50 protein-coding genes (2 of these 50 cut by a window edge) are annotated in these 56,830 nt (G+C 69.6%); 32 read left to right on the top strand and 18 right to left on the bottom strand.

What is annotated here, in order from left to right:
* The 13 genes from GY170_RS02770 to GY170_RS02830 all read left to right on the top strand — a co-directional run.
* On the top strand, window positions 1-335 hold the 3' portion of the coding sequence (locus GY170_RS02770; protein ID WP_163889752.1) for a NifU family protein. 229 nt of this gene lie to the left of the window's left edge; 335 of the gene's 564 nt are visible here — the last part of the coding sequence; its start codon lies beyond the left edge, outside the window; the stop codon is at window positions 333-335.
* A 13-nt stretch (window positions 336-348) separates the two neighbouring features.
* Complete coding sequence (gene tsaB, locus GY170_RS02775) at window positions 349-927, top strand: tRNA (adenosine(37)-N6)-threonylcarbamoyltransferase complex dimerization subunit type 1 TsaB (protein WP_163889754.1); 579 nt, start codon at window positions 349-351, stop codon at window positions 925-927.
* 90 nt (window positions 928-1,017) lie between these two features.
* Entirely contained in the window at window positions 1,018-1,425 is a 408-nt protein-coding gene (locus GY170_RS02780; RefSeq protein WP_163889756.1) for a GNAT family N-acetyltransferase, read from the top strand.
* A gap of 161 nt (window positions 1,426-1,586) precedes the next feature.
* Window positions 1,587-2,582 carry a BMP family lipoprotein gene (locus GY170_RS02785; RefSeq protein ID WP_163889758.1) on the top strand — a complete coding sequence of 332 codons (996 nt, stop codon included), beginning with the start codon at window positions 1,587-1,589 and terminating at the stop codon, window positions 2,580-2,582.
* A gap of 72 nt (window positions 2,583-2,654) precedes the next feature.
* Window positions 2,655-4,259: an ABC transporter ATP-binding protein gene (locus GY170_RS02790; RefSeq protein WP_163889760.1), complete on the top strand. Its 1,605-nt coding sequence runs from the start codon at window positions 2,655-2,657 to the stop codon at window positions 4,257-4,259.
* Between the two features lie 13 nt (window positions 4,260-4,272).
* Complete coding sequence (locus GY170_RS02795) at window positions 4,273-5,394, top strand: ABC transporter permease (protein ID WP_163889762.1); 1,122 nt, start codon at window positions 4,273-4,275, stop codon at window positions 5,392-5,394.
* A complete protein-coding gene (locus GY170_RS02800; RefSeq protein ID WP_163889764.1) occupies window positions 5,391-6,029 on the top strand; it encodes a LysE family translocator in 639 nt (212 codons plus the stop codon). The genes GY170_RS02795 and GY170_RS02800 overlap by 4 nt, the downstream gene beginning before the upstream one ends.
* 4 nt (window positions 6,030-6,033) lie before the next feature.
* Window positions 6,034-7,005, top strand: coding sequence for an ABC transporter permease (locus GY170_RS02805; protein ID WP_163889765.1), 972 nt, complete (start codon window positions 6,034-6,036; stop codon window positions 7,003-7,005).
* An 86-nt stretch (window positions 7,006-7,091) separates the two neighbouring features.
* Window positions 7,092-7,922 (top strand): purine-nucleoside phosphorylase, encoded by an 831-nt coding sequence (locus tag GY170_RS02810; protein WP_163889767.1) that lies wholly within the window; start codon window positions 7,092-7,094, stop codon window positions 7,920-7,922.
* A gap of 688 nt (window positions 7,923-8,610) precedes the next feature.
* Window positions 8,611-9,519 carry a sulfite exporter TauE/SafE family protein gene (locus tag GY170_RS02815; RefSeq protein ID WP_163889769.1) on the top strand — a complete coding sequence of 303 codons (909 nt, stop codon included), beginning with the start codon at window positions 8,611-8,613 and terminating at the stop codon, window positions 9,517-9,519.
* Window positions 9,516-10,274 carry a TIGR02186 family protein gene (locus tag GY170_RS02820; RefSeq protein ID WP_235937780.1) on the top strand — a complete coding sequence of 253 codons (759 nt, stop codon included), beginning with the start codon at window positions 9,516-9,518 and terminating at the stop codon, window positions 10,272-10,274. Before GY170_RS02815 ends, GY170_RS02820 begins: the two co-directional genes overlap by 4 nt.
* A gap of 288 nt (window positions 10,275-10,562) precedes the next feature.
* Complete coding sequence (locus GY170_RS02825; RefSeq protein ID WP_163889771.1) at window positions 10,563-11,342, top strand: helix-turn-helix transcriptional regulator; 780 nt, start codon at window positions 10,563-10,565, stop codon at window positions 11,340-11,342.
* A gap of 170 nt (window positions 11,343-11,512) precedes the next feature.
* Complete coding sequence (locus GY170_RS02830) at window positions 11,513-13,033, top strand: ATP-dependent DNA helicase (protein ID WP_163889772.1); 1,521 nt, start codon at window positions 11,513-11,515, stop codon at window positions 13,031-13,033.
* A gap of 351 nt (window positions 13,034-13,384) precedes the next feature.
* On the opposite strand, the gene GY170_RS02835 is transcribed toward GY170_RS02830, so the two are convergent.
* Window positions 13,385-13,969 (bottom strand): thymidine kinase, encoded by a 585-nt coding sequence (locus GY170_RS02835; protein ID WP_163889774.1) that lies wholly within the window; start codon window positions 13,967-13,969, stop codon window positions 13,385-13,387.
* 231 nt (window positions 13,970-14,200) lie between these two features.
* Between GY170_RS02835 and GY170_RS02840 the strand changes: the two genes are divergently transcribed.
* On the top strand, window positions 14,201-14,674 hold the full coding sequence (locus GY170_RS02840) for a hypothetical protein (protein ID WP_209316605.1): 474 nt from the start codon (window positions 14,201-14,203) through the stop codon (window positions 14,672-14,674).
* A gap of 29 nt (window positions 14,675-14,703) precedes the next feature.
* On the opposite strand, the gene GY170_RS02845 is transcribed toward GY170_RS02840, so the two are convergent.
* From GY170_RS02845 to GY170_RS02855, 3 genes are all read right to left on the bottom strand, one after another.
* A complete protein-coding gene (locus GY170_RS02845; protein ID WP_163889776.1) occupies window positions 14,704-15,813 on the bottom strand; it encodes a beta-ketoacyl-ACP synthase III in 1,110 nt (369 codons plus the stop codon).
* 143 nt (window positions 15,814-15,956) lie between these two features.
* A complete protein-coding gene (carB, locus tag GY170_RS02850; protein ID WP_163889778.1) occupies window positions 15,957-19,337 on the bottom strand; it encodes a carbamoyl-phosphate synthase large subunit in 3,381 nt (1,126 codons plus the stop codon).
* Between the two features lie 781 nt (window positions 19,338-20,118).
* Window positions 20,119-21,318 carry an SAM-dependent methyltransferase gene (locus GY170_RS02855; RefSeq protein WP_163889780.1) on the bottom strand — a complete coding sequence of 400 codons (1,200 nt, stop codon included), beginning with the start codon at window positions 21,316-21,318 and terminating at the stop codon, window positions 20,119-20,121.
* A 137-nt stretch (window positions 21,319-21,455) separates the two neighbouring features.
* Between GY170_RS02855 and aspS the strand changes: the two genes are divergently transcribed.
* From aspS to GY170_RS02875, 5 genes are all read left to right on the top strand, one after another.
* Window positions 21,456-23,237: an aspartate--tRNA ligase gene (aspS, locus tag GY170_RS02860; RefSeq protein ID WP_163889781.1), complete on the top strand. Its 1,782-nt coding sequence runs from the start codon at window positions 21,456-21,458 to the stop codon at window positions 23,235-23,237.
* 6 nt (window positions 23,238-23,243) lie between these two features.
* Window positions 23,244-23,378, top strand: coding sequence for a hypothetical protein (locus GY170_RS18580; protein WP_268895027.1), 135 nt, complete (start codon window positions 23,244-23,246; stop codon window positions 23,376-23,378).
* A gap of 131 nt (window positions 23,379-23,509) precedes the next feature.
* Window positions 23,510-24,889: a DUF1800 domain-containing protein gene (locus tag GY170_RS02865; RefSeq protein ID WP_163889783.1), complete on the top strand. Its 1,380-nt coding sequence runs from the start codon at window positions 23,510-23,512 to the stop codon at window positions 24,887-24,889.
* Window positions 24,890-24,891: 2 nt separating this feature from the next.
* Window positions 24,892-26,049, top strand: a complete 1,158-nt coding sequence (locus GY170_RS02870) for a DUF1501 domain-containing protein (RefSeq protein WP_163889785.1) — start codon at window positions 24,892-24,894, stop codon at window positions 26,047-26,049.
* Window positions 26,046-26,735: a GNAT family N-acetyltransferase gene (locus GY170_RS02875; RefSeq protein WP_163889787.1), complete on the top strand. Its 690-nt coding sequence runs from the start codon at window positions 26,046-26,048 to the stop codon at window positions 26,733-26,735. Before GY170_RS02870 ends, GY170_RS02875 begins: the two co-directional genes overlap by 4 nt.
* Window positions 26,736-26,939: 204 nt before the next feature.
* On the opposite strand, the gene GY170_RS02880 is transcribed toward GY170_RS02875, so the two are convergent.
* Window positions 26,940-27,965: a DUF2125 domain-containing protein gene (locus GY170_RS02880; RefSeq protein WP_163889789.1), complete on the bottom strand. Its 1,026-nt coding sequence runs from the start codon at window positions 27,963-27,965 to the stop codon at window positions 26,940-26,942.
* Between the two features lie 57 nt (window positions 27,966-28,022).
* Between GY170_RS02880 and GY170_RS02885 the strand changes: the two genes are divergently transcribed.
* From GY170_RS02885 to GY170_RS02895, 3 genes are all read left to right on the top strand, one after another.
* Complete coding sequence (locus GY170_RS02885; RefSeq protein WP_163889791.1) at window positions 28,023-28,583, top strand: gamma-glutamylcyclotransferase; 561 nt, start codon at window positions 28,023-28,025, stop codon at window positions 28,581-28,583.
* An 80-nt stretch (window positions 28,584-28,663) separates the two neighbouring features.
* A complete protein-coding gene (locus GY170_RS02890) occupies window positions 28,664-29,848 on the top strand; it encodes an MFS transporter (protein ID WP_163889793.1) in 1,185 nt (394 codons plus the stop codon).
* The gene (locus tag GY170_RS02895) at window positions 29,848-32,334 is read left to right on the top strand and encodes a peptidoglycan -binding protein (RefSeq protein WP_163889795.1); all 2,487 of its coding nucleotides are present in this window, start codon (window positions 29,848-29,850) and stop codon (window positions 32,332-32,334) included. The genes GY170_RS02890 and GY170_RS02895 overlap by 1 nt, the downstream gene beginning before the upstream one ends.
* Window positions 32,335-32,853: 519 nt before the next feature.
* Here the strand turns inward: GY170_RS02895 and clpA are convergent.
* Together clpA and gloB are read right to left on the bottom strand one after the other, a co-directional pair.
* A complete protein-coding gene (gene clpA / locus GY170_RS02900; RefSeq protein WP_163889796.1) occupies window positions 32,854-35,184 on the bottom strand; it encodes an ATP-dependent Clp protease ATP-binding subunit ClpA in 2,331 nt (776 codons plus the stop codon).
* A 200-nt stretch (window positions 35,185-35,384) separates the two neighbouring features.
* Window positions 35,385-36,152: a hydroxyacylglutathione hydrolase gene (gloB, locus tag GY170_RS02905; protein WP_163889798.1), complete on the bottom strand. Its 768-nt coding sequence runs from the start codon at window positions 36,150-36,152 to the stop codon at window positions 35,385-35,387.
* Window positions 36,153-36,216: 64 nt separating this feature from the next.
* Here gloB and GY170_RS02910 point away from each other — a divergent pair, with 64 nt between their 5' ends.
* The 7 genes from GY170_RS02910 (at window position 36,217) to GY170_RS02940 (ending at window position 42,625) form a co-directional block, all read left to right on the top strand.
* Complete coding sequence (locus GY170_RS02910; protein ID WP_163889799.1) at window positions 36,217-36,969, top strand: class I SAM-dependent methyltransferase; 753 nt, start codon at window positions 36,217-36,219, stop codon at window positions 36,967-36,969.
* Between the two features lie 257 nt (window positions 36,970-37,226).
* Complete coding sequence (locus GY170_RS02915; protein WP_163889800.1) at window positions 37,227-37,787, top strand: F0F1 ATP synthase subunit delta; 561 nt, start codon at window positions 37,227-37,229, stop codon at window positions 37,785-37,787.
* On the top strand, window positions 37,787-39,322 hold the full coding sequence (gene atpA, locus GY170_RS02920) for a F0F1 ATP synthase subunit alpha (protein WP_163889802.1): 1,536 nt from the start codon (window positions 37,787-37,789) through the stop codon (window positions 39,320-39,322). The genes GY170_RS02915 and atpA overlap by 1 nt, the downstream gene beginning before the upstream one ends.
* Before the next feature lie 25 nt (window positions 39,323-39,347).
* Window positions 39,348-40,235, top strand: a complete 888-nt coding sequence (locus GY170_RS02925; RefSeq protein ID WP_163889804.1) for a F0F1 ATP synthase subunit gamma — start codon at window positions 39,348-39,350, stop codon at window positions 40,233-40,235.
* A 79-nt stretch (window positions 40,236-40,314) separates the two neighbouring features.
* Complete coding sequence (gene atpD / locus GY170_RS02930; RefSeq protein WP_163889806.1) at window positions 40,315-41,736, top strand: F0F1 ATP synthase subunit beta; 1,422 nt, start codon at window positions 40,315-40,317, stop codon at window positions 41,734-41,736.
* A 12-nt stretch (window positions 41,737-41,748) separates the two neighbouring features.
* Window positions 41,749-42,159 (top strand): F0F1 ATP synthase subunit epsilon, encoded by a 411-nt coding sequence (locus GY170_RS02935; protein WP_163889808.1) that lies wholly within the window; start codon window positions 41,749-41,751, stop codon window positions 42,157-42,159.
* 112 nt (window positions 42,160-42,271) lie between these two features.
* Window positions 42,272-42,625 carry an H-type lectin domain-containing protein gene (locus tag GY170_RS02940; RefSeq protein ID WP_163889810.1) on the top strand — a complete coding sequence of 118 codons (354 nt, stop codon included), beginning with the start codon at window positions 42,272-42,274 and terminating at the stop codon, window positions 42,623-42,625.
* 501 nt (window positions 42,626-43,126) lie between these two features.
* Here the strand turns inward: GY170_RS02940 and GY170_RS02945 are convergent.
* Window positions 43,127-44,146: a ribose-phosphate pyrophosphokinase gene (locus GY170_RS02945; protein WP_163889812.1), complete on the bottom strand. Its 1,020-nt coding sequence runs from the start codon at window positions 44,144-44,146 to the stop codon at window positions 43,127-43,129.
* Window positions 44,147-44,260: 114 nt separating this feature from the next.
* On the opposite strand from GY170_RS02945, the gene GY170_RS02950 reads away from it, so the two are divergent.
* A complete protein-coding gene (locus GY170_RS02950) occupies window positions 44,261-44,860 on the top strand; it encodes a 2-hydroxychromene-2-carboxylate isomerase (protein WP_163889814.1) in 600 nt (199 codons plus the stop codon).
* A 163-nt stretch (window positions 44,861-45,023) separates the two neighbouring features.
* Here the strand turns inward: GY170_RS02950 and GY170_RS02955 are convergent, their stop codons facing one another.
* The 3 genes from GY170_RS02955 to GY170_RS02965 are packed head-to-tail and all read right to left on the bottom strand — an operon-like array spanning window position 45,024 to window position 47,447.
* Entirely contained in the window at window positions 45,024-46,058 is a 1,035-nt protein-coding gene (locus GY170_RS02955; RefSeq protein WP_163889816.1) for a threonine aldolase family protein, read from the bottom strand.
* Complete coding sequence (locus tag GY170_RS02960; RefSeq protein ID WP_163889818.1) at window positions 46,055-46,516, bottom strand: YcgN family cysteine cluster protein; 462 nt, start codon at window positions 46,514-46,516, stop codon at window positions 46,055-46,057. The genes GY170_RS02955 and GY170_RS02960 overlap by 4 nt, the downstream gene beginning before the upstream one ends.
* Window positions 46,509-47,447: a bifunctional riboflavin kinase/FAD synthetase gene (locus GY170_RS02965; RefSeq protein ID WP_163889820.1), complete on the bottom strand. Its 939-nt coding sequence runs from the start codon at window positions 47,445-47,447 to the stop codon at window positions 46,509-46,511. Before GY170_RS02965 ends, GY170_RS02960 begins: the two co-directional genes overlap by 8 nt.
* Before the next feature lie 222 nt (window positions 47,448-47,669).
* On the opposite strand from GY170_RS02965, the gene GY170_RS02970 reads away from it, so the two are divergent.
* Window positions 47,670-48,635 carry a hypothetical protein gene (locus GY170_RS02970; protein ID WP_163889822.1) on the top strand — a complete coding sequence of 322 codons (966 nt, stop codon included), beginning with the start codon at window positions 47,670-47,672 and terminating at the stop codon, window positions 48,633-48,635.
* A gap of 330 nt (window positions 48,636-48,965) precedes the next feature.
* On the opposite strand, the gene GY170_RS02975 is transcribed toward GY170_RS02970, so the two are convergent.
* Window positions 48,966-49,844: a TIGR01459 family HAD-type hydrolase gene (locus tag GY170_RS02975; protein WP_163889824.1), complete on the bottom strand. Its 879-nt coding sequence runs from the start codon at window positions 49,842-49,844 to the stop codon at window positions 48,966-48,968.
* Between the two features lie 198 nt (window positions 49,845-50,042).
* Window positions 50,043-50,627, bottom strand: coding sequence for a TetR/AcrR family transcriptional regulator (locus GY170_RS02980; RefSeq protein WP_163889826.1), 585 nt, complete (start codon window positions 50,625-50,627; stop codon window positions 50,043-50,045).
* A gap of 164 nt (window positions 50,628-50,791) precedes the next feature.
* Between GY170_RS02980 and GY170_RS02985 the strand changes: the two genes are divergently transcribed.
* Window positions 50,792-51,976, top strand: a complete 1,185-nt coding sequence (locus GY170_RS02985; RefSeq protein ID WP_163889828.1) for an MFS transporter — start codon at window positions 50,792-50,794, stop codon at window positions 51,974-51,976.
* Window positions 51,977-52,339: 363 nt separating this feature from the next.
* On the opposite strand, the gene GY170_RS02990 is transcribed toward GY170_RS02985, so the two are convergent.
* From GY170_RS02990 to GY170_RS03010, 5 genes are all read right to left on the bottom strand, one after another.
* Window positions 52,340-53,257 carry a manganese-dependent inorganic pyrophosphatase gene (locus GY170_RS02990; RefSeq protein WP_163889830.1) on the bottom strand — a complete coding sequence of 306 codons (918 nt, stop codon included), beginning with the start codon at window positions 53,255-53,257 and terminating at the stop codon, window positions 52,340-52,342.
* A gap of 225 nt (window positions 53,258-53,482) precedes the next feature.
* On the bottom strand, window positions 53,483-54,472 hold the full coding sequence (locus GY170_RS02995; RefSeq protein ID WP_163889832.1) for a TraB/GumN family protein: 990 nt from the start codon (window positions 54,470-54,472) through the stop codon (window positions 53,483-53,485).
* 106 nt (window positions 54,473-54,578) lie between these two features.
* Window positions 54,579-54,755 (bottom strand): hypothetical protein, encoded by a 177-nt coding sequence (locus tag GY170_RS03000; protein WP_163889836.1) that lies wholly within the window; start codon window positions 54,753-54,755, stop codon window positions 54,579-54,581.
* Between the two features lie 661 nt (window positions 54,756-55,416).
* Window positions 55,417-55,683: a hypothetical protein gene (locus GY170_RS03005; protein ID WP_163889838.1), complete on the bottom strand. Its 267-nt coding sequence runs from the start codon at window positions 55,681-55,683 to the stop codon at window positions 55,417-55,419.
* Window positions 55,684-55,817: 134 nt separating this feature from the next.
* On the bottom strand, window positions 55,818-56,830 hold the 3' portion of the coding sequence (locus GY170_RS03010) for an aminotransferase family protein (RefSeq protein WP_163889840.1). The gene runs 367 nt beyond the window's last position; the window shows 1,013 of its 1,380 coding nt (coding positions 368-1,380); the start codon falls outside the window, past its right edge — the gene reads right to left on this strand; its stop codon occupies window positions 55,818-55,820.

Here is a 56,830-nt window from a genome sequence, read left to right on the forward strand (position 1 = left end):
CCATCCTTGGCGCGGTGATGGATCACTTCCAGTCCGGCGCGGCCCTGATCGAGGGCGCGCAGAACCCCGGCGCCGGCCATGCGGCACATGAGGGCGAGGACGGCGAGATCGTCGGCCAGATCAAGGAGCTGCTGGATACGCGCGTGCGCCCGGCGGTGGCCCAGGATGGCGGCGACATCACGTTCCACGGTTTCGAGCGCGGCGTCGTCTACCTGCACATGCAGGGCGCCTGCGCCGGCTGCCCCTCCTCGACGCTGACGCTGAAGATGGGCATCGAGAACCTTCTGCGCCACTACATCCCCGAAGTGACCGAGGTGCGCCCCGTCGCCGTCTGAGGCGGCTCAGGCCGTGCGCGCCCTCGCCTTCGATAGCTCCGGCCCCTATGTCGCCGCCGCGCTTTTCGCGGGCGGAGACAGCCATGTCCGGGTGGAGCCGATGGCGCGGGGGCAGGGCGAGCGGCTGATGCCGCTGCTGGAGGAGCTGCTGGCCGAGGCGGGGGCTGACTGGAGTGACCTGACGGCCCTCGGCGTCGGCACCGGCCCCGGCAACTTCACCGGCATCCGCATCTCCGTCGGCGCCGCGCGCGGGCTCTCCCTCGGCCTCGGCATCCCGGCCTACGGCTACAGCCTCTTCGACCTCTCCCCCGGCGAGACGGCCCTGCCGGCGCCGGCGGGAATGGGCTACCTCGGCAGTCCCGGCTCCGATCCCGCGCTTGTGCCGGCGGCGGAGGTGCCCCCCGGTGCATGGTCCCCGCTCGCCGCCGAGGCACCGGAGGCGCTGGCAGAGGCCCGCGCCGAGCTGGTGACGCGGATGGCGGAGGCGGCGCTGGCGGAGACCTCCGCCCCGGCCCGCCGGCCGACGCCGCTCTACATCCGCCCGCCGGATGCCGCGCCGCCGAAGCTCGTGCCGCCGCCGCGCCTGCCCTGATCTCTCAGACTGCCGTCGCTGCGGGGCTTGACCCGCGGCGCCTTCGTGCCGAACGCTGGGGCGCAGCAGCAGGACCGAGCCGTCTCACCCATGACCGCCGAAGAGATCGCCGAGATCCACCATGCCTCCGCCGGGCCGGAGCGGCCGTGGTCCGCCTCCGAGATCGCGGGGATGCTCGCCAGCCCCGGCGCCTTCGCCCTCTCTCGCCCCGGGGCCTTCCTGCTCGGCCGCGCCATTGCCGGCGAGGCGGAGGTGCTGATGCTCGCCACCCACCCCTCGCACCGCCGGCAGGGCAAGGCCGCGGCGCTGCTCGCCGGCTTCGATGCCGAGGCGCGCCGGCGCGAGGCGACCAGCGCCTTCCTCGAGGTGGCGGAGGACAATGCCCCCGCCCGCGCCCTCTACGAGGCGGCCGGCTACACCCGTGCCGGGCGCCGGCCCGCCTATTATCCGCGCCCCTCCGGCGCCGTTTCTGCCCTCATCCTCATCAAGCCTCTCTGAGCGACGCGGCGACGTCCCCGCCGGGGCCCAAAAACCTGTTGACCACCCCAAGCCCGCGTTGCCTTATCAGGCGACGGTCGGCGCCGCGCGCCGGCTCGTGACTTCGGCCATGCCTCCGAGGAGCGGAGGCGGCCGCAAAAAACGACCTGGGAGATCCTTCAATGACCCACCTGACGAAACTTCTCGGCGCCAGCGCCGCGCTCGCCATTTCCGCCGGCGCCGCGCTCGCCGACCCGGCCATCATCTACGACCTCGGCGGCAAGTTCGACAAATCCTTCAACGAATCCGCCTTCAACGGCGCGACCATGTGGGCGGACGAGACCGGCGGCAGCTTCGCCGAGGTGGAGCTTCAGTCCGACGCGCAGCGCGAGCAGGCCCTGCGCCGCTTCGCCGAGGCGGGCAACAACCCGATCGTCATGGCCGGCTTCTCCTTCGAGACGCCGCTGAACGAGATCGCCCCCGACTACCCGGACACCACATTCGTCATCATCGACGCCGTGGTCGACCAGCCGAACGTGCGCTCGGTGATCTTCAACGAGCATGAAGGCTCCTACCTCGTCGGCGTGCTCGCCGCGATGGCCTCCGAGACCGACACCGTCGGCTTCGTCGGCGGCATGGACATCCCGCTCATCCGCAAGTTCGCCTGCGGCTACGCGCAGGGCGTCATGGCCACGAACCCCGACGCCACCGTCGTCGCCAACATGATCGGCACCACGCCGGAAGCGTGGAACGACCCGGCCAAGGCCTCCGAGCTGACGCTGGCCCAGATCAGCCAGGATGCCGACGTCGTCTACGCCGCGGCCGGTGGCTCCGGCCTCGGCGTGCTGCAGACCGCCGCCGACGAGGACATCTACGGCATCGGCGTCGACAGCAACCAGAACTACCTGCACCCCGGCCAGGTCCTGACCTCCATGGTCAAGCAGGTCGACACGGCCGTCTACAACGCCTTCTCCCAGGGCGAGGACCTCGAGACCGGCCTGATGGTCATGGGCATCGAGAACGAGGGTGTCGGCTACGCGATGGACGACAACAACGCCGATCTCATCTCCGAGGAGATGATGACGGCGGTGGACGAGGCCGCGGCCGCCATCAACGCCGGCGACATCATGGTGCACGACTACACCTCCGACGAATCCTGCCCCGCGATCGACTTCTGATCTCGCGGCAGCATTGACAAGCGGGCCGCGCCGGGCGACTGGCGCGGCCCGACAGCAAAGGGGGCAGGGGGCATGGCTGATCCGGTAGCCGCGATCGAGCTGAAGGGCATCTCCAAGGCCTTCGGCCCGGTGCAGGCCAACAAGGACATCTCCATTCGCGTGATGCCCGGCACGATCCACGGCATCATCGGGGAGAACGGCGCGGGCAAGTCCACGCTGATGTCCATCCTCTACGGCTTCTACAAGGCCGATGAGGGCGAGATCTTCATCAACGGCAAGCGCACCGAGATCCCCGACAGCCAGGCCGCCATCGGCGCCGGCATCGGCATGGTCTTCCAGCATTTCAAGCTGGTGGAGAACTTCACGGTGCTCGAGAACATCGTCCTCGGCGCCGAGGACAGCGCCATGCTGCGCCCCTCCCTCGCCCGCGCCCGGCGCGAGCTGAAGGCGCTGGCGGACGAGTACGAGCTCTCCGTCGATCCCGACGCGGTGATCCAGGAGATCGGCGTCGGCATGCAGCAGCGGGTGGAGATCCTCAAAGCGCTCTACCGCGGCTGCGACATCCTCATCCTCGACGAGCCCACCGGCGTGCTGACGCCGGCGGAGGCCGACCAGCTGTTCCGCATCCTGAACAGGCTGAAGGACGAGGGGAAGACGATCATCCTCATCACCCACAAGCTGCGCGAGATCATGGACATCACCGAGCGGGTCAGCGTCATGCGCCGCGGCGAGATGGTGGCCACGGTCTCGACGGCGGAGACCTCGCCCCCCGAGCTGGCGGAGCTGATGGTCGGCCGCAAGGTGCTGCTGCGGGTGGAGAAGAAGCCCGCCAAGCTCGGCGACAAGACGCTGGAGGTCCGCGGCCTGCGCGTGGTGGACGATCAGGGCGTCGAGCGGCTGCGCGGCATCGACTTCGACATCCGCGCCGGCGAGATCCTCGGCCTCGCCGGGGTCGCCGGCAACGGCCAGTCGGAGCTGCTGGAAGTGCTCGGCGGCTACCGCATCGCCACCGGCGAGGTGCTCCTCAACGGCAAGCCCATCGACCTGACAGGCAGCCGCTCCGACGGCCAGTCGCGCCGCGCCCGCGGCATCGCCCACGTGCCGGAGGATCGGCAGGCCGAGGGCCTGATCATGGATTACACGGCGTGGGAGAACACGGCCTTCGGCTATCACCACGACCACAAGTATCAGGCCAACGCGCTCTTCATGAAGAACGCCGCGATCCGCGCCGATTGCGAGGCCAAGATGAAGAAGTTCGACGTCCGCCCGCCGGACCCGATGCTGCTGGCGAAGAACTTCTCCGGCGGCAACCAGCAGAAGATCGTCGTCGCCCGCGAAATCGAGCGTGACCCCGACCTGCTGCTCGTCGGCCAGCCGACGCGGGGCGTCGACATCGGCGCCATCGAGTTCATCCACCAGCAGATCGTCGCCCTGCGCGACCGGGGCAAGGCGATCCTCCTCGTCTCGGTGGAGCTCGACGAGATCATGTCGCTCTCCGACCGCATCGCGGTGATGTTCGACGGCAAGATCATGGGCGAGCGCAAGCCGGGCGAGACCGACGCGCGGGAGCTGGGCCTGCTGATGGCCGGCATCACCGACACCACGCTCCCGCATTCCGCCGCCGAGGTGGAGGCGCAGCTGGCCGAGCGGCATGGCGCCGCGGGGAAAGAAGTCTGATGGAGGCCGCCCGATGAACCGCATGCCCACATGGGCCGATGTCATCCTGGTGCCGCTGGTCTCGCTGCTGCTGGCGGCGTTCTTCTCGGCCATTGTCCTCCTCGCCATCGGCGAGAACCCGTGGGAGGCGCTCAAGCTGATGGTGGAGGGCTCCGTCGGCTCGACCTACGCCTGGGGCTACACGCTCTACTACGCGACCAACTTCATCTTCACCGGCCTCGCCGTGGCGGTGGCCAACCACGCCAAGCTGTTCAACATCGGCGCCGAGGGGCAGGCGCAGCTCGGCGGCCTCGGCGTGGCGCTCGTCTGCCTCTTCCTGCCCTTCCCGCACTGGAGCATCGCGCTGATCGTCGCCATCTGCGCCGGCGCGCTCTTCGGCGCAGCCTGGGCGGCGATCCCGGCCTTCCTGCAAGCCAAGCGCGGCAGCCACATCGTGATCACCACGATCATGTTCAACTTCATCGCCAACGCGCTGCTCGTCTACCTGCTGGTGAACGTCCTCAAGCCCTCCGGCACGATGGAACCTGCGACGGCGAGCTTCCCCGACGCGGCACACCTGCCGAGCTTCAACGCGATGTTCTCCAGCGAGGAGACGGTCCGCTTCCGCGGCGCGCCCGCGAACGTCTCCTTCTTCGTCGCCGTGGCCGCCTGCATCGGCGTCTGGGCGCTGATCTGGCGCACGCGCCTCGGCTACCAGCTGCGCGCCTTCGGCCATTCGGAGAGCGCCGCCCGCTACGCCGGCATCAGCCCGACGAAGATCATCATGGTCGCCATGCTCATCTCCGGCGGCCTCGCCGGCTGCATGGCCATCAACAACGTCATGGGCGAGGCGGAGCGGCTGGTGCTGAACTCCGTCGAGGGGGCGGGCTTCATCGGCATCGCCGTGGCCCTCATGGGCCGCTCGCACCCCTTCGGCGTCTTCCTTGCCGCGCTGCTCTTCGGCTTCCTCTACCAGGGCGGGGCGGAGCTGGCGCTCTGGGCCTCGATCCCCCGCGAGATGATCGTGGTCATCCAGGCGCTGGTGATCCTCTTCACCGGGGCGCTCGACAACATGGTCCGCGCGCCGATCGAGCGGATCTTCAACCGCGTCGGCCGCCCGCCGAAGCCCGAGCGCAAGCTGGAGCCGGCGGAATGACAGACCTTCTCGCACATCTGCCGCTCTTCGCCGCCGCCTATGCCATCCTCGTCGTCGCCGCGGCCTCGCCCGGCCCGGCGGTGGCGCTGCTCCTCGGCATCTCGCTGGGGCAGGGGCGCCGCTCGGCGCTTGTGACGGCCGCGGGCATCGCCACCGGCAGCGTGGTGATCAACGTCGCCACGATGATCGGCGTCGGCCTGCTGCTCAGCCAGATGGCCTGGGCGATGACGCTTCTGCGCTACCTCGGCGCGGCTTACCTCGCCTGGTTGGCTTACGGCGCCTTCCGCAAGGCCACGAAGGCCGGCGGCGTGCCGCAGGCGGCCCCGCAGCCGACGCGGCGCGGAACGCAGCTCTTCCTCACCGGGTTCGGCCTGCAGGTGACCAACCCCAAGGCCATCGTCTTCTGGCTGGCCATCGCCGCCGTCGGCGCCACCGCCGGCGCCGGCCCCCTGACCGTCGGCGCCTTCGTCGCCGGGGCCTTCGCGATCTCCTTCGTCATCCACGGCGCCTGGGCGCTGGCGCTGTCGTCCAACCCGGTGCGCGAGGTCTATGCCCGTGCCCGGCGGCGGGTGGAGGCGGCGCTGGGGGCCTTCTTCGCCTTCGCCGCGATCAAGATGGCCATGGCCCGGAGCTGAACGCATGGATCTTCTGACACTTCTGCAGGTTCTCGACGCGACGGTTCGCCTCGCCACGCCGCTGCTGCTGGCCTGTCTTGCCGGGCTCTTCTCCGAGCGGGCGGGGATCTTCGACATCGGGCTGGAGGGCAAGATGCTCGGCGGGGCCTTCCTCTCCGCCGCCATCGCCGCCGTCACCGGCTCCGTCTGGCTGGGGCTGGGGGCGGGGATCGTCGCCGCGCTGCTGCTCTCGGCGATCCACGGGCTCGCCTCGATCACCTTCCGCGGCAACCAGCTGATCTCCGGCGTTGCCATCAACTTCTTCGCGCAGGGCCTGACGGTGGTCATCGCCCAGTCGTGGTTCGGGCAGGGCGGGCGCACCCCGCAGCTCGGCGACGGCTCGCGCTTCGCCGGCCTCACCCTGCCCGGCGCCGAGGCGCTGCGCGACGTGCCCATCCTCGGCCCGATCTATTACGAGCTGATCTCCGGCCACACGATCCTCGTCTACATCGCCTTCCTCATCGTCCCGCTCACCTGGTGGGTCCTCTACCGCACGCGCTACGGCCTGCGCCTCCGCGCGGTGGGGGAGAACCCGGCGGCGGTCGACACGGCGGGCGTCTCCGTCCGCGGCCTGCGCTACTCCGCCATCGTCATCTGCGGCGTCCTCACCGGCATCGCCGGCGCCCAGCTCGCCACGGCGGAGCCTGCGGCCGGCTTCATCAAGGACATGACGGCGGGTCGGGGCTACATCGCCCTCGCGGCGCTGATCTTCGCCAAGTGGCGCCCGTGGTACGCGCTCTTCGCCTGCCTGCTCTTCGGCTTCCTGCAGGCGCTGGAGCTGCGGCCGGACCTCATCCAGGCGGTCATCGGCCTGCGCGTGCAGGGCCAACTGCTCTCGGCGCTGCCCTACATCATGACGGTGGTGATCCTCGCCGGCTTCGTCGGCAAGGCCATCCCGCCGCGCGCGGGCGGCGAGCCCTACGTGAAGGAGCGCTGAGCGGCCCCGCCGCCAGCGCTTCCCCTGCAACCCATTCGCTCCGCCGCGCCCGGGCGCGGCCCCAGTCCAGACGACCGAGGCGCCCCATGAACCTCCCCCATCCCGCCCTCTCCCCCAAGGCCAAGGAACTGGCCGCCCTCATCCGCCGCCGGGTCGGCGGGCGGGAGGGGGTGCGCCTGGGGCTGGTGCTCGGCTCCGGCCTCGGCCACCTGAAGGACGCGGTGGAGGGCACGTCGATCCCCTACGGCGACCTGCCCGGCTTCCCCCATGCCGGCGTCTCCGGCCATGCCGGCGAGCTGCGCGTGGGTGAGCTGGAGGGGGTGCGCGTCGCCGTCCTCGGCGGCCGGGCGCATTATTACGAGAGCGGCGATCCCGCGGCCATGCGCCTGCCGCTGGAGGTGCTGACGGCCCTCGGCGCCAAGGCCCTCGTCCTCACCAACGCCGCCGGCTCGCTGCGCCCCGACATGCCGACGGGCTCGATCATGGCGATCGACGATCACATCAACTTCTCTGGCCTCAACCCGCTGATCGGCGAGCCGTCGGATGCCCGCTTCGTGCCGATGACCAAGGCCTACGACCCCGGCCTGCGCTCGGCCCTCTTCTCCGCCGCCCAGGCGACGGCGACGGAGATGCACCGCGGCGTCTACGCCTGGTATTCGGGCCCCACCTTCGAGACGCCGGCCGAGATCCGCGCCATCCGGACGCTGGGGGCGGATGCCGTCGGCATGTCGACGGTGCCGGAGGTGATCCTCGCCCGCTTCTTCGGCCTGAAGGTCGCCGCCATCTCGACGATCACCAACATGGCCGCCGGCATGAGCGACGAGGCCATCAGCCACGAGCACACCAAGGCCATGGCCCCCCTCGGCGCCGCCAAGCTGGAGAAGGTCCTCCGCGCCGCCCTCCCCAACCTAGGCTGACCCGTCCGCGTCCGCGCCCGCCCACTCTCTCTCGCTGCGCCTCCCCCACGGCCGAGCGCCGCCCGACCACCCCCTGTCTTTGGTCCCAAAAATCCCCGGGGTGCCGTGGGCGGGCCCGTGGTCCCATCCACCTCAAACCGCGCGCCGCCCCACCCGTCGCCGCCGCTCCCCATCCTCCCCCTGTTTCATCTGGCCAAAAATACCGCGGGGGTCCGGGGGCTGGCCCCCGGTCCCTCCCTCTCAACCCGTGCGCCGCCTCACCCGTCGCCGCCGCTCCCCATCCTCCCCGTGGTTCATCTGGCCGAAAATACCGCGGGGGTCCCGGGGGCTGGCCCCCGGTCCCACCCTCACAACCCGCGCGCCGGCCCATCCGTCGCCGCCGGTCCCCATCCTCCCCTAGCTCATCTGGCCCCAAATACCTCGGGGGGGTCCGGGGGGCTGGCCCCCCGGTCCCTCGGCCAGCCCGGCAGCGCGCCGCCCGCCCCGCCGCCCTCTTCCCGCCGCCTTTCTGACCCACGCTGTCACCTCCGTGCCGCCGGGTCCCTTCCCTTCCGCATTCGGCTCTGGCAAGCGGCCGGGGATGGTGGTTCGCTAAAGGGTGGGCACCCTGCGGTGGCCGGCCCTGTGGCGGCCCTCCCGTGCGTGCCCCCCGGTGCGATGGCCGTCCCGTGGCCCTTTGTGAGGTGGAATGACGATCTACCTGCCGATAGCCGAGGTCTCCGTCTCCGCCTTCCTCATATTGGGGATCGGGGCGCTGGTCGGCATGCTGTCGGGGCTCTTCGGCGTCGGCGGGGGGTTCCTGATCACGCCGCTGCTCTTCTTTGTCGGCATCCCGCCGGCGGTGGCGGTGGCGACTTCGGCCAACCAGATCGTCGCCTCCTCCGTCTCCGCGCTGCTGGCGCATCTGCGGCGGCGCAATGTCGATCTCGTCATGGGCTCGGTGCTGCTGGTGGGGGGGCTCGCCGGCTCCGCCCTGGGGGTCGTCGGCTTCAACATCCTGCGGCGGCTGGGGCAGGTCGATCTGGCGGTGTCGCTCTGCTACGTCGTCTTCCTCGGCATCGTCGGCGGCATGATGCTGGCGGAGAGCGTGCGCGCCCTGATGCGCCAGCGGGCCGGCGCGGTGCCGAAGCGGCGGCGGCACAACTGGGTGCATGCGCTGCCGTTCAAGATGAAGTTCCGCGTCTCGGGGCTCTACATCTCCGTCATCCCGCCCCTGATGGTCGGCCTCCTCGTCGGCGTTCTGGCGGCGATCATGGGGGTGGGCGGCGGCTTCATCATGGTGCCGGCGATGATCTACCTGCTCGGCATGCCGACCAAGGTGGTCATCGGCACCTCGCTCTTCCAGATCCTCTTCGTCACCGCCTTCACCACCATGCTGCACGCGGTGACGTCGCAGAGCGTCGATCTCGTGCTCGCCCTGCTGCTCATCGTCGGCGGGGTGATCGGGGCGCAGGTCGGCACCCGGGTCGGCGCGCGGATGAAGGCCGAGCAGCTGCGCATCCTCCTGGCGCTGCTCGTCCTCGCCGTCTGCCTGCAGCTGGGGCTGGAGCTGGTGCTGCGCCCCTCCGACCTCTACTCGATCGAGGCGACCCGGTGATCCGCCTCGCCCGCCTCCTGCCGCTCCTCCTCGCGCTCGCCGCCCCCGTGGCGGCGCAGGAGCGGCTGGTGCTCGGCCTCAGCCAGGAGGAGGTGGCGATCACCGCCACCTTCGACGGCGACGACTTGCTGCTCTTCGGCGCCATCGCCCGCAATGCCCCGCCGCCGGACGAGCCGGCGCAGGTGGCCGTCACCATCTCCGGCCCGGTGCGGCCCGTCACCGTCCGCCACATGGAGCGGCGCTTCGGCATCTGGATGAACACCCAGCACGTGGAGATCGACGCCGCCCCCAGCTACTACGCCGTCGCCACCTCCGCCCCGCTGGAGGAGGTGCTGACCCACACCGAGGACATGCGCCACTCGGTGACGCTGCCCTACGCCATCCGCTCCGTCGGCAACCAGGTGCTGAACTCCGCCGACTACTCCGAGGCGCTGATGCGCCTGCGCGGCCGGCAGGGCTTCTACCGGCTGATGGAGGGGGAGGTGGACCTGCAGCAATCCACGCTCTTCCGTGTCCGCCTGACGCTGCCGGCGAACCTGACGGAGGGTCTCTACGAGGCGCGCATCCTGCTCACCCGCGAGGGGCAGGTGATCGACGAGCTGACGACGCAGATCCCCGTCTTCAAGGTCGGGCTGGAGCGGTGGCTCTACAACCTCGCGCACAACCTGCCTTTCCTCTACGGCCTGCTCGCCCTGAGCCTCGCTGCCGGCGCCGGCTGGGCCGCTTCCGCCGCCTTCGCGCTCCTGCGCCGCTGACCACCGCCGCCCCGCCTCGGTCACGCCCCCGCCATTTCTGGGGGGACGGAAGGCGTGGGTGGAGCGGCAGCCAAGGTTGACGCTAGGATCCGTGCGTTAGTGAACTGTTAATCATTAGTCAGGATTGTCTCATGTGGAACGACTGGATCATCGACGTTCTCTCTGACCTGGGCGCCCATGCCCGGTCCAACAATCTCCCGGCCACCGCCGAGGCGCTGCGGGAGGCGGCGCTCGTCGCTGCCATCGAGACGACGTCGATGTCCGGTCGGCCGCCAAAGGGAGGGCCACATGAGTCTGACGACGTTTCTGGAGGAGCTGGAGGCCGCTACAGGGCTTGACCGGATGCAGGAGCTGATCCTGGCGCTGAGGGATCACTACAACGTCGACCACGCCATTTATCACTGGGTCTCGCCCGACGGGCAGCAATACGGCTGCGGCTCCTACGACCGCGCCTGGGCGGACCGTTACTTCGAGCGCGATTACATCCGAATCGACCCGGTCATCATCGGCTGCTTCCAGCGCTTCCACCCGGTGGACTGGACACGCCTCGACTGGTCGGGCCGGGCCGCCCGCGCCTTCCGTGCCGACGCGCTGCGCCACGGGGTCGGCCGGCAGGGCTACTCGGTGCCCATCCGCGGGCCGAACGGGCAATACGCGGTCTTCACCATCTCCGACAACCGGGACGACGCCGAGTGGCGGGCGCTGACGGCGGAGAACCGGCGGGAGTGGATCCTGCTGGCCCATTGCTTCAACCAGAAGGCGCTGGACCTGGAGGGTGGCCGCGCGCCGGAGCCTGTCCGCGGCCTCTCCCCCCGCGAGGTCGAGGCGCTGACCTTCCTCGCCATGGGCTATGCCCGGGCGCAGGTGGCGGACATGCTGTCGATCTCCGAGCACACGCTGCGCGCCTATATCGAGAGCGCGCGCTTCAAGCTCTCCGCCATCAACACCGTCCACGCCGTCGCCCGCGCCATCGCCGAGGGGCTCATCGTCACCTCTGGCGCCGCCCGGGATGCCCCCGGGTCCTGGGCGGGGCGGCAGCTGGGCGTGCAACAGGCGGCCTCTGGCTAGACGGCGGCCGCCGGGCCACGATTTCCGCGCGGAAATCGTCACGGAAATCGCGCGATTTCCGTTCGCCCCGGTCCGCCCGCGCGCCCACGCCGCCCCGTCCGCCTACCGCAGCCCCCTGAGGCGCGGATGCCCTCTGGCGGGCGGCGGGCGGGGCGGGTAATCTCGTCCCCATGTCCGCCCCCGCCCTCTCCGCCGATCAGGCCCACGCCTGGGACGCGCTCTCCGAGGCGCTGGAGAGCGCCGGTATCGACCTTTCGGACGGCTCCGTCCGCCCCCGGCCCGAAGGCACCACGCAGGTGCTCGCCATCACCGGCAAGGCCGGCTCCGGCAAGACGCTGCTGCTGGCCGAGCTGACGAAGGCGCTGCGCGAGGCCGGGGTCGACCTCATCTCCGGCGATTACGAGGGCCGCAAGAAGAAGGAGCGGCGCACCCTCGCCATCCTCGCACCGACGAACAAGGCCGCCAGCGTCCTGCGCACCCGCGGCGTGCCGGCGACGACGATCCACCGGATCATCTACACGCCGGTCTACGACCCGGAGTACGAGAAGGTCGCCGAGTGGCTGGCGGGGCAGGGGGATCGGCCCACCGTCGAGGGCCTCACCGACGAGCAGCTCGATCGGGCGCGCGCCGCCTACGAGGCCTATGCCTCCATCCCCGCGGCGCTGGCGGCGGCGGGGCTGCGCGGCTCGGATTTCATCACCGGCTGGAAGCGCCGCGACGAGCCGCTCGACATCGGCTTCGTCGATGAAAGCTCGATGCTCGACAACAAGCAGTTCGAGGATCTCAAGGAGATCTTCCCCTCCCTCGTCCTCTTCGGAGACCCGGCCCAGCTCCCCCCGGTGAAGAGCGAGGGCGGCATGGTCTTCGGCCAGCTGGCGGAGGGGCAGCGGATGGAGCTCTCCCGCATCCACCGGCAGGAGGCCGACAACCCGATCCTCGATCTCGCCCACGCCCTCGCCGACCCGGAGGTCGATTTCGAGCGCTTCGAGCGGATGGTGGAGGAGGCGGCCTCACGCGACGAGCGGGTGCTGCTGGCGCCCCGCGCCGACGCGGGCCTCATGGCCCGCTCGCCCGTCCTCGTCTGGCGCAACGCCACGCGCATCAAGCTGATCGGCGCCTTCCGCAAGGCCTTCGGCGCCGCGGATGACCTGCTCACACCCGGCGAGCCGCTGATCTGCGACGGGCTGGAGCTGCCGCTCAAGCACCGCAAGCGCCGGCTGGATCTGGAGGCGCGGGGCCTCATCAAGGGCGCGCAGGTCATCTACCTCGGCCCCGGCAAGCGGCCCGGCTTCTCGCGCCTGTGGATCGTGGGGGCGGAGGAGCCGCAGGTCTCCGCCGCGTCGATCGTGAAGATCGAGAAGGACGGGGAGGAGGAGCCCTTCATCCCCTTCGCCGCCTCGATGGGCGCGGTCTTCCTGCATGGCGCGGCGGTGACCATCCACAAGGCGCAGGGGAGCCAGTGGGAGCGGGTGCAGGTCTTCGCCCCCGACCTCTGGGTCGCCGCGCGCATGGGGCGGATCGAGGCGGGCCAGCCCCTCTGGAAGCGCCTCGCCTACGTCGCCATCACCCGGGCCGAACGGCAGCTGATCTGGGTCACCCGCGCCGCCCTCGCCCGCCCGGCAGAGCCCCTGACGACAGGCGATCTGGAGGCCGCCCCCGCCCCCTTCCAGCTCGAGGCCCAGTCCGAGTAGGGCGGTGCGACCCGCGACGACGCTCGCGGGTCCGTAGGTCAGCGCACACCGTCGCCCTCTCGCCACCAGGTGCTCCACCCGCAGGCGCAGGGCGAGCGCCGGCCCGTGGGGTGGCGCTCCGGCGTTCGTGCGGCGCGCTTTATGCCCGCCAAGCCCCTCCCCGCTCCGAGCGATGCGCCAACGTCACCAGAGCGCCAGCCCGCGGGACGGGCCGGCGCTTGCCCTGCGCCTTTGGCGCGCACCGGGCAGGGGAAACAGCTCAGGCAGGGTGCCTTGCCGGAAGAAAACCCCGCCGCGCCACCACCCCGTAGGGTGGGCTTTCAACCCACCGTCGCCACCGCCGCCGCCCCGTCACCCGACCGGACGGTCACCCACCGCTTCCCGCCAATGGCGGCGGCAAAGGGAGACATAGCGGTCATTCCCGCCGATCTCGATCTGCGCGCCCTCGCGCATCACCGTGCCGTCCGCCGCCTTGCGGACGACCATCGTCGCCTTGCGCCCGCAATGGCAGATGGTGCGCACCTCGCGCATCTCGTCCGCCAGGGCGAGCAGCGTCGCCGAGCCCGGGAAGAGCTGGCCGAGGAAGTCGACCCGCAGCCCGTAGCACATCACCGGCAGGTTCAGATCGTCCACCACCCGCGCCAGCTGCCAGACCTGCGCGGGCGTGAGGAACTGCGCCTCGTCGACGAAGACGCAGGCGCGGCCGGACCGCTCCGCCGCGACGAGGGCGAAGAGGTCCGTCCCCTCGTCCCATGTCAGCGCCGGCTGGTCGATGCCGATGCGGCTGCGGATCTTCCCCTCGCCCGCGCGCGTATCGAGCTGCGCGGTGAGGAGGAGCACCTCCATCCCCTGCTCGCGATAATTGTGGGCGGCCTGCAGGAGCACGGTGCTCTTGCCGGCATTCATCGTGGAATAGTGGAAAAAGAGCTTCGCCATCGGGGCCGTTCCATGCCCCGTCCGTCGCCCGGGGGCAAGCCCGGAGGCGGCCCGCCGGCCGGCGCGCAGGTCGCCCGAAGGGGGCGCCGGAGGGCAGGCGCGCCGGCCCGGCCCCGCCAACGGGGCGGACACTCGCTAACAGGCAAAGCGCCCTCCGCGCCTTGACATGACGCGGAATGTTTTAGACGGGTTTAACAGGGCGCGGGCAGCAGACAGCCGGGGGAACGACAGGTGACGGACATCACGGCAACGCAGCGCCTGCGCTCCTATCTGAAGAAGCACACCGAGGCGCTGGTCAAGGATGTCGGCATCGAGCCGGCGGCGGAGCTGACCGGCCGCTCCAAGGCCACACTCGGCCGCTATTACTCCTCCGACCCCGAGCACGCGGGCCGCTTCATGCCCGTCGATGCCGTGGCGGCGCTGGAGGCGGCGGCGAGCTATCCCCATGTCACCTCCGCGCTGGCGGAGCTGCAGGCCATCACGCTGGAGCATGGCGAGGCGCGGCGCGCCAATGCCGGCACCATCAACGCCAATGTCGCCCTGCTCAGCCAGCGTTTCGCCGTGCTGATGGCGGAGTATCACCTGTCGCTCGACGACGGGACGATCAGCATCAACGAGGCGAAGCGGCTCCTGAAGGAGACGCTGGAGCTGCAGAAGGTGCTGGTGGAGATGAAGCTGCGGTTGGAGCACGAATCCGGCGCGTGAGCGCCGCCGGCCCGCCGGCCCCCCTGGGCTCAGATCCGCTCCACCACCACCGAGCCGACCGAGTAGCCCGCGCCGAAGGAGCAGATGAGGCCCCGCTCGCCGGGGGCGATGTCATCCGAATGCTGCGCGAAGGCGATGATCGAGCCGGCCGAGGAGGTGTTCGCGTAGTCCTGCAGGATGTTCGGCTGCTCGCCGGCCTCCGGCTCGCGCCCCAGCACCTTGCGGCCGATGTAATCGTTCATCGACTTGTTGGCCTGGTGGAGCCAGAGGCGGCGGAGCTGATCGGGCGTCGTGCCATCCTCGGCCAGATGCGCCTCGATATGGGCGGAGACGAGGGGCAGCACTTCCTTGAAGACCTTCCGGCCGTTCTGCATGAACTGCATGTCGCGCCGGTCGTCCATCTGGTCATGGGCGCGGCGCAGGAAGCCGTTGTTGTTGCGGATGTTGTTGGAGAACTGCGTCGCCGCCTTCGTGGAGCGGATGGCGAAGCCGCGCTCGGCATCGGCCTCGATGACGAGGGCCGTGCAGACATCGCCGAAGATGAAGTGGCAGTCCCGGTCGCGCCATTCGAGATGGCCGGAGGTGATCTCCGGGCTGACGATCAGGGCGGAGGTGATGGAGCCGGCGCGGATCATGTCCGCCGCGACCTGGATGGCGAAGGTGGCCGAGGAGCAGGCAACGTTCATGTCGAAGGCGAAGCCCGGGGCCCCGAGCAGCGCCTGTATCTCCACCGCCATGGCCGGGTAGGGGCGCTCCATGTTGGAGGCGGCGCAGAGGATGGCGCCGAGGTTCTCCGGCGCGAGGCCGGCCTCCTCGAGGGCGGGGCGGGCGGCCTTGAGGGCGATCTCGGCCATCAGGGAGGGCTCCTCGTCCGCCCTGCCGGGCAGCCTCGGGGCCATGCGCGTGGGGTCGAGGACGCCCGACTTCTCCATCACGTGCCGCCGCTCGATGCCGGAGGCCTGGGTGATGAAGGCGGCGGAGGACATAGGCTTCCCGGCCACCTCGCCCGCGGCGATCTCGGCCGCGTGGGCCTCGTTGAAGGCTGTGGCATAGGCGTTGAAGGAGGCGACCAGCTCGTCGTTGGTGATCACGTCCTCGGGCGTGAAGACGCCCTTGCCGGTGATGACGGGGGTGGGCATGGCTCCTCCTCTTCTTGCGGCAAGCCTGCGCGGGCGGGGTGAGCTTGTAAAGCCGGGCGCGGGTGGAGGGGGCAGGAGCGAGGGGCTGTCTGCCCCTCGCGCTCCCCGAGAGGTATTTGAAAAAGGGCGAGGGGAAGAGGGCGTTACCCCTGCAAGCTCCGCACTTCCACCTCGCCCTCGCCCCGCGCCTTGATGGCCAGCGCCGCGGCGTGGGCGCCGGCGGCCGTCGTGTAGTAGGGGATCTTGTCGTAGAGGGCGACGGAGCGGATCTCGCGGCTGTCTTCCACCGCCTGGGCGCCCTCGGTAGTGTTGAAGACCAGCGCCACGTGGCCGTCCTTCAGGCGGTCGACGATGGTCAGCCCGCCCTCGTAGACCTTGTTCACCTGCTCGGCCGGCACGCCCGCCTCAGTCAGCCACGCCGCCGTGCCGCGGGTGGCGAGGAGGGTGAAGCCGAGGCCGGTGAGGATGCGGGCGGCCTCCAGCATGTCGGCCGTCTTGTCCTCGCCCCGGATGGAGATGAAGACGCAGCCCTCGGAGGGCAGCTCGACGCCGGCACCCATCTGCGCCTTGAGGAAGGCGCGCGGGAAGGACCGGTCCCACCCCATGACCTCGCCCGTCGAGCGCATCTCGGGGCCGAGGATCGTGTCCACCCCCGGGAAGCGGGCGAAGGGCATGACGGCCTCCTTGACGGAGAACCACGGCATCGCCGGGTCGACCAGCGTCAGCGGGTCGCCCATCGGCAGGGGCGTGTCGTAGTCGACATCCTTGTAGGGCTCGCGCAGCGGGAAGGCGGAGAGCTTCTCGCCGGCCATCAGCCGGGCGGCGATGGAAGCGATGGCGCTGTCCGTGGCCTTGGCGACGAAGGGCACGGTGCGGGAGGCGCGGGGGTTCACCTCGATGAGGTAGACTTCCTGCTCGCCCGCCGCATTGGCCTTCACCGCGAACTGCACGTTCATCAGCCCGACGACCTTCAGGGCCCGGGCCAGCGCCACCGTCTGCTCGCGGATCACCGCGAGGACGTCATCGCCCAGCGTATGCGGCGGCAGGCAGCAGGCGCTGTCGCCCGAATGGACGCCGGCCTCCTCGATATGCTGCATGATCCCGGCGACATGGACATTCTCGCCGTCGCAGAGGGCATCGACGTCCAGCTCCGTCGCGCCGGAGAGGTAGCTGTCGAGCAGCACCGGGCTCTTGCCGGAGACGACGACGGCCTCGGAGATGTAGCGCTCGAGGCTGGCCTGATCGCGCACGATCTCCATCGCGCGGCCGCCGAGGACGTAGGAGGGGCGGATGACCAGCGGGAAGCCGATCTTCGCGGCGATCTCGAAGGCCTCCGCGTCCGAATGGGCGATGCCGTTGACGGGCTGCTTGAGGCCGAGGCGGTTGACCAGATCCTGGAAGCGCTCGCGATCCTCCGCAAGGTCGATGGCGTCGGGCGTGGTGCCGAGGATGGGGATGCCGGCCTCTTCCAGCGCATTCGCCAGCTTCAGCGGCGTCTGGCCGCCGAACTGGACGATGACGCCCTTGAGCGTGCCGTTCTCCTGCTCGACGCGCAGGATCTCCATCACGTGCTCGTAGGTCAGCGGCTCGAAGTAGAGACGGTCGGAGGTGTCGTAGTCGGTCGAGACCGTCTCGGGGTTGCAGTTGACCATGATGGTCTCGTAGCCGGCGTCGCTGAGCGCGAAGCAGGCGTGACAGCAGCAATAGTCGAACTCGATGCCCTGGCCGATGCGGTTGGGGCCGCCGCCGAGGATGACGATCTTCTCGCGGTTGGTCGGGCGCGACTCGTCCTCCACCTCGCCCATCACCGGGGCCTCGTAGGTGGAGTACATGTAGGGCGTCTGTGCCTCGAACTCGGCGGCGCAGGTGTCGATCCTCTTGAAGACGGCGGTGACGCCGAGGCGCTCGCGGGCGCGGCGGACCTGGCCCTCCTCGCGGCCGGTGAGCGCGGCGAGGCGGGCATCGGTGAAGCCCATCATCTTGAGCCGGCGCAGGCCCTCCGTGTTCATCGGCAGGCCGCCGCGCTTCACGTCGGCCTCGGCCTCGATGATCTCGCGGATGCGGGCGAGGAACCACGGATCGAAGCGGGTGACGCCCTCGATGTCGATATCGGAGAGGCCGTGGCGCATCGCCTGCGCGATGATGCGGATGCGGTCGGGCGTGGCGTGGGAGAGCGCCTTGATGACGGAGGCCTTCTGCGTCTCGTCCAGTGGCGCGCTCTCGCCGGCGCCGGCGGGGACGCCGGGGATGGCGATCTCGTCGAAGCCGGAGAGGCCCGTCTCCATCGAGGCGAGGGCCTTCTGCACGCTCTCATGGAAGGTGCGGCCGATGGCCATCGCCTCGCCGACCGACTTCATCGCCGTCGTCAGCTCGGGCTTGGCGCCGGGGAACTTCTCAAAGGCGAAGCGGGGGATCTTGGTGACGACGTAGTCGATCGTCGGCTCGAAGCTCGCCGGCGTCACCTTGGTGATGTCGTTGTCGAGCTCGTCCAGCGTGTAGCCGACGGCAAGCTTGGCGGCGATCTTGGCGATGGGGAAGCCCGTGGCCTTGGAGGCCAGCGCCGAGGAGCGCGACACCCGCGGGTTCATCTCGATGACGACCATGCGGCCGTCTTCGGGATTGATGGCCCATTGCACGTTCGAGCCGCCGGTCTCGACGCCAATCTCGCGGAGGACGGCGATGCTGCCGTTCCGCATGATCTGGTATTCCTTGTCCGTCAGCGTCAGCGCCGGAGCGACGGTGATGCTGTCGCCCGTATGCACGCCCATCGGATCGACGTTCTCGATCGAGCAGACGATGATCGCGTTGTCCGCCTTGTCGCGGACGACCTCCATCTCGAATTCCTTCCAGCCGAGGAGGGATTCGTCGATGAGGATCTGCCCGGCGGGAGAGGCATCGAGGCCCGAGCGGCAGTAATGCTCGTACTCGGCCCGGTTGTAGGCGACGCCGCCGCCGGTGCCGCCGAGCGTGTAGGCGGGGCGGATGATGGCGGGCAGGCCGATATGCTCCAGCGCCTCCATGGCGGTGGCGAGGCCGGCCTTGATGTCCTTCTTGCCGGTCGCGCCCTTGGGGGCGGTGACGATGGTGGCCTTGGGGTTCTCCAGCCCGATCCGGTCCATCGCCTCGCGGAAGAGGCCGCGATCCTCGGCCATCTCGATGGCGGCGCGGTTGGCGCCGATCAGCTCGACGCCGTATTCCTCCAGCACGCCCATGTCGGCGAGGGAGAGCGCGGTATTGAGGCCGGTCTGCCCGCCCATGGTGGGCAGGATGGCATCGGGCCGCTCCTTGGCGATGATGCGGGCGACGACATCGGGCGTGATCGGCTCGATATAGGTGGCGTCGGCCAGCCCCGGGTCCGTCATGATGGTGGCCGGATTGGAGTTGACGAGGATGACGCGGTAGCCTTCCTCGCGCAGGGCCTTGCAGGCCTGGGCGCCGGAGTAATCGAACTCGCAGGCCTGGCCGATGACGATGGGCCCCGCGCCGATGATCATGATCGAGCGGATATCCGTGCGTTTCGGCATGTGAGAAGACCCCCGGGGCAGCGGCGCGGGCGGCCGGTTGCCACCCCGCAAATCGCAGGCGTCATAGGGGGCGGGCGAGAGGGGTTCAACCCCTCGCGGGCGGGGCGGGGTGGGGAGGAGGCTCCTTGCGCCGTCGGTTCGCGTGTTCCGAGGGTGCCGCTGGGTCCCCCGCGCGGAATCAAGCCGCAGGCGCCGCGCGAGCGCCGGCCCGTCCCGGCGGGCTGGCGCTCTGGTGGGGCGGGGTGCTCAGCGGGCCGTGGGGAGGGGCTTGGCGGGCATGAAGCGCGCAGCGGAGCCGTTGCAGCGCCACCCCACGGGCCGGCGTGAGAGGGCAACGCTCATGGCGGGCCGGGGATGGTGGGTTGAAAACCCACCCTACGGGCTCGCTCGGGGCGAGCGCTCTGGGAGACCCGGCCGCCGCTTTTTCCCCCGCGCGGAATCAAGCCGCAGGCGCCGCGCGAGCGCCGGCCCGTCCCCGCGGGCTGGCGCTCTGGCTGAGCTTGGTGCTGAGCTCCGGGCGGGGAGGGGCGTGGCTGGCATAAAGCGCGCCGCTCAGCTGTTGCAGCGCCACCCCACGGGCCGGCGTGCAAGCGCGGCGCTTGTGGCGGGCCGAGGAAGGGGGGGAAGACCCACCCTGCGCCGCCCGTAGGGTGGGTTTTCAACCCACCGATGCGCCTCAGCGCCGGCCCGACATGCCTCCGCCGGAAGGACAGAAGGTCATGATCCCGCGCCGCCGGCAGCCTCGGTGGTCATGCCCCCCACCGGCAGGCCCCACCCTCCCTCAATTCCGGTACAGATAATCCCGCGTCACCGGCACCGCCGTGTTCGACCGGGCCAGCTGGAACTGGAAGTTCACCAGCGTCCCCAGCCGGAAGCCTTCCTCCGCGCTCGCCAGATAGAAGCGCCACATCCGCACGAAGCGGTCGTCGTGCAGCTTCTCCGCCTCGTCGACGTGCGACATGAACCGCTCGTGCCAGTGGCGCAGCGTCTTGGCGTAATGCGTCCTCCAGACCTCCACGTCGGCGGTCACCAGGTGCGCCTTCTCGATCTGCGCCATCGTCTCCGACATCGACGGGATGTAGCCGCCGGGGAAGATGTACTTGCGCGTCCAGGTCGAGGTGGCGCGCGGCGCATCCGTCGAGCCGATGGTGTGGATGAGCGCCACGCCCTCCTCCGTCAGCAGGTCGCGCACCTTGTCGAAATACTCGCGGTAGTGCCGGCGCCCCACGTGCTCGAACATCCCGACGGAGACGATGCGGTCGAACTGCTCCGTCACGTCGCGGTAATCCATCAGCCTCAGGTCGATCTTGTCCTCCAGCCCGGCGTCCTTCACCCGCTGGCGCCCGATCTTCAGCTGCTCCTCCGAGAGCGTCACGCCGACGACCTGCGCTCCGTAATCCTTGGCCAGCGTCAGCGCCATGCCGCCCCAGCCGCAGCCGATGTCGAGCACGCGCATCCCCGGCTCGAGGCAGAGCTTGCCGATGATGTGCCGCTTCTTGGCGACCTGCGCCTCTTCGAGGCTCAGCTCATCGTCGGGGAAGTAGGCGCAGGAATACTGCCGGTCCTCGTCGAGGAAGAGGTCGTAGAGCCGCCCGTCGAGATCGTAGTGATGCGCGACGTTCTGTCGGGAGCGGATGAGCGGGTTGCCGGCGATGAACCGCTGGATCGGCGCCGCGATACTGTCGAGCAGCCGCATCAGGAAGGGGGTGGCCTCCACCGCCCGGTTCATCAGGGCCAGCCGGATCAGGGGGCGTGGATCGTCCTGGGGGAAGATGACGCGCCCGTCGGTGTAGCCCTCGCCGATGCCCATGTCCGGTGTCAGGATGACCTTCCTGAGCAGGGCCTCGTCCGCCAGATGCACATGAACGGGCTCGGCGCCGGGCTCTCCATATCGTCTGGCGGGCCCGTCCGCCACGGTGACCTCCAACGCCCCGCGCTGGACGAAGCGGCGCATGGCCGCGTCGAATATCTTGTCCCACATTTCTCTTACCCTCACCCACCGAGGGGGCACGACGACATGCCCGGCAACGGTGAACAAAGGCGCTTGCTTGACTTCACCGCCCGAGCGCGCTGTATCGGCGCGAAAATGAACTTAACCCGGCCGTGAAGGAACACAATATGCACCGTTACCGGACCCACCGATGCGACGCGCTTCGCCTGTCGGATGCCGGCAATGACGTGCGCCTGGCCGGATGGGTGCACCGCATCCGCGACCATGGCGGCGTTCTCTTCATCGACCTGCGGGATCACTACGGCATCACTCAGGTGCTCTGCGACAGCGATTCCCCTGTTTTCAAAGAGGTTGAGCGCCTGCGGGCCGAGGCCTGCATCCGTATCGACGGCACCGTGAAGGCCCGCGACGAGGCGCTGAAGAACCCCAAGCTGCCGACCGGCGAGATCGAGGTCTACGTCCGCGATATGGAGGTTCTGGGCCCGGTTCGCGGCGAATTGCCGCTGCAGGTCTTCGGCGATCAGGAATACCCGGAAGAGACGCGCCTGCGCTATCGCTACCTCGACCTGCGCCGCCAGGCGATGCAGGACAACATGGTCCTGCGCTCCGACGTCGTCGCCTCCATCCGCCGCCGGATGTGGGAGCAGGACTTCCGCGAGTACCAGACGCCGATCATCACCGCCTCCTCCCCCGAGGGCGCCCGCGACTTCCTCGTGCCGTCCCGTCTGCATCCGGGCAAGTTCTACGCGCTGCCGCAGGCGCCCCAGCAGTTCAAGCAGCTGCTGATGGTCTCCGGCTTCGACCGCTACTTCCAGATCGCCCCCTGCTTCCGCGACGAGGACCCGCGCGCCGACCGCTCGCCGACGGATTTCTACCAGCTCGATCTCGAGATGAGCTTCGTCGAGCAGCAGGACGTCTTCGACACGGTCGAGCCGGTGATCGCCGGCGTCTTCGAGGAGTTCGGCAAGGGCCGCACGGTCGATCGCGACTGGCCGCAGATCTCCTACGCCGACGCCGCGCTCTGGTACGGCACCGACAAGCCGGACCTGCGCAACCCGATCAAGATGCAGGACGTCTCCGAGCATTTCCGCGGCTCCGGCTTCGCCATCTTCGCCAAGCTGCTGGAGCAGCCGGGCAACGAGGTCCGCGCCATTCCGGCGCCGACCGGCGGCTCCCGCAAGTTCTGCGACCGCATGAACGCCTTCGCGCAGAAGGAAGGTCTGCCCGGGATGGGCTACATCTTCTGGCGTGAGGCGGATGGCGGCATGGAAGCCGCCGGCCCCCTCGCCAAGAACATCGGCCCCGAGCGCACCGAGGCCATCCGCGAGCAACTCGGCCTCGGCGTCGGCGATGCCGCCTTCTTCCTCGGCGGCAAGGCGGCGACCTTCGAGAAGGTCGCCGGCCGCGCCCGCACCGTCATCGGCGAGGAGCTGGGCCTGACCGACAAGGGCCGCTTCGCCTTCGCCTGGATCGTCGACTTCCCGATCTACGAGAAGGACGAGGAGACGGGCGAGATCGACTTCGAGCACAACCCCTTCTCCATGCCGCAGGGCGGGATGGAGGCGCTGGAGGGCGACCCGCTCAAGGTGAAGGGCTTCCAGTACGACCTCGCCTGCAACGGCTACGAGCTCGTCTCCGGCGCCATCCGCAACCACCGCCCGGACATCATGCTCAAGGCCTTCGAGATCGCGGGCTATGGCGAGGAGGAGGTGAAGAACCGCTTCGGCGGCCTCTACACCGCCTTCAACTACGGCGCCCCGCCCCACGGCGGCTGCGCGCTCGGCATCGACCGGACGGTGATGCTGCTGGCCGACGAGGACAACATCCGCCAGGTCATGCTCTTCCCGATGAACCAGCGGGCGGAAGACCTGATGATGGGCGCCCCTTCGGCCCCCACCAACGACCAGCTCCGCGAGCTGCGCCTGCGGGTTCTGCCGCCGGAAGAGTGACGTTTCGTGAACCTATCCGCGGGGTCCTGCGTTGAGATGGAAATCAGCCATCCAACGGAGGCCCTGATGCGCAAGATCTTCAAGTACTTCGCCATCTACAAAGTGATCCAGAAGCTCTTCCGCCGCAACCGGCGGGCCTGAGCGAAAAGGGGCGGCCCGGCCGCCCCTTTTTGATGTCGGCGCCCTTTTTCGGGCGCCGCCCATGAGCGCCGCGGCGCCCATCACGCGCGCCTGACTTGCGCGGCACGCCCGCAGCGCTCATCTCAGGGCGCATGGCGTATGACCCTCTCCTTGCAGAGATCCGCTTCGGCTTCGGCCTCTCGCCGCTGGCCCCGCCGCCATCCGGCGCGGCGGAGCTGCTGGAGGGGATCCACCGCCCCGACGTGGTGGAACATCTCGCCCCGATCCCGCCCTTCTCCGAGGCGGTGACGCTCTTTCACGACCTGCGCGATCTGCGCCGTGCCGACCGCGAGGCGCGCGGCACCTCCCGGGAGGAGGCGGTGGCCGCCCGCCTGCAGGCGACGAGCCAGGAGGCGGTGAAGCTGCGCCGCCGCAACCTCGGCGCCGCCTACATCCGCGCCAGCGAGACGCGCTCGGGCTTCCGCGAGCGGCTCGTCGCCTTCTGGGCAGATCACTTCACCGTCCGCGCCAAGAGCTTCCTCTTCCAGCATCTCGTCGCCCCTTACGTCGAGGAGGCGATCCGCCCCCGCATCGCCATGCCCTACGCCCGCCTCCTGAAGGAGGCGGTGCTGCACCCGATGATGCTCGCCTATCTCGACCAGACGCCCTCCATCGGCCCCAACTCCCGCGCGGCGGAGGAGGGCGGCGGCGGCGGGCTGAACGAGAACCTCGCCCGCGAGCTGCTGGAGCTGCACACCATCGGCGCCGGCGGCCCCTACAGCCAGATGGACGTCCGCGAGCTGGCGGAGTTGCTGACCGGCGTCGTCTGGTACCAGGACGAGCCGGGCCGCTCCTACCGCCCCCGCCGGGCCGAGCCAGGCGCCGAGGTGGTGCTGGGGCGCACCTTCTCGAGCGAGGCGGAGCTGCGCACGGTGATGGAGGCGCTGGAATTCCTCGCCGCCCATCCCGCCACCGCCCGCCATGTCTCCGCCAAGCTGGCCCGGTCCTTCGTGGCCGAGGTGCCGCCCGCCGATCTGGTGGACGCGATGGCCTCCACCTGGGAGGAGACGGGCGGCGACCTCGCCGCCGTCTACGCCGCCATGCTTGCCCACCCCGCCGCCTGGGGCCCGGAGCGCACGCGCATCAAGCCGCCGTTCGACTTCATCGCCTCCTCGCTCCGCGCCCTCGCCATCGGCCGGACGGAGATCACGCCCCTGCCGGAGTACCGCGTCTGGTCGAAGCTCGGCGTGCCTCTGCGCGGCATGGGCCAGCCCTGGGAATCCCCCGTCGGCCCCGATGGCTGGCCGGAGGCCGCGGCGGCCTGGGTGACGCCGCAATTCTACGCCGCCCGCATCTCCTGGGCGATGCGCACGCCCGCCGGCCTGACGGAGCTGCCGGATCCGCGCGCCTTCGCGATAACCGCACTCGGCCCCCTCGCCTCGCCGGAACTGCGCTTCGCGGCGCTGGCGGCGGAGACTCGGGGCGAGGGCATCGGCGTCATCCTCGCCAGCCCCGATTTCCAGAGGAGATGAGCATGGACCGCCGCACCTTCCTGCGTTCCTCCCTCGCGCTCGGTTGTTCCGCCGCCGCCTCCCCGCTGGCGACGCCCATGGCCTTCGCCGAGGTGCCGGGGGACCGGCGGCTGGTGGTGATCCTGCTGCGCGGCGCCATGGACGGGCTCGACGTGATCCGTCCCGTGGCCTCGCCCGAGTGGCGCGCCGCCCGCCCCTCCCTCGCCGCCGATGCCGGCGCCGGCGCCGATCTCGGCGGCGGCTTCGCCCTGCACCCGGCGCTGGGCGCGCTGGCGCCGCTCTGGCAGGCGGGGCAGATGGGGGCGGTCCACGCCGTCTCCACCCCCTACCGCGACAAGCGCTCGCATTTCGACGGGCAGGACATGCTGGAGGCCGGGCTCGGCAGCCTCGAGGAGGGGCTGCGCGACGGCTGGCTCAACCGGCTCGTCGGCCAGATCCCCGGCGCCCGCGCCGACCTCGCCTATGCCATCGGCCGCGAGCGGATGCTCATCCTCGACGGCGCCGCGCCCCATGCCTCGTGGTCGCCGGAGGTCAGCCTCCTCCTCACACCGCAGGGCCAGCGCCTTCTGGAGCAGCTCTGTGAGCGCGATCCGCTCTTCGGCGCCGCGCTGGAAGAGGCGATGGCCGTGGCGGGCAGCCTGCCGGAGGCGGAGCTCGCCGGCCGGGCCGATCACGAGCGCCTCGCCGACTTCGCCGCCGAGCGCTTGACGGGCGCCGCGCGCATCGCCAGTTTCTCGCTGAATGGCTGGGATACCCATGCGAGGCAGGACGTGGCCCTGAAGAGCGCCCTGAGTCGGCTGGCGGAGACGGTGCTGGCCCTGCGCGGCGGGCTCGGCCCGGCGTGGGAGCGCACCGCCGTCGTCTGCCTCACCGAGTTCGGCCGCACCTTCCGCGAGAACGGCACGGGCGGGACGGATCACGGCACCGGCGGCGCCGCCCTCCTCTTCGGCGGCGCCATCCGCGGCGGCCGCGTCATCTCCGACTGGCCGGGCCTGGGGGAGGGGGACCTCTACGCCGGGCGCGACCTGCTGCCGACGCGCGACGTCCGCGCCCATCTCGGCTGGATGCTCTCCGGCCTCTTCGGCCTCTCGCGCACGGCGCTGGAGCAGGTGGTCTTCCCCGGCCTCGATCTCGGCGCCGACCCGGGCCTCCTCGCATGAGGCCCCTCGGCCCGCTGGTGGAGGGCTGGTCCCCGCCGCCCCCGCCGGACGATGCCGCGATGGAGGGCCGCCATTGCCGGCTGGAGCGGCTGCGCCCCGAGCATGGCCCTGCCCTCTGGGAGGCCTTCGCCGGCCACGACTGGCTCTGGGATTACATGCCCTCCGGCCCCTTCGAGAGCCTCGCCGCCTTCGAATCCTGGCTCGCCCCCCTGCCGGAGAGCCGCGATCCGCTCTTCTATGCCGTCCTCGTGGACGGCCGCCCCTTGGGCATGCACGCCCTCCTGCGCATCGCGCCGGAGGCGGGCAGCATCGAGCTCGGCCACATCTGCCTCTCCCCGACGCTGCAGCGCAGCCCGGCGGCGACGGAGGCGATGGTGCTGCCGATCTGCCGCGCCTTCGAGGCCGGCTACCGGCGCTTCGAGTGGAAGTGCAACGCCCTCAACGCCCCCTCCCGCAGGGCGGCGGAGCGCCTCGGCCTGTCCTTCGAGGGCATCTTCCGGCAGGCGCTGGTGGTGAAGGGCCGCAACCGCGACACCGCCTGGTTCGCCGCGGTCGATGCCGACTGGCCGGCCCTCCGCGCCGCCTACGAGACCTGGCTCTCCCCGGACAACTTCGACGCCTCAGGCCAGCAGCGCCGCCGCCTCTCCACCCTCACCGCCCCAGTCCTCGCGGCCCGCTCCCCCTGAGCCCCCGCCGCTGCCCTGCCGCGCTCCCGCCCGCCCACCCCGCTCGCCAGGGCAGCGGCCCACCCGACCGCCAGCGCGGGCAGGAGACGCATCAGCGCTCCACCGAGCCCCTGTTTCATCTGGCCGAAAATACCGCGGGGGTGTGGGGGCAGCGCCCCCACCGCACTCAAAGGCTTGCGCCGCAGGCGCTCCGCATCCTCGCCGTCAGTCCCGTCGCACCAGCACCGGCGCCGGGGCGAAGGCGGGCAGGGGGCCGATGGACATCCGCCCGTCGGTGAAGACCAGCGGCACCGTCAGCTCGCTTTCGTCGCCCTGCGCCAGCGCCCGGGCGGCGGCTCGCCATGTGCTGAGGAGGCGCTCCTCCACCAGGCCCGCATCGGCGGCGAGGTCGAGCGCGAGGGGCCAGTTGCTCACCGTCAGCTCCAGCCGCCCCTCCGGCCGCCCGTCCTCGCGGATCGTCACCGCGCCGTCGGCGGCGAGGGCCATGTCTCCCCAGACGACCTCCGCCGCGCGGATCTGCACCGCCTCCAGCTCCGGCTCGGCGCTGGCGCGGGCGGCGATGGGGCCGGAAAGACCGAGCGTCAGGTCGGCGGTGAGGGAGGCGATCTGGTCCGGCAGCCGTCCCTCCGGGTCGACCCGCGCGCTCAGGGCGGCGGGCAGGGTGACGGGCGCCGCGCGCAGGTAGACGTCGTAGGCAGCGGGCGGCGCGCCCGGCAGTTCCTCGGCGCCCGCGCCCTCGCGGAAGGCGAAAAGCAGGTCCTCCGCCCGTGCCTGCCAGCCGCCGAGGCCGGGGCCCGCGGCCAGCTCCAGCCACGCCGCCTCCAGCGTCGCGTGATCGAGCGGCACGTCCAGCGCCGCCCGCACCCCGGCGGAGGCGCGCATGCCCTCGGAGGTGATGAGCACCTCCCCCGCCGGCGTCTCCACCCGCTGCTCGGGCGCGAAGGCGGCGATCACCTCGTTGGGCCGGTAGGAGAGGGCCATCACCTGCAGGAACGGCGCGCCCCAAGCGATCCCCGCCTCCGGGTCCTCAAAGCGCGGCGCGTCCAGAATCGTGTCGAAGCGCGAGGGGAAGCCGCGCACGCGCAGCTCCTCCCACGCGACCGTCACCCCCTCCTGCGCCATTTCGGTCTGCAGCGCCTCGGCGCCGCGCACCACGCCGGTGCGCCCCACGACCCAGTAGCCGCTCCAGAGGAGCGCCAGCACCAGCACCAGCCCGGTCAGAACCCGCATCGCCCGCCTTTCGAATTGCGTCCCGCTCCCATACAAGCGCGGGCAAAGGAGGGCCAGATGAGCTTGTGGGTGTTCGGCTATGGATCGCTGCTGTGGAATCCCGGGTTCACGCCGGAGGAATCCGCCGTTGCGCGGCTCGACGGGTTCGAGCGCAGCTTCTGCATGCTCTCGATCCACCACCGCGGCACCGAGGAGGTGCCCGGCCTCGTCCTCGCCCTCGACGAGACGCCCGGCGCCCGGTGCACCGGCATGGCCCTGAAGGTCCGCCCCGAGGAGGAGCCGCGCGTGCTGGCCGAGCTGCGCGAGCGCGAGCTCGTCTCCAGCGCCTACCAGGAGCGGCACCTGCCCGTGGTGCTGGCGGACGGGCGCATCGTCACGGCCGTCACCTACGTCGTCGACCGGGCGCACCGGCAGTACTGCCGCTTCGACGAGGCGGTACAGGCGGAGATGATCGCCCGGGCCTCCGGCGGGCGCGGGCCGAACCCGGAATATCTCTTCAACACCGCCGCGCACCTGGGGGAGATCGGCCTCGCCGACCCGGCGCTGGACGCGTTGGCCGAGCGGGTGCGCGCCCTTGTTGCCACGGTGCCGGGTTCGGGCGGCGCAAACGCCGGCTAGGCTTGCCATTCCGGCCCTTTTCCCTTTGGTATCCGCAGCCGGCAGCATAACGTCGGATCAACGAGCGAGGCAGACCTGATTTGAGCGATCCCCGCGAGCCCGAGGCCGAGCCGCACTTCACGCAGCCCCTCCGCCAGATCGTCGCGATGCTGGCCGCGATCATCATCGTGGGCGTCGGCTGCTGGCTGGCGCTGCCCACCTTCCTGGCGATCTACGATGCCAACCGCTACCTCAACGGGGTCATCGCGCTCGTCTTTGTCCTGGGCGTGCTCTCCTGCTTCCGGCAGGTGATCATGCTGATGTTCTCCGTCCGCTGGATCGAGGAATTCGCCAGCTCCCGCGGGCAGGCAGGGCCGCCGCCCTCGCTGCTGGTGACACTGGCGACGCTGCTGCGCAGCCGCGCCAGCCGGATGCTGAACCTCTCGACCTCGTCGTCGCAGACGATCCTCGATTCCATCGGCCAGCGCATCGACGAGCAGCGGGAGATCACCCGCTACCTCGGCAACACGCTGATCTTCCTCGGCCTTCTGGGCACCTTCTACGGCCTCGCCACCACCGTGCCGGCCCTCGTCGACACCATCGGCTCGCTCAACCCGCAGGAGGGGGAGAGCGGCACCGACATCTTCGAGCGTCTGCAGGAAGGGCTGCAGGCGCAGCTCGGCGGCATGGGCACGGCCTTCTCCTCCTCGCTCCTCGGCCTCGCCGGCTCGCTGATCGTCGGCCTCCTGGAGCTCTTCACCACCCACGGGCAGAACCGTTTCTACCGTGAGCTGGAGGAGTGGATGTCCTCGATCACCCGCGTTGGCTTCGCCGGCGGGGACGAGCAGGGCGGCGACAGCGCCGTGATCGCCCAGGTCGCCGACCGGCTGGCCGAGCAGATCGAGGCGCTGCAGGAGATCTTCACCTCGACGGATATCGCCCGCACCGACACCGACCGCCGCCTCGGCGATCTCGCCGGCGCCATCACCTCGCTGGCCGGCAAGATCGAGGCGCAGGACGCCTCGGCGCCGCTGGCCCGCGTGGCCGAGGCGCAGGAAAAGCTGCTCGACCGGCTCGGCGACGCCGGCGAGGGGATGGACCCGGAGAGCCGGATGCGCCTGCGCTCCATCGACGTGCAGCTGCTGCGCCTGCTGGAGGAAATGGTCGCCGGCCGGCAGGAGACGATGGCCGAGCTGCGCACCGACATCTCCACCCTCACCCGCGCCATGCGCCAGCAGGGCCGCCCCCTGCGGGAGGTGCCGCGCGCCTCCGGTGACGAGAGCTGATGGCGCTTCGCCGCCGCAGCCAGCGCTTCAACGCCAACATCTGGCCGGGCTTCGTGGATGCGATGACCGGCCTGCTGCTGGTGCTGATGTTCGTGCTGACGGTGTTCACCGTCGTCCAGTTCGTGCTGCGCGACACGATCACGGGGCAGGAGACGGAGCTCGACGCCCTCTCCGCCGAGCTCGCCTCCCTCAGCCAGGCCCTCGGCCTGGCGCGGACCCGCAACGAGGAGCTGACGGCCGAGGTCGGCAGCCTCTCCTCCTCCCTCGACGAGCAGAGCGCGCAGCTGCAGAGTCAGGCCTCGCTGATCGACAGCCTGACCACGCAGCGGGATTCGGCGGAGCTGGCGCTGGTGGAGGCGCAGAACCGCATCACCGGCTTCGAGGCGCAGGTCGCCGGCCTCCTCGCGCAGCGGACGGAGAACGAGAGCCTCATCGCCAGCCTGCGGAGCGACGCGGAGGCGGATGCCGAGACCATCGCGGGGCTCGAGGAAGAGGCCCAGGGCGCCGCGGCCACCATCGCCGATCTCGAGGCGGCGCAGGCGCGGCTGATCTCCGAAGAGGAGGCGCTGCAGCTGGCGCTGGCGCAGGCGCGCGACGAGATTTCCGAGCAGGAGGAGGCCGCCCGCCTCGCCGCCGCCCGGCGCGAGGCGCTGGAGGCGCTGATCGCCGATCTGGAGAGCGAGGGCGAAGAGGCCGCCAGCCAGATCGACGCGCTGCAGACGGCCAATGCCGCTATGAGCGACGACGCCTCGCGCGCCGCCGCCGCCATCGCCCGGCTGGAGGCCGACCGCGAAGAGGCGGCGTCCCGCATCGCCGCCCTCCTCGCCGACGAGGAGGCGACGGAGGAGGAGCTGGCGCGCCTGCGCGCCGACGCTCAGGAGACGGACGCCCGCATCGAGGATCTGCTCGCCGCCGCCGCGCGCAACGCCGAGGCGCTGGACGCCGAGGAGGAGGCGCGGCTGGCCGAGGCGGCGGCGGCCGAGGCGCTTCGCCAGCGGCTCGCCGATGCCGATGCCGAACTCTCCGCCATGTCCCTCGCGCTGGAGGAGCAGCGCCGCCGCGCCGAGGAGACGCTGACGCTGCTGGCGGCGGCCGAGGCGGCGCGCGACGATCTCGACGCGCGTCTCGCCGAGGCGATCCTCGCGCGGACGGAGAGCGAGAACGCCCTGCGCACCTCTCTCAGCCAGGGCAACGACCTCGACGCCCGCCTGCTGGCGGCGCTGGAGCTGCAGGACAGCACCGAGGACCAGCTGGAGACGGCCGAGGCGGCGCTGGAGGCCGCCGATGCGCAGAACGCCGACCTCACCACCCGCCTCGCCGCCGCCCTGACCGCCCGCGAGCTGGCGGAGGGCGACCTCGCTGCGGCCGAGGAGGCGCTGCAGCAGGCGCTGGCCGAGGGCGAGGCGGCGCGGGAGGATATCCAGGCGCAGCTGGCGGCCGCCATCCTCGCCCGGCAGGCGGCGGAGACGGAGCTGGCCGCGAGCCAGGCTCGGGCAGGTGAGCTGACGGCAACGCAGAGCACCTTGGAGGACCGGCTGCGCGCCGCGCTCCTCTCGCTGGAACAGGCGGAGAGCCAGGTCACCTCGCTGTCCCAGGACCGGACGGAGACGGAGCAGGATCGTGCCGATCTCGAAGCGCGGCTGGCCGCGGCGCTCGCGGCGCGGGCCGATGCGGAGGAGGCGGCCGCCACGCAGATGAGCGAGGCGGAGCGTCAGGCGCTGCTGCTCTCGCAGGCGCAGGCGGAGCTGCGCGACCAGGAGGATGCGACGGCCGAGAGCCAGCGCCGGGTGACGGCGCTCAACCAGCAGGTCGCGGCGCTGCGCGACCAGCTCTCCGAGCTCTCCGCGGCGCTCGACCTCGAGGAGCAGGAGACGGCCAGCTCCGAGGTGCAGATCGAGAACCTCGGCACCCGCCTCAACGCCGCCCTCGCCCGCGCGGCGCTGGAGGCGCAGCGCCGGCAGGCGCTGGAGGAGGAGCGGCTGGCGATGCTGGAGGCGGAGCGGGAGCGGCTGGAGCAGGAGGCAACGACGCTGGCCTCCTACCGGTCGGATTTCTTCGGCCGGCTGCGCGAGATCCTCGAAGACGAGGACCGGGTGCGCATCGTCGGCGACCGGTTCATCTTCAACTCCGAGGTGCTCTTCCCGCCCGGCTCCGCCGATCTCTCCGTCTCCGGGGAGGAGGATATCGCGGCGGTGGCGGAGATCCTGCGCCGCATCTCCGACGAGATCCCGCCGGAGATCGACTGGGTCATCCGCGTCGACGGGCACACGGACAGCACCCCCATCTCCGGCACCTATGCCAACAACTGGGAGCTGAGCCAGGCGCGCGCCCTCTCGGTCGTGCTCTACCTCATCAACGAGGAGGGCATCCCGCCGGGCCGGCTGGCCGCCAACGGCTTCGGGCAGTACCAGCCGATCGCCGAGGGCGACAGCGAAGAGGCGCGGGCCCTCAACCGCCGCATCGAGCTGAAGCTGACGGAGCGCTGAGGCGGCGACGCCGGCCCACGGGCGGCCTCCCGCCCACCCACCCCGGCGCGCCCGGGGGCCGGCTGCGGCGGGACGGGGGGCGTGGGCGGTCTGGCGCTTCCGAACTCACCAAAGCAGCAGCTTCGGGGCCGTCCATCGCTGGACGGGGCCTGGGCCTGGCTGGCGGGGCCATCAAGCAGCAATGGCGGTTTCCACCGCCTGCGGCGGCGGACCCTCCGCAATTGCTGCCTGACAGCCCCGCCCGCCCGGCCCTTTTCGGCCCCAGCGATGGACGGCTCCGAAGCAGCGCCTCGGGTCGACCCAGGGGGGCGAAGCGGCCAGGGTGGGGCGACGGGAGGTGCCTATGGATGCGTCGGCATAACGGCGGGATACGCTCATCTTCGGCGGATCGGCGGGCAGCTTCACGGCGCTGAAGGTGGCCATCCCCCGAGCGAGGAGAGTGCCAGCCTCACCTGACATGACAAAAGGGGCGGGAGTGTCCTCCCGCCCCTTTTCGATCTTTCCCGTAAGCCTCGGGCCTTACTCGGCCGTCAGCAGCGGCGGCTTGTTGCCGGAGAGGCGCTTGTTCTCCGGGGCCTCGTAGACGAGGGCGAGCTTGCCGTCCTCGACGGTGACCTTGACGATGCCGCCCTTCTGCAGCCGGCCAAAGAGCAGCTCTTCCGCCAGCGGCTTCTTGATATGCTCCTGTATGACCCGGCCGAGCGGCCGGGCGCCCATCTTCTCGTCGTAGCCCTTCTCGCCGAGCCAGCGGGCCGCCTCGGTCGTCAGCTCGATATGGACGTTGCGGTCCATCAGCTGGGCCTCGAGCTGCAGGACGAACTTCTCGACGACCTGCATGATGACGCCCTGCGGCAGCGGCGCGAAGGAGATGACCGCGTCCAGACGGTTGCGGAACTCCGGCGTGAACATCCGCTCGATCGCGGCGGTGTCCTCGCCCTCGCGCCGGTCGCGGCCGAAGCCGATGGCCTCCTTGGCCTGATCGGCGGCGCCGGCGTTCGACGTCATGATCAGCACCACGTTGCGGAAGTCGACCGAGCGGCCGTTGTGATCCGTCAGCGTGCCGTGGTCCATCACCTGCAAGAGGATGTTGAAGACATCCGGGTGCGCCTTCTCGATCTCGTCGAGCAGGAGCACGCAATGCGGGTGCTGGTCGACCCCGTCGGTCAGCAGACCGCCCTGGTCGAAGCCCACGTAGCCCGGCGGGGCACCGATCAGGCGGGAGACGGCGTGCTTCTCCATGTATTCCGACATGTCGAAGCGCAGCATCTCGACACCCAGCGTGTTGCTGAGCTGCTTGGCCACCTCCGTCTTGCCGACGCCGGTGGGGCCGGCGAAGAGGTAGTTGCCGATCGGCTTGTCGGGCTCGCGCAGGCCGGCGCGGGCCAGCTTGATGGCGGAGGACAGCGCCTCGATGGCATTGTCCTGCCCGAAGACGACGCGCTTCAGCGAGCCTTCGAGATCCTTCAGCACCTCGGCATCATCCTTGGAGACGTTCTTCGGCGGGATGCGGGCGATCTTGGCGACGACGGCCTCGATCTCCTTGGTGCCGATGGTCTTGCGGCGCTTGCTCTCGGCCAGCAGGTGCTGGGCCGCGCCGGCCTCGTCGATGACGTCGATCGCCTTGTCGGGCAGCTTGCGGTCGTTGATGTAACGGGCCGACAGCTCCACCGCCGTCTTGATGGCGTCGGAGGTGTAGCGGATGGCGTGATGCTCTTCGAAATAGGGCTTGAGGCCCTGAAGGATCTTCACCGCGTCTTCCACGCTCGGCTCGTTCACGTCGATCTTCTGGAACCGGCGGCTCAGCGCGCGGTCCTTCTCGAAGTGCTGGCGGAACTCCTTGTAGGTGGTGGAGCCCATGCAGCGCAGCTTGCCGCCCTGAAGCGCGGGCTTCAGCAGGTTGCTCGCGTCCATGGCCCCGCCGGAGGTGGCGCCGGCGCCGATGACGGTGTGGATCTCGTCGATGAAGAGCACCGCGTCAGGGTGTTCCTCGAGCTCGGTCACCACGGCCTTCAGCCGCTCCTCGAAGTCGCCGCGGTAGCGGGTGCCGGCGAGGAGGGCGCCCATGTCGAGCGAGAAGATCGTGGCGCCGGACAGAACGTCAGGCACCTCACCGCCCACGATCTTGCGGGCGAGGCCTTCCGCGATGGCGGTTTTGCCGACGCCCGGGTCGCCCACGAGCAGCGGGTTGTTCTTGCGCCTGCGGCAGAGCACCTGAATGCAACGCTCCACCTCTTGCGCGCGGCCGATGAGGGGATCGACATCCCCCTTGGTGGCCTTGGCATTCAGGTCGACGCAATATTTCGCCAGCGCGCTCTCCTTTTCATCGCTGGAGGCGGACGAGGCAGTCTCGCGCTCATCCTCCTTGGACGGATCGGCCCCGGTGACAGGGCGGCTTTCGCCGAAGGCCGGATCCTTGGCGACACCATGGGCGATGAAGTTCACCGCGTCATAGCGCGTCATTTCCTGCTCCTGCAGGAAGTAGGCGGCATTCGACTCACGCTCGGCGAAGATCGCAACGAGCACGTTGGCGCCGGTCACTTCGGTGCGGCCGGAGGATTGAACATGGATGGCGGCGCGCTGAATCACGCGCTGGAACGCGGCCGTGGGCACGGCCTCGGACCCTTCGACATCGGTGACGAGGGTGGAGAGGTCGTCCTCGATGAAATCCTCCAGCGTCTTGCGGAGCTCTTCGAGGTCGACCGAGCAGGCGCGCATCACGCGCGCCGCGTCGGGCTCGTCGACGAGGGCCAGGAGCAGATGCTCCAGCGTGGCCAGCTCGTGCCGGCGCGAATTCGCGAGGGCGAGGGCGGCGTGGATGGATTGCTCAAGCGTTGTCGAAAAAGACGGCACAGGTTGCGTGCTCCTCTGCTCGGGGCCTGGATGGGGGGTAGGGCCCGTCCTGACCGTGGCCTTCAAGGTTTAAGGATCGGTTGTTTCGGCGACTCTTCAAGAGAAAATTCAGCCTTTGCAGTTCACGATTGGTGAGCGGGTGGGCGAAGGCACAGTTTCTCGGCAAGGGTCGCCGGGCATGAGGGGGGTGGGGCCGGCGGTCAGAACCGATCCTTCCGGCGGCGGATTTCGGCGAAAGCCTCCACGTCGGATGCATCGGGCATTCCGAGCGAGGCCTTGATCTGCGGCACGCCGGCCCGCAGGAACGGATTGGTCGCGAGCTCTTCCGACAGGGCGGAAGGGACGGTGGCGCGGCCCGCGGCGCGGGCCTCACGGGTCCGCTGCTCCCGAGAGATAAGGTCTGGATTTTCCGGTTCAATGGTCAGAGCGAAGGCGGCATTGGCGGCCGTATATTCGTGCCCCGAATAGACGATTGTCTCCTCCGGCAGCGCGGCCAAGCGCTGCAGCGTCTGCCACATCTGCTCGGGGCTGCCCTCGAAGAGCCGACCGCAGCCGAGCGCCATCAGGCTGTCGGCGGAGAAGAGCGCGCGCAAGCCCGGCATGTGGAAGGCGATGTGGCCGACGGTGTGGCCCGGCGCGTCCATCACCTCCACCTTTTCCCCGAAGAGATCGAAGCTCTCCCCCGGGCTGACGGCGCGGTCCAGCGGCGGCAGGCGGTGGGCGTCCTGCGCGGCGCCGGTGACGCGGGCGCCGTAGGCGGCGCGCAGGTCGTCCACCGCCTCTATATGGTCGCCGTGGTGATGGGTGATGAGGATCTCGTCGAGCCCCCAGCCGCGCTCCTCCAGCGCGGCGCGGATGGGCGCCGTCTCGGGCGCGTCGACGAGCGCGGTGCGGCCCGACTCCTCATCGTGCAGCAGAAAGAAGTAGTTGTCGCTGCGGGCCGGAAGGGTGGTGATGGTGACGGGCATGGTTTTCGGCTCCGGGCTGACATATGGTTCGGCCCCAGACTGGGGGAGAGTGGCAGCGCCTTCAATGCACCTGGATGTGACTGACCTGCGTGACTTCTATTACCGCTCGGCCCTCGGCCGGTCGGCGCAGAAGGTCGTGCGGGGGGAGCTGCAGGCGCTCTGGCCGGAGGCGAAGGGCCAATACGTGCTCGGCTTCGGCTTCGCCGCCCCGCTCCTGCGCCCCTACCTCGCCCAGGCCCGCCGCGTCATCGCGCTGATGCCGGCGCCGCAGGGCGTGATGCCCTGGCCGCCGGGGATGCCCAACGTCTCCGTCCTCTGCGAGGAGAGCCTCTGGCCGGTGGAGACGGGGGCGGTGGACAAGCTGGTGCTCCTGCACGGGCTGGAGACGTCTGAGCGCCCGACCGCCCTCCTGGAGGAGGCATGGCGCGTCCTCGGCCCCGGCGGGCGGGCGGTGTTCATCGTGCCGAACCGGGCGGGCCTCTGGTCCCGCTCCGACGCCACGCCCTTCGGCTACGGGCGGCCCTTCTCCATCGGCCAGCTGGAGGCGATGCTGCGCCAGCATGAATTCGTGCCGGGCAAGTCGCTCTCCACCCTCTACCAGCCGCCCTCGGTGCGGCGCAGCTGGCGCAAGGCGGCGAACTTCCTCGAAGGGGCAGGGCGGCACCTGCCCGTTTTCGCCGCCGGCGGGGTGCTGATGGTGGAGGCCACCAAGCAGACCAGCCAGCCCACGCGCCCCAACCTGCCGGAGGCGGTGCGCCGCCCCCTGCGCGTCCTCGAAGGCATCACCCAGCCGGAGCCCGCCCGCCGCGGTCATTGACCCGCCGGCCCTGCGCCGACGTTGCCCCCCCGGGTGCGCCCCACGTTGACCCGCCGGGTGTGCCCAGTGCCCACTCATCGGGGCGCTTCATTGAAAATGAAGCCGCGTGACGTGGCGCTAGTCTGTTGCGGCACCGGTTACCACCTGCTAAACGCGCTTTGATTTGTCGGCCGGGCACCATTGCCGGGCCTTTCCCGGATGCCCGACTCGCGCCCTTTGGGAGGGGGCGAACGGGCCTGAGCATCGGAAGAGGGGACGTGTCCGAAACTCATTCAATCTCCACAGGCATAGCCGCGCGTTATGCCTCAGCCGCCTATGATCTCGCCTCAGAGGCGGGCGGTATCGCCGCGCTCGAAGCCGACGTTGACTCGCTGGAGACGGCCCTGGCCGAGAGCGACGACTTTTCCAGCCTGATTCATTCACCGATCTACTCCCGCGACCAGCAGGGCCGTGCCATCGCGGCCCTGGCCAGCGCCATGGGGCTGACGGAGACGATGCGCAACGTGCTCGGCCTGATGGCCGCCAAGCGCCGCCTCTTCGTGCTGCCGCAGCTGCTGGAGGCGCTGCGCGCCCGCATCGCCGACGAGAAGGGCGAGATCACCGCAGAGGTGACCACCGCCCAGCCGCTGAGCGACCAGCAGGCGGCCCGGCTCGCCGAGACGCTGTCCGAGAAATCCGGCAAGAGCGTCAAGCTCAAGACATCCGTCGATGAGAGCCTCATTGGTGGGCTCATTGTGAAAATGGGCTCGCAGATGATCGATACCTCGATCGCCTCGAAGCTCTCCTCCCTGCAGAATTCCATGAAAGAGGCCCGGTAATGGCGATCCAAGCTGCGGAGATCTCCGCGATCCTCAAGGACCAGATCAAGAACTTCGGCCAGGATGCGGAAGTCGCCGAAGTCGGGCGCGTGCTGAGCGTCGGCGACGGGATCGCCCGCGTCTACGGGCTGGACAACATCCAGGCCGGCGAGATGGTCGAGTTTCCCGGCGGCATCCGCGGCATGGCGCTGAACCTCGAGGCCGACAACGTCGGCGTCGTGATCTTCGGCTCCGACCAGGCCATCAAGGAAGGCGACACGGTCAAGCGGACGAACTCCATCGTGGACGTCCCCGCCGGCATGGGCCTTCTCGGCCGCGTGCTCGACGGCCTCGGCAACCCGCTGGACGGCAAGGGCCCGGTCGAGGGTTCCGAGCGCCGCGTCGCCGACGTGAAGGCGCCGGGCATCATCCCGCGCAAATCCGTGCACGAGCCGATGGCCACGGGCCTCAAGTCCGTCGACGCCATGATCCCGATCGGCCGGGGCCAGCGCGAGCTGATCATCGGTGACCGTCAGACCGGCAAGACCGCCATCGTGATGGACACGATCCTCAACCAGAAGACGTACAACGACGCCGCGAACGACGATTCCGAGAAGCTCTACTGCATCTACGTCGCCATCGGTCAGAAGCGCTCCACCGTCGCGCAGCTCGTGAAGCGTCTCGAGGCCACCGGCGCCATCGACTACTCCATCGTCATCGCCGCCACCGCCTCCGACCCGGCGCCGATGCAGTTCATCGCGCCCTACGCCGCGACGGCCATGGCCGAGTACTTCCGTGACAACGGCAAGCACGCGCTCATCATCTACGATGACCTCTCCAAGCAGGCCGTCGCCTACCGCCAGATGTCGCTGCTCCTTCGCCGTCCGCCGGGGCGTGAAGCCTACCCGGGCGACGTGTTCTACCTCCACTCCCGCCTGCTGGAGCGCTCGGCCAAGCTGAACGAAGACCACGGCTCGGGCTCGCTGACGGCGCTGCCGATCATCGAAACGCAGGGCGGCGACGTCTCCGCCTTCATCCCGACCAACGTGATCTCGATCACCGACGGCCAGATCTTCCTCGAGACCGAGCTGTTCTTCCAGGGCATCCGCCCGGCCGTGAACACCGGCCTCTCGGTCTCCCGCGTCGGCTCCTCCGCCCAGACGGCGGCCATGAAGTCCGTCGCCGGCCCCGTGAAGCTGGAGCTCGCGCAGTACCGCGAGATGGCCGCCTTCGCGCAGTTCGGCTCCGACCTCGACGCCGCCACGCAGCGCCTGCTCAACCGCGGCGCCCGCCTGACGGAGCTGATGAAGCAGCCGCAGTATTCGCCGCTCACCAACGCCGAGATCGTCTGCGTCATCTACGCCGGCGTGAACGGCTACCTCGACAAGGTGCCGGTGCGTGACGTGACGCGCTGGGAAGCCGGCCTGCTGAAGTTCCTCCGGGGCCAGAAGTCCGACCTGCTGGACTACATCACCCGCGAGGATCCGAAGATCAAAGGCGAGGCGGAAGAGAAGGTGAAGGCGGCGCTCGACGCGTACGCCAAGGACTTCGCTTGATCCGGAACCATAAGGAGGACAGGGCATGCCCTCTCTGAAGGACCTCAAGAACCGGATCGAGTCCGTCAAGTCGACGCGCAAGATCACCAAGGCCATGCAGATGGTCGCGGCGGCCAAGCTCCGCCGTGCCCAGGAAGCTGCAGAGGCCGGACGTCCCTATGCCGAGCGGTTCAACGCCGTCATGGCGGGCCTCGCCGCGGGTGCGGCCGACAGCGAGTCGGCGCCGAAGCTGCTGGCCGGCACGGGCAGCGACAAGACGCACCTCATCGTCGTGATGACGGCCGAGCGCGGGCTCTGCGGGGGCTTCAACGCCTCCATCGCCCGCAAGGCGCGCATCCGCATCGAGGAGCTTCTCGCCGAGGGCAAGGAGGTGAAGATCCTCACCGTCGGCAAGAAGGGCCGCGACATGATGCGTCGCGATCTCGGCCAGTACTTCGTCGGCCATGTCGACCTGTCCGAGGTCAAGCGCATCGGCTACGGCAACGCGCAGGACATCGCCAAGGACATCCTCGACCGCTTCGCGGCCGGCGAGTTCGACGTGGCGACGATCTTCTACGCCGAGTTCCAGAACGTCGTGACGCAGATTCCGACGGCCAAGCAGATCATCCCCGCCGCCTATGACGAGGGCGAAGAGGGTGACGAGGACGCCGGTGCCGGTGCGCTCTACGATTACGAGCCGTCGGAGGACGCGATCCTCGCCGACCTGCTGCCGCGCGGCGTGGCCACGCAGATCTTCACCGCGCTGCTGGAGAACAACGCCTCCTTCAACGGGGCGCAGATGAGCGCGATGGACAACGCCACGCGCAACGCCGGCGAGATGATCGACAAGCTGACGATCGAGTACAACCGCTCGCGCCAGGCCGTCATCACCAACGAGCTGATCGAGATCATTTCGGGCGCCGAGGCGCTCTGACGAACCTTCGGCGCGGCGGGGGCCGCGCCGGCCCAGACCTTACGGCCCGACGCCGGGCCAAGAACCGGAGACGACATCAATGGCTGAAGCAACGGGACGGATTACGCAGGTCATCGGCGCCGTGGTGGACGTGCAGTTCGACGAGCATCTGCCGGCCATCCTCAACGCGCTGACGACCGAGAACAACGGCAAGAAGCTGGTTCTCGAAGTCGCCCAGCACCTCGGTGAGAACACCGTGCGCACCATCGCGATGGATGCCACCGAAGGCCTCGTCCGCGGCGGCGCCGTGACGGATACGGGCGCGCCCATCTCCGTGCCAGTGGGCACGGCGACGCTCGGCCGCATCCTCAACGTCATCGGCGAGCCGATCGACGAGAAGGGCCCGATCGAGGCCGACGAGACGCGCCCGATCCACGCGGATGCGCCGAACTTCGAGGACCAGTCGACCGAGGCCGAGATCCTCGTCACCGGCATCAAGGTCATCGACCTGCTGGCCCCCTACGCCAAGGGCGGCAAGATCGGCCTCTTCGGCGGTGCCGGCGTGGGCAAGACGGTTCTCATCCAGGAGCTGATCAACAACATCGCCAAGGTGCACTCCGGCCTCTCCGTCTTCGCCGGCGTGGGCGAGCGCACCCGTGAGGGCAACGACCTCTACCACGAGATGATCGAATCCGGCGTTCTCAACACCGAGAACCTCGCGGAATCGAAGATCGCCCTCGTCTACGGCCAGATGAACGAACCGCCGGGCGCCCGCGCCCGTGTCGCCCTGACCGGCCTGACGCTGGCCGAGCAGTTCCGCGACTCCACCGGGACGGACGTTCTGTTCTTCGTCGACAACATCTTCCGCTTCACGCAGGCCGGCTCCGAGATGTCGGCGCTTCTGGGCCGCATCCCCTCCGCCGTGGGCTACCAGCCGACGCTGGCCACCGACATGGGCGCCATGCAGGAGCGGATCACCTCGACGACCAACGGCTCGATCACCTCGATCCAGGCCGTCTACGTGCCCGCGGACGACCTCACCGACCCGGCGCCCGCCACGACCTTCGCGCACCTCGACGCGCGGACGGTTCTGTCCCGTGCCATCTCCGAGCTCGGCATCTACCCGGCCGTCGACCCGCTCGACTCCTCCTCGCGCCTCATGGATCCGCAGATCCTCGGCGAAGAGCACTACCAGGTGGCCCGTGACGTCCAGGGGATCCTTCAGCGCTACAAGTCGCTGCAGGACATCATCGCCATCCTCGGGATGGACGAGCTCTCCGAAGAGGACAAGCTGACCGTGGCCCGCGCCCGGAAGATCCAGCGCTTCCTCTCGCAGCCCTTCGACGTGGCGCAGGTCTTCACCGGCGCGCCCGGCAAGCAGGTGCCGCTGGAGGAGACGATCGCCTCCTTCAAGGCCGTCGTCGCCGGCGAGTACGACCACCTGCCGGAAGGCGCCTTCTACATGGTCGGTGGCATCCAGGAAGCTGTCGCCAAGGCCGAGAAAATGGCCGCCGCGGCCTGAGGAGAATAGACCATGGCCGATAACGTCCAGTTCGACCTCGTCAGCCCGGAGCGGCGGCTGGCCTCTCTCGAGGCCAGTTCCGTCGACATCCCGGGTGCCGACGGCGACATGACGGCCATGGCCGATCATGCGCCGACGATCACCACGCTGCGCCCGGGTCTGCTGAAGGTCCACCATGCCGGCGGGACGGACGAGTACCTCGTCTCCGGCGGCTTCGCCGAGATCACGGCGAAGAGCGTCTCCGTCCTCGCCGAGATGGCCGCCCCCCGCGCGGAGGTGGACGGCGACATGCTCGGCCGCCTGCGCGACGAGGCGAGCGCCCGCGCCGAGCAGGTGAAGGGCCAGGATGTCGAGGAGGCCGCGGCGCACAAGACGCTGGCCGATCTCGACGCTCTGGGCCGCGAGCTCAACGTCAGCGTCTGACGCCGCTGAGCCATCGCAGACCTGACGAGGGCCCCCTTTGCGGGGCCCTCTTGCTTTGCAAACGGGCCCCGCCCGCCTAGGCTCACCTTCGGGTGCTGGGAAGGACACGCGCATGAGGGTATTCGACGCCGGCCCGGTGGCGGTGGATCAGGGCGACGTGAGCCTCTTCTCCGACTTCACCGACGACGGCCCGATGTGGGCCGGCACCGGCCCCCGCGAGGTCCGCCGCGCCGTCACCTTCTCCCGCCCCTTTCTCGGCCCGCCCTCCGTCACCGTCTCCATCGCCCTGTGGGATTTCGCCGCCGGCGCCAACCTGCGCGCCGAGATCCGCGCGGCGGAGGTGACGAAGGCCGGCTTCTCCATCGTCTTCAACACCTGGGGCGACACGAAGATCGCCCGCATCCATGCCACGTGGCAGGCCATCGGCCAGGTCGCCGACGGCGAGATGTGGGACGTGGAGAGCTAGGGCAGGGGGCCGCCTCACCCTGAGCGGCACCCCCGCCCGGAATCAAGCCGAAGGCGCCGGGCGAGCGCCTGCCCGTCCCCGCGGGCTGGCGCTCTGTCAGGTCTTGGTGCGTCGCTGGGGCCGGGGAGGGGTGTGGCAGGCATAAAGCGCGCCGGAGGCCAAGTCGGGAGCGCCACCCCACGGGCAGGCTCTCGCCCGGCGCGGCAACCGGAGCTCGGGGTGGTGGGGCCGACCCCGCCCGACCCCGTCTGAGCTGTTCCCCCGCCCGGAATCAAGCCGAAGGCGCCGGGCGAGCGCCTGCCCGTCCCGGCGGGCTGGCGCTCTGTCAGGTCCAGGTGCTTCGCCGGGGCCGGGGAGGGGTGTGGCCAGCATAAAGCGCGCCGGAGGACATGTCGGAGCGCCACCCCACGGGCAGGCGCCCGCCCGGCGCGGCAGCCGGAGCTAGGGGTGGTGGGGCCGAGGCCCCGTAGGGTGGGTTTTCAACCCACCGCCACTCCCGCCTCACGCCGCCGAGTACATCCCCTCGTAGATCGGCGTCAGCGTCTCGTGATCGAAGAGCGACGAGACCGACGTCCCGTTCCAGATGTTCAGGATCGCCTGCGCGAACATCGGCGCCGTCGGCACGATGCGGATGTTGGGGCAGGCGGTGACGGCGGCGGTCGGCTGGATGGAATCGGTGATCACCAGCGATTTCATCACCGACTTCTCGATCCGCCCCACGGCCGGCCCGCTGAGGACACCGTGCGAGATGTAGGCGTGCACCTCCTTGGCGCCGCCCTCCATCAGCACCTCGGCCGCCTTGCAGAGCGTGCCGGCGGTGTCGCAGATGTCATCGACGATGATGCAGGTCTTGCCCGTCACGTCGCCGATCACCGTCATCTCGGAGACTTCGCCGGCCCGCTCTCGCCGCTTGTCGACGATGGCGAGCGGCGCGCCGATGCGCTGCGCCAGCTCCCTCGCCCGGGCCACGCCGCCGACGTCGGGGGAGACGACCATCACGTCCTGCAGCTGGCCGCGGAAGTGATGGGCGATGTCGAGCGCGAAGATGGGCGCGGCGTAAAGGTTGTCGACCGGGATGTCGAAGAAGCCCTGGATCTGCGCCGCGTGCAGATCCAGCGTCAGCACCCGCTCGATCCCCGCCTCGTGGATGAGGTTGGCCACCAGCTTCGCCGAGATCGGCGTGCGCGCCTTGGTGCGCCTGTCCTGCCGGGCGTAGCCGAAATAGGGGATCACGGCGGTGATGCGGCTGGCCGACGAGCGGCGGAGCGCATCCGCGATGATCAGCAGCTCCATCAGGTTGTCGTTGGCCGGGTTGGACGTCGGCTGGATGATGAACATGTCCTCGCCGCGGACATTCTCGTAGACCTCGACGAAGATCTCCTGGTCGTTGAACCGCTCCACCCGCGCCTCGACGAGGCCGACGCTCATGCCTCGGTGCATGGACATGCGGCGGGCGATGGCACGGGCGAGGGGCTGATTCGCGTTCCCCGCGATCAGTTTGGGTTCGAGCATGGCGGGCATGAGGAGGGGACCTTCCGGGCAGCGACAGGGCCTGAAACGAAACAGATTCGTGTCGTTGACACCGCCTAGCACAAGCCTAGGGTCCCGCAAACATATGAGTGGGAGGAGAGCCACATGGCCCACATCGATTATTACCTGTCCGTCTTGTCGCCCTTCGTCTACCTCGCCGGCACCCGCCCGGCGGAGATCGCGGGCCGCCACGGCGCCACGATCACCTACAAGCCGCTCGACATCTCCGGCCTCTTCGCCGCCGTCGGCGCGGTCCCGATGAAGGAGCGGCACGTCAACCGCCGCGAGCTGCGCGGGCAGGAGCTGCGCCGCGAATCCAAGCGCGCCGGCAAGGAGCTGAACCCCGCTCCCGCCCATTGGCCCACCAACGCCGCCCCCGCCTCCTACGCGCTGATCGCGGCGCAGGAAGATGGCTCCGGCGACGTCGGCGCCTACCTCGCCGCCATCGGCCGCGCCAGCTGGGCGGAAGAGAAGGACATCGCCGACGAGGGCGTCATCCGCGCCGCGCTGGAAGAATCCGGCTTCGACCCCGCCCTCGCCGACAAGGGCCTCCTCGCCGGGGCAGAGGCCTACAGCCGCAACCTCGAAGAGGCCATCAATGCCGGCGCCGTGGGCGTGCCCTTCTTCGTGGTGGACGGCAGCGAACGCTTCTGGGGCCAGGACCGCCTCGAGCAGCTGGACGACTTCCTCGCCGGCAAGCTCTGAGGACCCGCTCGCCGCTCCCTGTCGGTTACGTCTCGCAGGGTCCGGCCGCGGCGCCCCCCTGTCTTTGGTCCAGAAAATCTTCGGGGGGTCGCCATTGTCGCGCCATTGGTCCGGGCGACAATGGCGACGGGGCAGACAGCCCCCCGGTCCTGCCCCCCTGGGCTCAGGCGAACAGCGCCAGCAGCGCGTCCACCTCGCCGTCGCTCTTCGACCAGTCGCAGACCAGCCGCGCCGTGACGGGCCGGTCGGGGTTCTCCTCGCCCGCCTCGTCCCAGAGGTGGTAGACGGCGCCCTGCGCCATCGCCGCCTCGTGCACCCGGGCGGGGGCGCGGAAGAAGACCATGTTCGCCTCCGTCGGCCAGGCCAGCTCGTAGCCCTGCGCCACCAGCCCCTCGCTCAGCCGCGTCGCGGCGGCGTTGGCGCGGGAAGCCAGCTCCATCCACAGGCCGTCCGTCAGGTAGGCATCCATCTGCGCGGCGAGGTAGCGGTGCTTGGAGAAGAGGTGCCCCGCCCGCTTGCGCCGGAGCTCGAACTGCCAGGACAGCTCGGGATCGAAGAGCACCACCGCCTCGGCGCCGAGGAGCCCGTTCTTGGTGCCGCCGAAGCTCAGCGCCGCCACCCGCTCCACCATCTGCGCGGGGGCGAGGTTGGAGGCGGCGAGGGCATTGGCGAGCCGTGCCCCGTCCATGTGCAGCTTCACCCCGTAGCGGCCGGCGACGGTGCCGATCGCTTCCAGCTCGCTCTGCGAGTAGGTGGTGCCCGATTCCGTCGCCTGCGTCAGCGTCACCGGCCCGCGCTGGGGCCCGTGTACGCCGCGTGTCTCCTCGGCGAGGATCGCGGCCTCCAGCGAGGCGGCGCCGATCTTGCCGTCCGGCCCCTGCACCGGGATCAGCTTCGCGCCCCCGGTGTAGAACTCCGGCGCGTTGCATTCATCCACATGCACATGCGCCGCCGGCGCGCAGAAGATGGCCGACCACGGCTCCGCCAGGCAGGCCAGCGCCAGCGCATTGGCCGCCGTCCCCGTGGCGACGAAGTGCACCGCCGCCTCCGGCGCCCCCAGCACCTCGCGCAGCTTGTCCGCCGCGCCTTGCGTCAGCGGGTCGGCGCCGTAGGAGCCGACATGCCCCTCGTTGGCGCGCCCCAGCGCCTCGATCACCTTCGGGTGGGCCGGGCCGGCATTGTCGGATGCGAAGTTCATGTGCCTGGTTCCTCGATGATGTGATCCTCCCAATCCTCCTCGTCGACCGTCTCTTCCGAGACGGCCTGTCCGGCGATGGAGATCCCCGCCTCGTGGACGGAGGTGGGGCTGCCGCTCTTCAGGTGGTGCCAGTCGTAAAGGTCCCGCCCCTCATGGACGAGCCGGTAGGCACAGGTGGCGGGCAGCCAGTAGAGGTGTTTCTGCAGACTCTTCGGGGTAAGCGAGATGCACTCGGGCACGTAGGCATGCCGCGTCTCGTAATGGCTGCACCGGCAGGTGCCGGTGTCGAGCAGCCGGCAGGAGATGCGGGTTAGCTCCACCTCCCCCGTCTCCGCATCCTCCAGCTTGTTGAGGCAGCACTTGCCGCAGCCGTCGCAGAGCGCCTCCCACTCGGCCACCGTCAGGCGGTTCAGCCGGTAGTGGCGCCAGAACTCGGGGCGGAGGGCGCGATCAGGCATTGGCGAGGATGGCGCGGGCGTCGGCGACGTCCTTCTCCATCTGGGCGATCAGCGGCTCTACTCCGTCGAACTTCAGCTCCGGCCGCAGGTACTCCACCAGCGCGACGGAGATATGGGCGGCGTAGAGGTCGCCGCGGAAGTCGAGCAGGTAGGTCTCGCAATTGGGGGCGTTGACGCCGAAGGTCGGCCGCACCCCGATGGAGGCGGCGCCGTCGTATTCCCCCTCGTGCGGCCCGTCGAGGACGGAGACGCGCACGGCATAGACACCGAAGCGCGGCGGGTGCAGCCCGGCGATGGAGAGGTTGGCCGTCGGGTATCCCAGATCGCGCCCCCGCTGGTCCCCCCGGATCACCTCGCCGTCGATCCGGTGCCAGTGGCCGAGCATCGCGGCGGCATCCCTCGGCCGCCCCTCCGTGAGCGCCTCGCGGATGGCGGTGGAGGAGACCTGCAGCCCCCCCAGCTCCAGCAGCGGCGCGGTGGAGGTGGTGAAGCCGTAGCGCTCCCCCAGCTCGGCGAGCATCGCGGCATCGCCTGCGCGGGCCTGCCCGAAGCGGAAGTCGCCGCCGATCACGGCGTGGGAGAGGCCGAGCTGCCCGGCGAGCACGTCGCGGGCGAAGGCCTCGGGCGTGAGGCTGGCGAGCTGGCGGGTGAAGGGCAGCTCGTAGAGGTAATTGATGCCGATCTTCTTGAGCCGGTGGGCCCGCGTCTCGGCATTCATCAGCCGGAAGGGCGGGGCATCGGGCGCGAAGACCTGCCTTGGATGCGGCTCGAAGGTGAGCACGCCGAGCGGCGCCCCGAGCCGCTCTGCCTCGTCCCGCGCCGCATCGATGACGGCGCGGTGGCCGAGGTGGACACCGTCGAAATTGCCGATGGCAACGGCTGCGCCCCGGGCATCGTCATCGAGATAGAGGCTGTCGCGGAAGATGCGCATGCCGCATGGCTAGCCCCGCCGCCGGGGGGGCGCAAGATGGCGTGGGGGTGTGGGGGCGCCTTAGCTGCTGTCGATATTAACGGCCGGGGGCGGGATGCGGCTGTTCGCTGCGTCCCAATTAGCTTCCATCACCAGCCGAATGGGGCCGTAATACCCTCTCTTTTTCCTTGAGTTGGTATTCAAATCCAAAATATGCTGCTCCCAAGAAAAAGGGAGAGGTGTATGGCAAGTGGCAGGAGTTCGAGAAACCACCATTGGTGGCCTGTTGGCCTGCAAAGTTATTGGACGGACAGGTTCGGCTACGTTTCATGGATCGGGCCAGGCGGATGTATTGAGAAGAAGCGATCCGTTAACAGAAAGATTGGCTTCAAAATTCATGGCCACACAATTTTTCGCGGTACAGATTGGGAAAGTAACTTTGAGTACGAGTTTGATATCGACAATGAGGTTCACAAGATAATCTCCGCCCTTCAAGGGATGACGCCCCTCGGGCGAACGCCGAAAGAATTTTTCGCGCTGATCAAGATGCTAGGAAAGAAGGACAGATCACTTCACGACATGTGCAAATTCTATCATCTAGAAGAGCAGCTTCACCGGGGGTTGTTATTGTTTTTGTATTCTCTGCTGATACGCAGTCCTGGAAGCCGCTCCCGGTATGAAGGGTACCCCGAGATGATCGGTTTGCCCCCGGATGAGGAAGTTGGAAAAGGCAATATGGTCCAAAACTATAGGATCGCTAAAAAACTATGTATGAGCGGACTTATCTCGAACCAGTATTTTGTGTTGATGCACTCGCCGTTAAAGAAGTTCATCTTCGGCGACGGTAGTTTGGACTGGCTCACCGGCAACCTTGTAGCAAATCGGATCAACGGCAGAGCTTTGCTTCCACTTACTCCGCATTTGTGTGTCTATTTTTGTACCCCAATGGCGATGCGTTCTACTCCAAACTGCGCGTCTATTAGTGTGCCTCCATGGATGGTCGAATGGGTAAATGGTATTACCCAAATCTACTCAAAGGAGAAATTGTTTTTTCTTGGCAAGCCCCCGCAGATTTCTGATGCTTTCCGCCGGAACCAGTTCCTTGAACACGCCGAGCAAAAGGATGCGCTCATTGACATGCTGGATGAAGCCATCGGCAACAAGAGAAGTAGGAATCATTTCTTTGGGCTAAATGCAAATCTTTACTAACACAGCTTCCGAATGGCAAAATGGTCAGCTTGGCGCTGCAGATGGCCAGAATAGAAATTCTCATACTAGGGTCGAAAGTGCTCTAGTTCCTGTTTGCGAGGGGGCGGTTGTAGCATCCAATCAGAGACAACGCAGCGTGGCTTCTTTGTTTGGGGGCTCTATTTAACCGTTTGACGCGCGCCTCCTGAACGGCGGCTTCGGCGCTACTGGCGCGGCGCGGCGAATTTCGGGTGACGTTGCAATAGACGCGAAATTCCCGACGGGACATCGAGATCGCCTGCTTACAATCTACCCGGTTTCGCGTCGAAAGCACCTGCCCGGTTCTCCCCCCTACCGCAAGAACCCCATCGCATAGGTCGGCGTCATCATCGCCGTCTGCAGGAAAGCCCCGAGCGCGCCGCCTTCCGGTTGGCCGCCGGGTTGGGTCCGCGTCTCCTCCGCCGCCAGACCGCCGGTGATGAAGAGCGAGTCGATGTCCTCCCCCGCCGCCCCGGCGATGTCCGTCGCGATGCCGTCGCCGATGGCGACGATGCGGCCGTCGGCCGGCAGGTCGCCGAGGCTGGCGAGGCGGCGGCGGGCGAGGTCGTAGATCGGCGGGTGGGGCTTGCCGAAGTAGAGCGCCTCGCCCCCCATCTTCTCGTAGAGCTCGGCGACGGCCCCGGCGCAGTATTCCCGGCTGTCCCCCCGGTCGACGATCAGGTCGGGGTTGGCGCAGAGCAGCGTCAGCCCGCGGGTCTTGGCGAGCAGCAGCTCGGGGCGCAGCTCCTCCGGCGCGGCATGCGGATCGAACGGGCCGCAGCAGACGATGCCCTCGGCCTCGTCGAGCGGCACCAGCTCGATCGGGGTCGGGTCTTTGACGATCTGCAGGGGCTCGAAGAAGGTCTTGTCGCGCTCTTCGCCCATGAAGAAGACGCGGGAGCCGACGGCGCCCTGGAACATCGCGGTCCGGGCGGCATCGCCGGAGGTGGCGATGATGTCGTAGCACTCCTCGGGGATGCCCAGCCCCTCGATCTGCCGGGCGACCTCGGCCCGCGAGCGGGGCGCGTTGGTGAGGAGGACGACCTTGCCGCCTCCGGAGCGGAAGGCGCGCATCGCCTCCACCGCGTCGGGGTAGGCCGACACGCCGTTGTGCATGCAGCCCCAGAGGTCGACGAAGGCCGCGGCATAGCGCTGCGAAATGTCGGCGAAGGAAGTGATGATCTCGGTCACGGGGGGCTCCTCTGGCTGCCTGTCGAGCCATAGCGACAACGCCGCCCGCCGGCCAGCGTTCCGGCCGCCGCGCTGGCAGCCGTCCGGGCGGGCGGCGGGCGGGCGAGGCCGGCAGACCGCCCGTTCCGAGGTGGCCCGCGAGGCCGCTCCGCCGGTGCACGTGCTGTGCACGTGCGGTGCACGCCCTGTGACCGGCCGTCAGGCGACCGGCGCCCCGGCCTTCAGCCCGGCGAGGAGGGTGGAGACGATCCGGCGCAGCATCGGCTCCCGGTCTTCCTCGATATGCCGCGCGACGAGCTGGGGATGCTGGAAGGCGCGCAGCGCCTCCAGCATCAGCGGCGCGCCATCCTCATCGAACCCCGCCTCGCCAAGGAGCCCGGCAAGCTGCGCCCGCAGCGCCTCCCTATGGGCGGTGACCACGGGCCGGGCGGCGGCGGAGGCAAAATCGTAAGCCTGGCAAGGCTCCGGATCGCGCAGCGCCCGCTCCCGCGAGATGCGGTGGAGCGTCAGGGCCCACGTCTCGATCCGCGCCTCCGCCGGTCCGGGGCCGGCGGCGACCTCGCCCAGCGTCGCCTCCTTCTCGGCCAGCCAGCGCCGCACGACGGCGTCCAAAAGGTCGGATTTGCTGGAGAAATGCGCATAGAGCGCCGCGTGCGACAGCCCCATCTCCGCCGCGACATCGGTGAGCCGCAGCTTGCCGTAGCCGACCTTGCGCATCCGGCATATCGCGACATCCGTCGCCGTCTCGCGCAGTTCCCCGGCGCTCATCCCCGTGCGTGGCATCCTGTCGCTCCGTCCTCCCGCCGTCGCCGATCCGTCCCGGCGCCGGCTTGACGCTGTGAAAGCTACAATATACGAATTTTGTAATCTGTAACCCCCGTCCCCTTGCCCCGACAGGCCCTTGCACGCACCTGTGACGTGCCCGCACCTGTCTCGAAAGCCCGCATATGCTGTCTCTTTTGCGCGACCGGCGCGCCGTGGCCCTGCTCATGGCCGCCACGCTGACCATTCTTTCCAACCAGATCATCAGCCCCTCGCTGCCCGGCATCGGCGAGCACTTTGCCGCCTCTCCCAATGCCGAGCTGCTCTCCCGCCTGCTGGTGACGGCGCCGTCGCTGCTCGTCGCCGTCTTCGCCCCCTTCGCGGGGATGATGGCCGACCGCTTCGGGCGCAAGCGGCAGCTGCTCATCGGCATCGCCCTCTTCGCCATCGCCGGCTCCGGCGGCCTGTGGCTGCCGACGCTGCCGCTGATCCTCGCCAGCCGGCTCGTCCTCGGCCTCGGCGTGGCGCTGATCATGACCGCTCAGACGGCGCTGATCGGCGACTACTTCCATGGCGAGCAGCGCGGCCGCTTCATGGGCGTGCAGATCGCCGCCACCAACTTCTCCGGCTTCATCTTTTTGCTGATCGCCGGCGTGCTGGCGGGGATGTCGCCCTTCGCGCCCTTCGTCATCTACCTGATCGGGCTGGCCTATCTGCCGTTCCTCTGGCTCTCGCTGACGGAGCCGCCGCGCGGCGAGGCGCAGGAGCGCGCGCATCCGGAGGAGGCGGGAGAGCGCGGCTGGGTGCTGCTGCTGTGCGTGGTCATCCTGCTGGCGGGGCTGAACTTCGTGGCCTTCTACATGCTGCCGACGCAGATGCCCTTTTACCTGACAACCCTCGGCCATGACGAGCCGGCCGCCGCCGCGAAGCTGGTCGCCGGGGTGACGCTCTTCGGCGGGCTCTCCTCCCTCGCCTACGGCCGGGTGCGGGCGCGGCTGGGGCGGGCGCTGACGCCGACGCTGGGCTTCGCGCTCTTCGCCGCCGGCTTCGCCATCTTCGGCATCGCGCCGAGCTACGGCGTGGTGCTGGCGGGCGGTGTGCTTCTCGGCCTCGCGGCGGGGCTCGTCTGGCCGACGTTCCTCTCCATCGCGCTGGACGTGGTGCCGGCGCACCGCCGGGGCCTCGCCTCCGGCGCGGTGACGACGAGCGTCTTCCTCGGCCAGTTCGTCTCGCCGCTGGTCAGCCAGCCGCTGATCGACACCTTCGGCTTTGCGGGGACGTTCGAGGCGATGGCGGTGCTCCTAGCGGCGATGGCGGTGCTGGTGCTCCTGACGTTCCGCGAGCGGGGGCCGGCGCTGGCGGCGGCCTGAGGGGCTGCTTGGGCGTGGGTGGCGGTGGGTTGGAAACTCACCCTACGGGGTGGCGCCGTGCCCGGAGCTGTTCTCCCGACCGGTGCGCGCCAAAGGCGCAGGGCGAGCGCCGGCCCGTCCCGCGGGCTGGCGCTCTGGTGCCTTTGGCGCTGCGCTCAGAGCGGGGAGGCACTTGCACAATAAATCAAGGAGCGGGACCGTTGGAGCGCCACCCCACGGGCCGGCGCTCGCCCTGCGCCTGCGGACGTCGTTCCCGGTGGTCAAGGGGGAGGTGAGTTAAAAACCCACCCTACGGGTCGGTTCGGAAGCCGGAACCAGGCAGGTCGCGGAGGCTCGCCGCGCGGGGCGGCGAGCCGAGAGCAATCAGACCTTGAGGGCCGGGATGATCTGCTTCTTGCGGGACATGACGCCCGGCAGGACGACGCTGTCGCCGGAGACGGTGGCGCCGAAGCTCTTCTCGGCGACGATCTTCACCAGATCGTTCGGCACCAGCATCGTCGCCTCCTCCTTGAGGATGTCGACGACGAAGAGCAGCACCTGGTCCACGCCGTCCTCGGTGGCGACGGCCGGCATCGTCTCCATCAGCGAGGCCTTGCGGGAGAGCACCGTCTCCGGCGAGGTCGTCTCCAGCACCGAGACGCGGAAGGAGGTGCCGTCCACCTCGTATTCCTTGGAATCCATGCGCAGCAGCTCGGCATCCGAGAAGGCGGAGACGTCGGACTTGGCGGCGAACATCTCGGCCGCGTAGTCGGGGATCGAGACGCCGAGCTCGGCGGCCAGCTTCTCGGCCAGCTCGCGATCCTGCCCCGTCGTCGTCGGCGAGCGGAACTCCAGCGTGTCGGAGAGGATGCAGGAGAGCGCCAGCCCCTTGATGCCTTCGGGCATGTCGTCGCCGTTCGGGCCCATCAGGTTGTGCATGATGGTGGCCGTGCAGGCGAGCGGCTTGATGGTGATGTCGATCGGGGCCTTCGTCTCGATGCCGCCGGTCAGCTTGTGGTGGTCGATGATCTGCACGAGCGAGGCGTCGTTGATCCCCTCCGGCAGCTCGGTGGGGTTGTTGGTGTCGACGATGACGATGTCATGGCCGTCCATCCCCTCGAGCAGCGGCGGCTCGTCGAAGCCCCAGCGCTGCAGGACGAAGGCCGCCTCGGTGTTCGGCTTGCCGAGCAGGCGCGCCTCGGCCGGCGTGTCCCGATGGGTGGAGAGATACCACGCCCAGATGAGCGGCGAGCCGGTGGAATCTGTGTCGGGCGATTTGTGGCCGAATACGAGCGTGGTCATGGGCAGTCCTGCGAGGCTGAGGGAAATTGATCGCGGGCCTTATAGGCGCGGGGGGAGAGGCTGTCACGGGTTTGCGAGCTTGAGGCGGAAGGGCTTTGCCCCCCGCGGCCGGTGCGCAAGGCAGAGGGCGGAGGGGGCGTTGCCCCCGCCCTTCGGGCCCCCCGGAGGTATTTGGAAAAGGGCGAGAGGGGGCGGGCGCCGCGGGGCGCGCCTTGCCCCGGGGGATCAGGGAGGAGAGATCGTCCAGCCGGCGTCCTGCAGACCCTGCAGCAGCCCGCGCTCGCCGGGCAGGTGGGCGGCGCCGACGGCGACGAAGGTCTTGGCGTTGGCCTCCCCGGCGGAGAGGATCAGCGGCAGCCAGCTGTCGTTGCGCCCGTAGAGCAGCGCGTCCTCGGCCATGGCATTGGCCTCCATCGCCTCCTCGAGATCGACGCCGGGGGAGAGCTCGGCGGAGAGGGTGGTCAGTGCCATGATCGCGCCGACGCACTCCTCGAAGTAGAGGTCCAGCACGGCGTTGAAGAGCTGCTCCTGCAGCTCGGGCGGCTGCAACGAGAGGCGGAGCATGTCGAGCTCCTCCTCCGGGTCCGCCGCCTCGACGATGGTGAGCAGCGTGTCCCAGGGCTCCAGCGCCCTTGTCTCGATGCCCGCGGCGGTGGCGGCATCCATCAGCTGGTGGTCGAGCCCGCCGGTCAGCGCCTCCCCTCCGGCGAGGCAGGGCGGCGCCGAGAGGGTGAGGACGAGGAACCACGGCTGCACGCGGGCGGCGAAGACGGGCGGGATGCCCCGCGCCTCGGCCGCCTCGGAGAGGACCTCCCACGTCTGCGGATCGAGCCGCTCGCGCAGGTCCGGCCCCTCGGTGATGAGCATGCGGGTGGGATCCTCGGTGAGGGCCTCCGTCATCTCCGCCTCCTCCTTGCGCGTCATCTCGAAGAGCGCGAGGTCGGCGCCTTTCATGATGCGCGACAGCCGGGTGGTCAGCGCCTCCGCCCGCGGATCGGGCAGGTGCATCGTGCCGGCGAGGATGATGCGGTGGCCGTCCTTGTCGGCCCGCCAGATCACGCCGTCTCCGAAGGGCACCTCCTGCGCCATCGCGTCGAGGCGGGCGCGATCCTCCGCCCCCATCGTCTCCAGCAGGCTGGGACCGTCGCAGGCGGCGAGGAGCGGCCCGGCAAGGGCGGTGAGGGCGAAGGCGAGGGGGGCGAGGAGGCGGCGCATCGGAAGTCTCCCGTCTGGGGTCGATGCTACGCTTAGCAGGTGCGGCCGGGGAGGGAAGGGGAGAGGGCCGGCACCGGCTGGAAAGGGCCGGTGCCGGCGCGCCGCATCACATCTGCGGCGCGAGGGTGGGCTGGCGCCGGATGCGGGCGAACCAGCCAAACCCCCATCCGCGCTTCGGCCGCGCCGGGGCGGGCTCCACGCTCAGGGGCAGGAGGGGGACGACAGGGGCCCCGGCATGCAGCGGCTCGAACCGCAGCCGCTCCGGGGCAGAACGCCGGATCACGCGGCGCTCTTCGGTGGGAAAGACATCCGCCCGGTGGACCGAGTGCGGAAGATCGTGGAAAGGAGGAAACATCTTGATAATCCTGAAATATTCCTCCGGCGTCAGGTCAGTTCAGCCGGATATGGGGGGACATGTCTCGGGTTCGGGCCATTCCGCGGCCGCGCCATGCGGGCGGTCGGTCCGGTGTGCGAGGCAGGATGGGCGCAGGGCACCCGTGAAGAGCGTGGCGGTGGTGTGAAGCATTCCTGTCGTCCTTTCAGGTTTGCGGGGGCCGGGGCCCCCTCTCGGGTGATGTGGGGCCAAGGGGCCCCGGTCTTTCGGGGCGCAATACGCCCCGCAAGCTGGGAAAATGGGCCGCATCGGGCGAAGGCCGGGCGCAGGATGCGCGGGCCGGGGCCGGGGACCGGACGGCGCGGGGCCGTCGGTGCGATACGGGTCTGGTGTCTGGGAAAGCGGGAGCGATCAGCTCCCGAACGGGCTGGCGGCGGCGTCTAGCCGAGGAAGCAGGTTGTCCAGTTCATGCGCGAGCCCTCCGTCAGGAATGACGATGCGACGGCTGATAACGGGCGATCACAATTCTGCCAACCCCCTTTTTCCGGGGGTCCGGAAATCCGCACCCGCCAGCGGCGGGCTATGGCGGGGATGACACAGCCGCCCGGGCCTACTCCTCCGGCGTGTCCCGCCCTTTCGGCGGCGCGAAGAACCCGTCCAGCGACGGCACGCCCCGCGCCCCCGCCTTCGCCGGCGTCTCCTCCTTCGCGACTCGCGGCTCGGCCTCCGCCGGGGGCGTTGCGAAGAACCCGTCGAGCGACAGCCCGCCGCCCGACACCGGCCCGGCCTTTGCCGGCGCGGCGCCCTCATGCCCCTTCGGCGGCTCGTAGAGCGCGTCGTAGTTGATCCCGCGCCGCGGCGCCTTGTCCTCACTCATCGCCGTCCTCCCTCAGCCCGGTGGCCGCGCACGACATGCCCGGCCCCTGTCTTCGGTCCCATAACTCCTCGGGGCTGCCGCAGGCAGCGGGGGCAGACAGGCCCCCTCCGCCTCGGCCCACCCCGCGCCGCCCCTCAGGCCAGCGCCCGCGTCAGCCCGGCATCCACCGCCGCCACGATCCGGTCGATATCGTCCCGCGTCGCGATCAGCGCCGGCGCGAAGAGCAGCACGTTGTTGTAGCCGGGGACGGAGCGGTTGGCGGCGCCGATCATCACGTCGTCGGCCAGCGCCTCCGCCTGCACCCGGCCGACCAGCTTCTCGGTCAGCGGCTTGCGGCTCTCGCGGCTCTCCACCAGCTCGATCCCGGCGAAGAGGCCGAGGCCGCGGACCTCGCCGATGGCCTCGTGCTTGGCCTCCAGCTTTCGGAAGCCCTCCAGCAGGTATTCCCCCATCGCGGCGGAGTTCTCGCAGAGCCCCTCCTCCTCGATGATCTTCATGTTCTCCAGCGCCGCGACGGGGCCAGAGGCGCAGCCGCCGAAGGTGGAGATGTCGCGGAAGTGCCCGAGCGGATCGTCGGCATCCTTGAAGGCGTCGAACACCGCCTCCGTCGTCACGCAGGTGGAGATGGCGGCGTAGCCGCTCGCCACCCCCTTCGCCATGGTGACGATATCCGGCTCCACCCCGAACTGCTGGTAGCCGAACCAGGTGCCCGTGCGCCCCAGCCCGCAGACCACCTCGTCGATGTGGAGGAGGATGTCGTACTTGCGGCAGATCTCCTGCACCTTCTCCCAGTAGCCGGTGGGCGGCACGATGCAGCCACCGCCGGCCGTCACGGGCTCCAGGCAGAGCGCGCCGATCTCGTCGGGCCCCTCGCGGAGGATCACGGCCTCGATGGCCTCGGCCGCCTTCACCCCGTAGTCGGGCCCCGCCAGCTCCGGCTGCGCCTGGTATTCCAGGCAATGCGGCACCTCGATGAAGCCGGGCGCAAATGGCCCGAAGCGGGCATTGCGCTCCTGCTGGCCGCCGGCGGAGAGGGCGCCGATGGTGGTACCGTGGTAATCGCGGTCGCGGTAGAGGATCTTGCCCTTCTTGCCGCCATGGTGCTTGTGGCTGATCGCCCGCACCATCTTGAAGGCCTTCTCGTTCG

It is taken from the genome of Pseudoroseicyclus tamaricis (assembly GCF_012070395.1).
Classification (GTDB): domain Bacteria; phylum Pseudomonadota; class Alphaproteobacteria; order Rhodobacterales; family Rhodobacteraceae; genus Pseudoroseicyclus_A; species Pseudoroseicyclus_A tamaricis.

Coding starts and splice junctions, on each gene's coding strand:
- GY170_RS02780 (WP_163889756.1), top strand. CDS start 1,018: ATGACCGCCGAAGAGATCGCCGAGATCCACCATGCCTCCGCCGGGCCG.
- GY170_RS02785 (WP_163889758.1), top strand. CDS start 1,587: ATGACCCACCTGACGAAACTTCTCGGCGCCAGCGCCGCGCTCGCCATT.
- GY170_RS02790 (WP_163889760.1), top strand. CDS start 2,655: ATGGCTGATCCGGTAGCCGCGATCGAGCTGAAGGGCATCTCCAAGGCC.
- GY170_RS02795 (WP_163889762.1), top strand. CDS start 4,273: ATGAACCGCATGCCCACATGGGCCGATGTCATCCTGGTGCCGCTGGTC.
- GY170_RS02800 (WP_163889764.1), top strand. CDS start 5,391: ATGACAGACCTTCTCGCACATCTGCCGCTCTTCGCCGCCGCCTATGCC.
- GY170_RS02805 (WP_163889765.1), top strand. CDS start 6,034: ATGGATCTTCTGACACTTCTGCAGGTTCTCGACGCGACGGTTCGCCTC.
- GY170_RS02810 (WP_163889767.1), top strand. CDS start 7,092: ATGAACCTCCCCCATCCCGCCCTCTCCCCCAAGGCCAAGGAACTGGCC.
- GY170_RS02815 (WP_163889769.1), top strand. CDS start 8,611: ATGACGATCTACCTGCCGATAGCCGAGGTCTCCGTCTCCGCCTTCCTC.
- GY170_RS02825 (WP_163889771.1), top strand. CDS start 10,563: ATGAGTCTGACGACGTTTCTGGAGGAGCTGGAGGCCGCTACAGGGCTT.
- GY170_RS02830 (WP_163889772.1), top strand. CDS start 11,513: ATGTCCGCCCCCGCCCTCTCCGCCGATCAGGCCCACGCCTGGGACGCG.
- GY170_RS02835 (WP_163889774.1), bottom strand. CDS start 13,969: ATGGCGAAGCTCTTTTTCCACTATTCCACGATGAATGCCGGCAAGAGC.
- GY170_RS02845 (WP_163889776.1), bottom strand. CDS start 15,813: ATGCCCACCCCCGTCATCACCGGCAAGGGCGTCTTCACGCCCGAGGAC.
- carB (WP_163889778.1), bottom strand. CDS start 19,337: ATGCCGAAACGCACGGATATCCGCTCGATCATGATCATCGGCGCGGGG.
- GY170_RS02855 (WP_163889780.1), bottom strand. CDS start 21,318: ATGTGGGACAAGATATTCGACGCGGCCATGCGCCGCTTCGTCCAGCGC.
- aspS (WP_163889781.1), top strand. CDS start 21,456: ATGCACCGTTACCGGACCCACCGATGCGACGCGCTTCGCCTGTCGGAT.
- GY170_RS02865 (WP_163889783.1), top strand. CDS start 23,510: ATGGCGTATGACCCTCTCCTTGCAGAGATCCGCTTCGGCTTCGGCCTC.
- GY170_RS02870 (WP_163889785.1), top strand. CDS start 24,892: ATGGACCGCCGCACCTTCCTGCGTTCCTCCCTCGCGCTCGGTTGTTCC.
- GY170_RS02875 (WP_163889787.1), top strand. CDS start 26,046: ATGAGGCCCCTCGGCCCGCTGGTGGAGGGCTGGTCCCCGCCGCCCCCG.
- GY170_RS02880 (WP_163889789.1), bottom strand. CDS start 27,965: ATGCGGGTTCTGACCGGGCTGGTGCTGGTGCTGGCGCTCCTCTGGAGC.
- GY170_RS02885 (WP_163889791.1), top strand. CDS start 28,023: ATGAGCTTGTGGGTGTTCGGCTATGGATCGCTGCTGTGGAATCCCGGG.
- GY170_RS02895 (WP_163889795.1), top strand. CDS start 29,848: ATGGCGCTTCGCCGCCGCAGCCAGCGCTTCAACGCCAACATCTGGCCG.
- gloB (WP_163889798.1), bottom strand. CDS start 36,152: ATGCCCGTCACCATCACCACCCTTCCGGCCCGCAGCGACAACTACTTC.
- GY170_RS02910 (WP_163889799.1), top strand. CDS start 36,217: ATGCACCTGGATGTGACTGACCTGCGTGACTTCTATTACCGCTCGGCC.
- atpA (WP_163889802.1), top strand. CDS start 37,787: ATGGCGATCCAAGCTGCGGAGATCTCCGCGATCCTCAAGGACCAGATC.
- GY170_RS02925 (WP_163889804.1), top strand. CDS start 39,348: ATGCCCTCTCTGAAGGACCTCAAGAACCGGATCGAGTCCGTCAAGTCG.
- atpD (WP_163889806.1), top strand. CDS start 40,315: ATGGCTGAAGCAACGGGACGGATTACGCAGGTCATCGGCGCCGTGGTG.
- GY170_RS02935 (WP_163889808.1), top strand. CDS start 41,749: ATGGCCGATAACGTCCAGTTCGACCTCGTCAGCCCGGAGCGGCGGCTG.
- GY170_RS02940 (WP_163889810.1), top strand. CDS start 42,272: ATGAGGGTATTCGACGCCGGCCCGGTGGCGGTGGATCAGGGCGACGTG.
- GY170_RS02945 (WP_163889812.1), bottom strand. CDS start 44,146: ATGCCCGCCATGCTCGAACCCAAACTGATCGCGGGGAACGCGAATCAG.
- GY170_RS02950 (WP_163889814.1), top strand. CDS start 44,261: ATGGCCCACATCGATTATTACCTGTCCGTCTTGTCGCCCTTCGTCTAC.
- GY170_RS02955 (WP_163889816.1), bottom strand. CDS start 46,058: ATGAACTTCGCATCCGACAATGCCGGCCCGGCCCACCCGAAGGTGATC.
- GY170_RS02960 (WP_163889818.1), bottom strand. CDS start 46,516: ATGCCTGATCGCGCCCTCCGCCCCGAGTTCTGGCGCCACTACCGGCTG.
- GY170_RS02965 (WP_163889820.1), bottom strand. CDS start 47,447: ATGCGCATCTTCCGCGACAGCCTCTATCTCGATGACGATGCCCGGGGC.
- GY170_RS02970 (WP_163889822.1), top strand. CDS start 47,670: ATGGCAAGTGGCAGGAGTTCGAGAAACCACCATTGGTGGCCTGTTGGC.
- GY170_RS02980 (WP_163889826.1), bottom strand. CDS start 50,627: ATGCCACGCACGGGGATGAGCGCCGGGGAACTGCGCGAGACGGCGACG.
- GY170_RS02985 (WP_163889828.1), top strand. CDS start 50,792: ATGCTGTCTCTTTTGCGCGACCGGCGCGCCGTGGCCCTGCTCATGGCC.
- GY170_RS02990 (WP_163889830.1), bottom strand. CDS start 53,257: ATGACCACGCTCGTATTCGGCCACAAATCGCCCGACACAGATTCCACC.
- GY170_RS02995 (WP_163889832.1), bottom strand. CDS start 54,472: ATGCGCCGCCTCCTCGCCCCCCTCGCCTTCGCCCTCACCGCCCTTGCC.
- GY170_RS03005 (WP_163889838.1), bottom strand. CDS start 55,683: ATGAGTGAGGACAAGGCGCCGCGGCGCGGGATCAACTACGACGCGCTC.